Origin of the sequence: Sedimenticola selenatireducens (assembly GCF_007625115.1) — a bacterium.
In the GTDB taxonomy this organism is placed as follows: Bacteria; Pseudomonadota; Gammaproteobacteria; order Chromatiales; family Chromatiaceae; genus Sedimenticola; species Sedimenticola selenatireducens_A.
The window spans coordinates 173,015-230,685 of sequence record NZ_VMNH01000013.1 but is presented as its reverse complement, the minus strand read 5'-3'; the positions used below and the strand labels follow the sequence as shown (position 1 = coordinate 230,685).

The following is a 57,671-nucleotide window of genomic DNA, read 5'->3' as shown; positions in this document are numbered from 1 at the left end:
ATACATCCTGTAGTATCTATACCGTAGTTAGAATTCAAGAAACGAATAACCGCCGCTAGCTACTCAGTGTTCAACTCGAACTTACTTTTATTACATCGCAATTTAGCCTATACATCATTCAATCTAAAAACCTATTCTATTGGCTATTATTGAACCTTTGATTGCAAAATCGCGTCAAACCATTTCGCTAATAATCGAGCAGCTGATTGTCGTGAGTACTTCGCTACAGCTTCATCTGAAGCAATTGCCGCTGAGCCTGACTTTAGTTTAGTCATAAACGCCAACAATGTTTGCTTTATTAATTCGGAATCATCAAGTGGGGCGATATCAGTCAATCCAGCATCTGCCAATGTTTTGGCAGTATCCCCTGCTGCATCTGTAAGTGCTAATACTGGCTTACGAGCTCTGAAGTACTCATAAACTTTCGCCGGGACTTGATGATTACAGTTTGCTGCTTGAAAAATAATCAACCCATCTGCTAACAACATCTCTTTTAATGCATCACGATAAGGTATTCCAGTTTCCAGATTTACTATATCCTGAATATTCAGATCCTCAAGGATGGGGCGAAATTGCTCATCATGGCCTGTTGCTCTCAAGATAACCTTTAATCCCTTTCCATTAATTTTATGCTGTTTCTTTAACTCAGATATTGCCTGAAAAAAAGGCTTTGGATCTCTTTCGTCTGGATATATAACGCCACTGTGTACCAATGTTATAGGGCCATCCTCTCTAACCAGGGATTGAGTTGCACCGAGTGAATCAACATTTTCGATTTCTGAAAAAATCTCCTCATTATAACCATTCGGCATCAATAGCCATTTATCACTTGGTAAATCAGGATACCGTTCCCTATACATTTCAACTGCGCCAGGTGTTGTGAAAATCGCTTTCGAGCAGGCGTGAACAGTTCTCTTTTCGATCCACAAAAACACTTTACGTCTGGCCCCTTCTCTCGGATAAGTCGGCTCCGTCATGGAATCTCGAAAATCAGCCACCCAGGGCAAACCTGTCAGCTTGTGAAGTGTTAATCCAATGAGGTGAGCGGTCGCTATTGGATAAGTACTCCATATCAACTTTGGTTTATATTTACGGATAATCCGTAAACCGGACCAAACACCACCAAGCCACCAACTGGACCAGCGATCAGGTAGTGCCAGAGCATCCAGATAACGTCCCCCAATTGAGAGGTGCTTACTCGTATCAAGCGCAAAAGCGCTAACCACAGGAATATCAGAAGGAATATCCTGCAGCTGATCCGTACTGACATTGGCATATGCACGTGGATTTGCTGACAGGACTATAGGTGCCCATCCATGTTCACGAATGTACTTTGAAAAAGCGAGGGTTCGCTGTAAACCACTGCTTACTTGAACAGGAGGATAATGGTAGGCCACCATAAGTACACGCTTCACCATGATTTCAGCCAATTCACTGTTTCGGTAGCCACTGAATTGCGCCAGACTCTTCTGGAGAAGGTATGATCTGCATCCCCCATTTTTATGGTCCGGCTATTTCCCTGATCCAATATAGTCTGGAAACGGGGCGATGCATCAACTGTTTGCTGGAACTCCGCCGCTGTTAAATCATTGCCACTGAGCACAAACAATAACTTACCCTTAAATTGTCCCAAGGCATCCTCCATTTTATGGCCTAAGGATAAGCCAGGGGTGTTTATTATCATGTCGATATCCTTCGTGGAGGTATTCGAGGGACTATCTGTTCTTCCAGATGCCTTCCTGATCATTTGCCGAAGTGAGTGTAAAGATTGCAACAGATTAAACCGTCCACTAATTATTTTTTTCCAGAAACCCTTGCTTAACAGGCGCTTCACATAATAGTGCTTAATATACGCTTTCGCCTCGCCTACCTCACTCCGCACCCAAGGGTTGAGCAGAACAAGCCCACTGATTCTATTATCCAATGGAGCATAAAAAGCGGCTGCAGTGGCCGCATCACACAACCCCCAAATCACGACTTCTGTAACAGAAGGACACTCCATTTGAAAACAATCTATTGCTGAACAGATATCATCACTAATGTTATCAAAACCAGTCAGGAGACCAGTCCCATCACCTATACCCCGATAATCAAACCGAAACGCAGGCACGCCCTTCTCCGCTAAATCTCTCGCCAGAAGGACGAACTGTCTATGACTACCCACGCGATACTGCGGCCCACCAACCACAATCAAGACACCACGCTTAGCTGCTCTTTTCCCTGGATGAACAATGGCAGGCAATAACTCATTATTACAAGTAAAAGAGGCCGTATGCTCACTGATAAAATCCTGTGGTTCAGGATCAGTCAATAAAAATACCGATTCACCCTCTGAAATACTTTTATTTGCTATAAGCGCATCTGTGGTTCTTTTAATCAGACTTGGGGCCATCGTTATTTCCTGCGTTGTCCAAAAGGGATCACCCGCAACTAATTCAGCATCAATATCTATGCCCTCTTGCCGCCACTGATCAACAATCTTCTTACTCGCAATCGACAACGGCTTTTCAGTATTACTCGATATTTCAAACCAAAAGACCGGCAAGCCAGCATTAGGCGTTATATTCTGCATCGAGAGTTCATCAATTCTGGATACGAGCTTCGAAGATAACTCATAACCGGCAACCTCTAACGCACCCTCTATTTCCAACCGACTTCTCAGGTCACTTACCTTTTCCTGAGTTCCATCCATCATACTGGCAGCCATCCGTAGTCTCAGAAATTGAGTCATTGACTGCTGCCCATTGATGACTGGCTGCCAAAACAATAGACCCGAGACCACTCCAGCAAGTTGTTTACTGACTTCCAGAGCAAGCAGTGAACCAAGCCGTATACCCCAGAAATAAATCTTTTTACCCCCCTGTCCTCTAATCCATGCAACCAATCCGAGCATATCAGTACACCATGTGTCCCAATCTGCATCCGAAAAGTCACCACCACTATCACCTGTCCCGTACAGATCGGGAATAACCACCGCAATACCAGTAGATGACCACGATCTAGCCTGGGCGCTCATCATTTTACGACTTTTATTCATCTCCTCGGCAAAAGGAGGAAAACAGATCACCCAACTGTCTGTGGTATTTTTGGGGTGAAAGAGAGAGAGGTGAATCGCCCCTGCTTTTCCTTGAATAAATCGGGATTGCATGGGTACTGATCAATCAGCGCTTTTTTGAACTATAAATTCATGCAGGCTACCCACGGTTTCAAACAACTCGGCAGAGACCTCATCATCCTCAACTATAAATCCATAGTTGTCTTCAATCGCTGTGATTACGGATACAACGGCCATTGAATCAAATTCGGGGACACTACCCAGTAACGGGGTATCGGCATCAAAACGAGTCGCCCGTTCACCTAGCTGTAACACTTCGGCAATAATCTCAATCGTATCCGACAAATTGGACATCAAAATCTCCTAGTAAATATAATTTCCGCAAACACCTTAGCATCTAAGAAACAGATGTTGATGATAACTATCTAGCATTGCGAATAATGCTGCGGGAATTATATTACAATTTATTGGCACAGAAAGTGTTATTATTCATGAACTTCAACGCCTAATAGATCAATTAATTATTTACCTGGATATAATCAGTATAAATTGCATGGAAGTCTCAACCATCCCAGATCACACCCAGCCCCCAATTGACGACTGTCCCAAAATTCCACCGGGGCCAGTACTCACTGCGAATGCATTTTTTGGAAGTGATGACAAAACAGCCAATCTACTCGACGTCGGGCAGTCCCTTTATTTGACAAGTGGGCGGATGGCTATTGCTCTGGCCTTAGAATTGGGGAAAATAACGCGGGGTGATGAAGTGCTTGTGCCTGCCTATCATTGTAGTTCTATGGTTGCCCCGATACTCCATGCGGGTGCTTTACCCACTTATTACAAAATTCTACCTGATATGTCCATAGACCTGGATGATGTGGCTAAAAAGCTTACCCGCAACACTAAAGCACTACTCGCAACACATTATTTTGGATTTATGCAAGACCTGCCTAAGTTACGGGCTTTTTGTGATGAACATGGCCTTCTGTTGATTGAGGACTGCGCTCATGCTTTTTTTGGCGAAGTCAATAATTTACCTGTAGGTAGCTATGGAGACTATGCCATTGGTAGCCTGATGAAATTTTTCCCGGTCTTTGATGGAGGATGCCTGGTCTCAAATCGCCACGATCTATCAGGCGTTACCTTACATTCTGGTGGGAAGGGCTTCGAATTCCAGTCATTATTAAATAATCTTGAAAAATCTTTCCAATACGGAAGGCTCCCGGTACTTAAATGGCTACTGATACTCCCTTTGACTATGATGAGTGCCGTGTGGAGATCGGTCAAAAACAACCGTATAAAACGAGGGCAGTCCACAAAAAGTGCACCCGTTGCATCAGGGGGGGGGTTTGATTTTGACCATGAATGGATACACACTCGCAGCTCCCGTAGTACAAACCTATTGATTGAAACTCTGCCAAACTCTCCGCTTATCGAAAAGCGCAGGAACAATTATAACTATCTTGCAGATGCTCTACGCGAATGCAGCGCCTATCATCCCCTGAAAGAAACCCTTGGTACATCAACGGTACCCTATGTATTTCCCCTTTATGTGGAAAATCCAGACCCAGGATTTTACAAACTCCGATCGGCTGGTGTTCCATTAATGAGATGGGAATTTGTTTCTGATGGCGTTGATGAAAGCACTTGTCAAATCAGCTTTCTCTATAGCAGACACCTCATACAGATCCCGTGCCATCAAGCACTTGATAGGGAAGAAATTGATTGGATGATTGATACTATAAAACAAGTATTTGCTTGACAACGGCATAGTAGGACTATTGTTTTCAATCGTAGTATTTGTATTGGAAATCGATCCACAATACCAATAGAATCAATATATTAATAACACTCCTAGGAAAAGGAAAATAATATGGGATGGCGAGTACTACCCGCCAGCGCTTTCTGCGACTATCAGGAAGAGTGGGATCGTATAAATCAGGAAGGGACTAATAGCCCCGTTTTAAACTCTTCGTTCATATCATGCGCACTTGATGCATTTGGGGCCGATAACAGGAAATTGGCGCTCTTTGAAGCAGAGGGTCAGATCGCCACAATGGCGGTTCTTGAAAAGCGTAAATTTGGCGTTTGGGACACCTACCAGCCCTCCCAATCTCCACTAGGTTTTTGGATAAATCAAAGCAGTATTCCTCTCAATGAGCTATTAGGAGCATTGTGTAAAGCATTACCGGGGATAGCACTAAAAATCGGAATCACGCAGCAAGACCCTGATATTTACCCAAGACCAGATACCCTTGATAAGATTAGCACCCTTGACTATATAGATACCGCCAAAATTGAATTAACAGGCACATTTGAGGAATATTGGGCCGCAAGAGGAAAAAATCTTAGGCACAACTTGAAGCGTCAACGAAATAGATTAGATAAAGAACAGGTAACACTATCCCTTAATACCATCACAAATCATGAATTTATTCCTGATGCCATTCGCGTCTATGGTGCGATTGAAAGTGCTGGATGGAAATCGGAAACCGGAACAGCTATCCATACTGATAATGCACAAGGTAAGTTTTATATAAATTTACTCCAGGCTTTCAGTAAAAACGGTAAAAGCAGAATCTATCAGTACGCCTATAATGATGAGATTGTTGCTACTGATTTGTGTATTGAACAAGGGGGAACGTTCGTCATACTCAAAACAACGTATGATGAAAATATCAAGACATCTTCACCTGCCTTCCTAATGCGGCAGGATATCTTTTGTCAGCTGTTTGATGATAAGCAGGTTAAATCAATCGAATTTTATGGGAAGGTGATGGATTGGCATACGAAGTGGAGTGATCAAGCGCGGACTATTTATCATATTAATTACATGAACTTTGGTATTAATATGAACCGCAATTGGAGTACTCAATGATAAAAGTTGCAGTAATTATTCCTTACTATCAAAAACAGTTAGGGATACTAAAAAAGGCTATTGACTCGGTCATTTCCCAGAAAAACATAGCGAATATTTCTATTCATATAATCATAATTGACGATGGATCTCCAATATCAGCAATTGAAGAAATTAAATCGTTGCCGAGAGTAAATGGGATTAAAGTATCATGCTTTGACAAGGTAAATGGTGGTCCTGCAAGCGCAAGGAATTTTGGCTTAGATAAAGTTGAAGATACTACAGATTTCATAGCATTTCTTGACTCAGATGACACGTGGGAACCTGAGCATATTTATAACGCAGTAATGGCGCTTAATGAATCATACGATTTCTATTTTGCTGATTTTTTTCAGCTTGATCAAAATATCAGTGCATTTAAAAGAGCAAAAAAAATAAACCCAGAAGAGCATAGTCAAATATGTAATACTCCGTTTCTACATAAGTACAACGGAAATATGATAAACCAAATTATTACTGGCAATATCATAGGCACACCGACAGTTGTAATCAGAAAAACGGTCATTGACAAAATCCGATTCCGGGAAGAATTTACCAGTGCCGGAGAAGATTATCTTTTTTGGATTGAGGTTTGTAAGAAAACTCAAAAAATAGCATTTTCTTCAAAACCCGAGTGTCGATGTGGTCGTGGCGTTAATGTATATTCTGGTGCAAAGTGGGGTTCAACAGAGCTATTAATTCGATTGTATAATGAACTAAAATATCGAAAAACAACAATGACTGAACTGGTACTTGATAATGACCTACAAATTTTCCTGAATAGTAAAATAAAATTGTTACGAAAAGAAATTTCCAGGCTTATTATTCATAGAATATTGCACGGTAAAAATATACCACTCCAGTTAATTGGTAAAATATCTAAAATGGATCCCCGAGCTATTTTCCTATTACCGTTAAATTATTTTTAAATGGCATGTCATATATGAAAAACATTTTTCTTAGTATACTTGCTGCAACATTACCCACCATTCTTTATGCTGACACGAATCCCCAATTTATTGGTGAAGATTTCTCCGGCAGACCTTGTGTTGGATCAATTGGTTCATATGGACCCTTTGATTACACGAAGCGAGTAAATTATCCAAAAGAACTCTATTTAGTAGAGTCAGCTCATTTCACTACAAATGTTGAAACCTTAGTTAAGGGTAGTACCTCCTCCCTTCCCTATGGCGACTTAGCCTACACACTTAGAGCTTGGCCAAATCACCACAGAGCACTTAATTCTATTTCGCGGTATCACTTAAAATTTAAAAGGATAGGAAAAAGCATTCCAATTTCAGCCGAATGCTGGTTTCAAAGGGCAATTAACTACAGCCCAAATGACGCAACCACTTATATGTTATATGGCATGTATCTACACAATTCAAAGAAGCTAAAGCAAGCTGATGCCAATTACCAGACCGCGCTGAGGCTCGACCCTGATAACATTCAGTCACATTATAATTATGGCCTTTTACTAGTCGCACAAAAAAAGTTCTCAGAGGCTAAAAAGCATGCCGAAATCGCATATGCACAATCCTATCCTCTGCAGGGATTACGTAATAAATTAAAAGCAGCCGGCCAGTGGCCCAATAAATAGAATAGCTAAATGCCTACAACATTCCTTACACCCGGTCTATGTGGCTGGCATCATATTGATGCTCGCAATAGTGGAAATAGTGACACTTTATTGGCAATGCAGAGTGCACTAAACACCACTCTCACATTTAGTGAAGTAGTTAACCAACATAGCGCATGTGCTACCACAGGCGATATTTGCCAATTAGGAGACAAAGGCAACGTTGTAGTGATAGGAAAGCCTGTATTTGATGATGAAGCGTTAAATCTGAAGCTACAGAATGAAGGTCCCGCCAAAGCAATTTCAGCAGCCTATCTTAAAAATGACATTGAATTTCTGAAGAGTCTTTCAGGTGATTTTTTAGTTATCATAAATGACGTAGATAAAACTCGTTGTATCGGTGCAGTCGATCACCTTGGTCGTCACCCGCTATATTATGCGAAAATCAACGGTGGGGTTGTATTTTCATCGGCAGCGAGTTCATTGCACATACACCCCGATATTTCGTCATCACTCTGTAACCAGGGGATCTACAACTACGTTTATTTTCATATGGTACCTAGTCCCTCTTCTATCTACACAGGAATACATAAACTCCCTGCTGGTAGTTTCTTTGACACTGACGGGAAAGACATTAAGGTATCAAATTACTGGTCTCCTAAATTTGAGAGCAATAGCATTTCTGGTTTTGATAGTTTAACCAGGGATCTTAAGGGCTTACTAAAAAAATCAGTTGAAAAATATTCTGATCCACAACTACGGATTGGAGCCTTTCTAAGCGGGGGACTTGATAGCTCTACAGTCGTCGGAATGATGTCAGAAATTGCTGATAAACAGACCGATGCATTCTCTATTGGCTTCTCCGCCAAAGGCTATGATGAAATGGCTTTTGCCAGAATTACCGCAAACCATTTTGGCGTTAAGCTTCATGAATATTATGTCACACCTGAAGATGTTGTTGAGGCACTGCCAAAAGTAGCCACAAGCTATGACGAGCCTTTTGGTAATTCATCTGCGCTACCTGCGTATTTTTGCGCGAAATTCGCAAAAGAACATGGTATTGAACGCCTACTAGCAGGTGATGGTGGAGATGAACTGTTTGCAGGTAATGAGCGTTATGCTAAACAGGGAGTTTTTGAGGCCTATCACCATATTCCCGGATGGATTAGAGCAGGCGCTATCGAACCTCTTGCATCAGCACTTCCCAGTAAGCTGACACTTCTTGGAAAGATTAAAAGCTATATTACTCAGGCAAATATTCCACTACCAGACCGCCTTCAGACATATAATTTTCTTCATCGACATCAACCGGAAGAGATATTTTCAACCGATTTTCTCTCTGAGGTTGATCCAGCACTACCATTAGAGTATCAGAGAAATATCTATAATACGCCTAACGATGCAACAGCACTGAATCGAATGTTATATCTGGATTGGCAGTACACTCTGGCCGACAATGACTTGCGTAAAGTAAGTCATATGTGTGCTATGGCGGGAGTTGAAGTATCGTACCCAATGCTTGACGATGAACTTGTTCATTTCTCAACTAAAATACCGGACAAATGGAAATTAGATGGCCAGAAGCTTCGTCACTTTTATAAAGAATCACTAAAGGGATGGCTTCCAGATGAAACCATTAATAAGAAAAAGCAGGGGTTTGGTCTGCCATTTGGGGTATGGATGCGAACCCACAAACCACTCCAAGATATGGCTTACGATACATTATCGCAATTAAAAAAACGACACTATTTCAATCAGTCATTTCTAGATCAGGTTATAGATCTTCATCGCCATGGTCATGCATCGTACTATGGTGAGCTTGTTTGGATATTAACAGTTTTGGAGTTTTGGCTGGCCGCCCATGCAAATAATGATTAATCCAATTCGACACAATACCATTTACTTCACCAAGTAGTATTTAATAACAGTGCAAATTGTATACTAAAGCTCTTGTCTGTTATGTAGCAAAGTAATTTCTCATTAACCGCATGAGGAATCGTAATGGTGCATTATCCCAAGGCGTAAATCGCTTTAACTGATAGAGATCCGTCGTATTACTCGAAACACCCCATTGTGTTGATACCGCACATTCAAATCCCAATTTTCGAACAATGTCCACATCCTCCATTCTATAGTCCACCCCTGGCTTCCCATTTGGATACGCAAATGTTCGAACCGGATTTCCCGTTATTTCCTCAAGCTGAATTTTTCCATTATGTATTTCTTTAGTCGCACTATCAGGATTCAAGGTCAAAAGAATTGGGTGTGAAACAGTATGCCCACCGATCTCCATACCTGCATCACTCAGGGCTTTTACCTGCGATCTTGTCATCATAAGATCAGTAGGTAGTTGCTTAGGTGTCAATGAGGCAATCTGCAAAGTTTTTTGAAGTCTTTTCTCTTGAGGTAAATGCTTTAATTTCGAAATTAATGATTGAACACAATTCTGCCGATCTTCCATGGATTCTAGTCGAAACACCCCAAATCCATGATCAGTTAAATCCAGCTTTCCAGCTGTAATAGAGCGAATAGTCTCAATAATTGTATCATTCCACATACGCCCATCGTCCAAATAACCGGATGCAATAAAGAACGTTGCTGTTAGGCCATGCCTTTGTAAAATGGGTAATGCAACAGTTTCATTATCTGCATAGCCGTCATCAAAGGTAATACAGAGACTACGCGGGGGTAATTTATTTTCTCGGAGTAATTGAACTGCATCCGTTAATGGCAAAACAGTGAATATTTTTGAGACGAGTTCCATCTGCCAATTGAACTTATTCGAATCAACCTCACCGGGGCACATAGGGTCTTCTACTTCATGAACACGATGATAGATAAGAATCGATAGCTTATTACGCCCTAAATAGGATGCTGCTTGCCTAAAGAAAAATATAACAATGGATTTCCACATGGCAAATTAAACACCCAGCCTAGTTTGAGATAAAACTTCCTTTTCTTTTCCTCCCGACACCAGGGTCTTTTTAACAATTTCCTTTACAAGGACAATTATTGCAATGATGTGCCACGGAAGATCGAAGTAAGACAGACTTAAGAAAGCCCCCGCTGAACCGTATGAAATCATGCTCACTTGCAACATTCGAGCGAGGTTAACAGCCCAACTTAGTTGATGATGGTCCCTTGCATTTCTAATAATCCAGCTATTGCTTCGCCAAGCCGCAACTAAGATACCAAGCCAAAGCAGTAAACCTATCCAGCCATGATCAGCAAGCACACCGAAATAAATACTGTGTGCCGCATGAACAGCATCGGGATCTGGGGCGTATTGCGCAAAAGTTAAACTACTCCACGAATCAAATCCTGCCCCAGTAATTCTATCATTTGCAACATTTATGCTGTATTTCCAGGCATTAATCCTACCCATTGCAGAGGCGTCTTGTTCATATTCCTCAATTGTGCTCATTCGGTCATGCCATTGCTGAGGCATAAACATAAAACCAAATACGCCAATAATAATAATTGCCATGAACGCCAATACTTTCTGTTTTGACTTCATCACCATAAATAGGCCCATTGCCACAATACCAATAAGGGCACCACGTGATTGTGAACCAAATATAGATAAAGCCACTATTGGCATAGAAAACAGTAATCCTCGCTTAATCCAAATATTTTTTGCTTGCAAGTACAGATAATAAATAAGTGGGAGAATCATCAGCAGCGCAAGTGCCAGACTATTATTCTCTTGGATAAAACTTCCCGCAGGGCCCCATACACGCGCTTCGCCACCAGCAAGAAGGGTAAATATCCCTCCTTTAACGCCATAAAATCCAATGGACAGTACAATCACCCAGACTAATAGATCAATTTTTCGCCTTGATGTCATAAGCATGACAGTAAAAATCGTAACCAGTTGTATCTTGAGTACTTTAATTAACTGATCTGTAGCATACTCTGGGAAGATTGAAAAAAGCGTTGTTATACACATCCAGAATAGAAAAATACCCCAAAGAACTGTAAGACCGGTTCTCGGAATTCTTAAACGTTCTCTTGAAAAAACAATTGAGAAACAAAGAACAATTGCCACGATGTAGGCAAACGGAAAGCCCTTTGCAAAACCCCACGCCAGCTTATGGGGATTCATGTAGCTAATCCACGACCAAACAAGCACTCCAATATACGGTTGCTTTAAAATTAACGGCAATGAACCAAAAACAATAAGTACTAAAAGTAGGTCACGCATATCGATCTATTACCGTTATCCTGTTCGTTTTAGTATTATATAAAGGGCTATTAATGTCGGGATAATTTATGCTCATTGAGTTTGCACTTAAGTAATTCAACAATAGCATCAACTCGATTCGACCAATCCTGCTTGGCTGCGTATTCATAACCTGCATTAATCTTACTGTACTTCCCTTCAAGTATATTTCTAACTGAGCTCACCCACTCTTCATTGGTGTATGCCACATCAACCAGCTCTTCAAGCCCCTCCACAGAAGAGAGTTCGCAGCTTACAACAGGCACTCGAGTGGCCAAATATTCGTTGAGTTTAAGAGGGTAAGAATATTTGGCCCATAGCTTCGGTGAAGTGTCGTAACACATGAGCAGACAATCCATTGCCTTGGCATAGGCCGGTAACTCTGTATGAGGTTTTGACCCTAAAAAATATACATTCTTTTGTTGTTTTAGTTTATCAAACACACTTTTCTTCTGACCCAGAAATCCTACATTACCAATTAAAATAATACTTGCGTGTTCATATTCATTCGAAAGTAAATAGAGAAGATCTAAATCAACTTTTATGTTGATACTTCCAATATAACAAATTCTTGGTTTGGCTAAACTAGATATTTCGGTGGCCTGGGTATTAATGTTCCCTGTCGAAAACGCATCGAAGTCTACCCCGTTATTAATAGTATGGATATCTTCTCTGTTATACTCCACCTTTAGATTTTGTGTTAGACTCAGCGATGGAGTGATGACTATATCAGCTTGATTAATTAACAACGCCTCCTCCACCACACTTTGTTCACTCATTACTCCCTGCTTTGAGAAATCATCATAGGGGTGGTAGACAAGTATATCGTGGTCTATTGTGTCAATATACTCGGCAAACATCGGGTGAAAAATATAGAGCACTCGTGTTTTATTTGATTGCATAACCAAGTTTTTAGAGTGCAACTTCAATACAAATTTATTGAGGACAGGTATCTTCCCTATACGTATAAGCAGTGAAGATGGGAAATCGACCGTTACATTATTATCATCCTTAAAATAGCTCTTTATATTACCAAACAATTGTGACGCACCACTTAACTCCCAGGAAAAAGGGATGCCTTGGCTATATATAACTTTTGAGTATCGTCCAATTCGACTAAACAGTTGTTGCCGATTCATCCATTGACCGGACCAGCTATTCGGAGCCATAACGACAAACTCACAGCCATCCAAAACATATGATCGATTACTTTCATTATCCGTCATGGACATTATTTTTTACTCTGATCATCAGCACGGAAACTAATATTAAAGATTATTAGTGATATTTAACCATGCATACTATAAAGAAAGTGCCCTATAAATTTCATCATATGCTTTACTGCACAGTCTACTGTCAAAATTATTAAGTACTTTGAAACGTAATTCATTTCCAAATCGTATACGTTTCTCATCATCAGTAAGTAACTCAATGGTTTTGGTTGCCAAAGCTACAGGATCTTCAGTAGGAACAAGATAACCATTGACCGCATCATCTATCACTTCCGAAACGCCCCCAACATCTGATCCAACAATCGGCAGACGGGCCATTCCTGCCTCAAGGCAAACCGCCGGTAGTCCCTCTGATCTGGAAGGTAGCAAAAGCAATAGTGCTTTAGACATCAGAATTCTTACCGTGCTATTCTCCTGCCCTCCAAGAAGAATAATTCGCTCTTTTGCATTTGAGGTGTTAATTAATGACTGGTATTCAGAGTAAGCGTCACCATCCCCGACTATCAACAAATAGATCTCTGGATCATGTGCATACACTTCATTCCAGGAATTAATGGCAATATCAATGCCCTTAACTGGATGAAGGCGACCTACTATTAAACAATAACGATCTGGTAACTCTAGAGGAAAATCGACAATAACGTTATTTTGATCGACGCTTTGGACTTCTTCTGTATCGATACCATTATGAATGGCAGTAATATCAGATATCTCTGGAAATACATCGCCTGCCGATTTTTTCAGTGCCACTGAAACTGCCACGACCGCATCGGCGCCTCTTATGACAAACCTCACTAACTTACGATGTTGCCACGGTATTTTATTAAAATATACTGTTTCACTTCCGTGTAAAGTGACGATGTACTTTATTCCTTTTATAAAGCATAGAATTCTAAAGATATAATTGTAAGAATGGTAAGTTGTATGAATGACCTGTATTTCTCTACTTTCCAGTAATTTATATAGTTGATAAATTACACTAGGAAAAAACCTCAACCAAACAAGTAATGTACGTATCGGAGTCTGCCGGCTGATAGGCATTGGAATCATTAATTTGTATACATTAATATCATTTACTTTATGACAGTGCATGGTTTTTTCAGCACAATCATCTGGGGCAAAAACGGATATATCATGCTTATCCTTCATCTTATCAATCAACCATGAGGCATAACTGAGATGACCATTCGCCATTCTTGGATAACCAGGCAGAACATAGAGGATGCGTAGCCGCTCCAAATTATCTTGATGCTGTTTGCTATCCCCTACCATTTTTTTCATTTAGTGATAGTCTCCTTCTTCACACTAAAAAAAAGTTCCAATATACGTTTTTCTGCACTATTCGGTTTACCCACCAACACCCAAAACAGGAAATGTAACGCTATATAAGTGACAGCACCTAGCAGAATCTTGAGCGTGAGTTGAGTAACCAAGTCACGGAAGGAATCTGTAAATATCAGGATATGGTCAATTGCCGAAACCATATAGATCATCACTATAAGCGATATAACGGTACGCCACAGGCTACTGATAGCAAAGAATAGAGGAAGATTGAGCATCTTGGCTAGCACACTCAAGCTTATAATTAATGAGAATATTGTTGTTGCTAATATGGCCCAGGCCGCTCCTTCTGCTCCGTCGAGATGAGTCCACCATACAAGCAGGATAACGCGTGTAATAGTACTGACCCCAGCAATCATGGTTACTGTTTTTACTCTAGCCAAGGCATACATTACAGAGCCAGCACTGGCGCCCATAACACGAAATGCACCACTGATAGCCAATATTTCCAATAGCGGAATGGCGAGGAGCCATTTATCACCAAGGATAACTTTAACCATTGGATCGGCAACAAGCGCGATTCCAATACCGAGCGGTGCAGCAAGCATCACAACGAGTGAAAATGTCGCGAGATAAGTCCTCCTTAGTTCATCCAGATCAGATGCTATTTTTGAGAAGCCTGGAAAAAGTGCCCGTTGTATAGGATATATGAGTTCTGTTGTGGGTAAACTCGCGACCTCATTTGCCACACCGTACAGACCAACCCATTTAGCACCTACAGCACTCCCTATAATCAAGTTATCTGAACGATTAGACACATAATTTAGAATATTAATAATCACCAGCCATTTGGAGAAATGGAAAATGGACTTCCATTCCGATAAGTCAAAACTAGGCCGGTATGTCACCATGCGGTAACTCAACAAAAGCCCAATCACATGGCCAGTCAATATACCCGCTACAAGTGCCCAGTAATTTCTCCAGTAGTAAGCAAATATTAGCGTAATAAAAAAAGATGCCAGCTTTTGAATAACCTGAAATATGAGTTCCTTGTGGAGTAAGAGCTCTTTCCTGAATTCCACAATACCAATATTTGCAAAGCCCTGAACAAGCGCCCCGAGTGCCAACCAGTTGAGCACAGCAACCAGCCTGACATCATCAAATAATGATGCCAAATATTCAGAGCCCAGAAATACCAATAGAAACAGAACAGCTCCTCGCAACACCTGTAAAGTCCACGCGGTGTCATATACGCTTTTTGAGGCATCCTGCCGAGTGATTAGCACTGTATCGAGACCAAACTCTCCCATAACCTCAATAATGCCGACACAGGTTGTTGCAACAACAACTAGGCCAAAATCTTCCGGGACCAGTAATCGAGCCAGTATAAGGGTACTTATAAATCCAAGGCTGCGCACAATCAGCCGGGAAATTACGCTCCATCCTGCTCCTTTTGCCATCCGTCGATTTATACTTTCTGCAGGTGCATTCATTGAGATGTGTTCATTGCTGTAGTTGATGGAGTGTTTTGCATTCGAGTTTTATTAGTTATAGCTTAACGAGTGTTACACTAAGGGGTATGAATATCCATGACTGATTAAGTGAGCTTTAGATTACTTTTGACATATCGAAATTTTCCTGATTTTTCTGCGACTATCTTGTCAACTTTTTTAATACTTACTTCAACTTTCTCTCCGAGCCGCGCTTGAAAGCCCTCTACAATCTTTTGAGTATCTGTTTCTTTATACTCATCTGACACGACAAGTTTAATTGTAATTTGATCAAGGCTCTCTTGAACAATCTGAAATTCTTGTATTGTTGGTATGTCACGCAGGATATAAATCAACGCCAGCCCATGCATTACTGTGCCATTCTGGGCCACAATAAAATCAGTCGTTCTACCTTGAATCTCTTTGAGTAATGGCAGCCCCCTACCACACTCACAGATTGCATCATCCAACACAGCGACGTCACCAGTTCGATAGCGGATAAAGGGAAACTCGCCCGTTGCGAGATGCGTAATGACCACTTCGCCTGGCACACCGTGTGGGACTACATCCCCATTGCTATCGATAAGCTCTACAATGATATCTTCCGCTGTGATGTGCATACTACCTGAGGGACATTGATGGGCTATAAAGCCCGCATCTCTGCCGCCATACCCATTGGCGGTGGGGCATCCAAATATTGATTCAATGTCATTTTTCTGTTCGTCGTATAGTCGCTCAGAGGTGACAAAGGCGACTTTTATGCCGAGATCATCCATAGCAATGCCTTGCTTCCTGGCATGTCGTGCAATCAATGAGAGTGACGATGGATAGCCAAACAGCATCGTTGGCCTCGTCTGGCGAATTCTTTCAACAAATCTACTCAGATTATCATCAGACATCTCAAAGGCAGGGATCAGCTCCGTTCTGAGTAGTTTGTCCCTTAACTCACGCACTCTGTCCTGAGCACCTAGCTCAACGGGGGATCCCCATACCACAATCTCTGGATCACCGATATCGACACCCCACCAACGTGTCGCACGCCACTTGGCGGCAACATCATGGGTGACACGCTCTTTTCCTATATAAAAGATCAGCGGCTCACCTGTCGAACCACCGGTATTGAATCGCTGGAGTTGGGGATGGGTATCAGATTTCAGTTCATCGGTATGTTGCTTGATCAAAGGCTTTGTCAGGAACGGCAGGCGCTGTAAATCTTCAAGCGTTGAAATATCAGTTGGCTTTAGCTGACGCTCATCCATGACGTTGCGATAATAGGGTACATGCTGATAAACATGAGTCATCAATTTTTTTAGACGAGCCAATTGAAAGTTATTAATCTGCTCCCTATCCCACCATTGGCTCTGCTCCATCTCTTTTCTGATCGCAACGGTATCGTGTCCTTTCAATTGCTCATGAAGGGGGAATAGAAATTTGCTGACCAGTTTTGTATATAGAGACATAATTATATGTGTGGCTGTTAGTTCATTATTGAATGGTTGCACAAAGATTATTCGGCTTATTTCCTAAAGCCTCTGAATATATAGCCATCCACAGAGGTTGAACTGATTTCCAGCGGTAGCGAAAGACATCCTCAACCCCATTCTCAGATAGTCGTTGATAAAGCGTATCCTGCTGCAAAAGCATAAGCGCCGCATCCGCAATACCTTGCCAGTCCCCGACCGGCCGAAGTAAAGCGGTCTGATCATTCTCCACCATATAGGGAATACCGCCCGCATCGGTAGACACAATGGGTACACCTGCTGACATGGCCTCCAAAAGCGCATTGGGCATATTATCGACACGACTTGTATTCAACATAACATCGGCTGACTTATAGAGCGACGCCATTTTTTCAGGATCCAACCTACCGGTAAAGGCAACCTGCGGCTCAAGACAGAGATCCTTCACCCGCTGTTCAAGAGCGGACCGTTCTGGACCTTCACCTGCAATGGTTAGTCGTGCTTGAGGATAAGATGCAACAATCGATGAAAAAGCCCGGATGGCGGTCTCCACATCATAAATTGCCTCAAGATTTCGACAAACAATAAAATGGGGTGAAGATTTATTCAGTGTTCGTTTTTCGTCACTGCTAAACCGATCCAGGTCAATAATGTTTGGAACCACCTCTGATGCGACATCGAAGCTTGCAAATACCTGCGCCAGAAACCCAGAGGGGACAACCACTTTGGCGACACGTCGCAAACTTGGCCTTACCCAGGAATTGGACTTTGTAAGAAACGCATTGGCTTCACCTCCTCGATAATTCACTACTACAGGGACTTTTTTGAGGTGCGCCATCCAGATTACAGGCGCAGCAAAGAGGTGCCAGGACCAACCTGAATTGGCCATGAGGTGCACAAGCTGAACCTTCTGGAGTGTCATCCAGATATTCAGCAAATACGGAATAAGTCGAAACAGTGCACGAACTCCCTTTATCCTACCCATCCATTTCGGCCGATAAGGAGCATTGGTACGAACCAATACCACTTCCACACCCTCACCTTCAAGTAACTTTGCAAGTTGCAGTGTTTGATTGGCCATTCCACCAAAGGGCGGTGGCAAAGGGCCAACAAGTGCGATGCTTTGTGGTTTAACCAAATCCATATCTTTTGCTATCCACTGATATTGTTGATATGGAATGGAGGCATATTATTCTCCGGCCAATAAAGCGCTGTAAACGTTTTTATAGTTCGCCACGCTCACAACCCAGTTCCGCTCTTTCTCTACATACTCAAGTCCGTTCCGACGTAATTCGCTCGAATCGTCAGTTTTTTTAATCATATCAAGCGCTGCGTTAGCTAAAGAGGTTTTATCGCCTGCCCTGAACAAGCGTCCATTCTCTCCATCACGAATCAGTTCTTTATGACCACCCACATCCGAAGCGAGTACCAGTTTTTCCTGCGCCATTGCCTCGAGTGGTTTTAATGGGGTAACCAGATCAGTCAGACGCATATGCAGTCTGGGATAAACAAAAATATCGACCAGATTGTAATACCGGGTTACATCTGCATGGGGTACGCGTCCAGTAAAAATAATTTTGTCCTGGAGTCCAAGTTCATTACTCAGTTGCTTTAACTTTGCATCATCCGGGCCACCGCCAACCAATAATAATCGTGTATCCGGTGCTTTTTTGAGAATGTCAGGCAATGCACTTACCAACAGCAGCAAGCCTTCATAGGCATAGAATGAGCCGATAAAACCCAGCACCTTTTTATCCGTAAGTTTTAATTCATCCGAAAGCTGACGATCATCCGCATCTTGACGCTGTGAAAAGTGCACCAGATCAACTGCGTTAGGTATCACGGTGATTTTATCTGGGCGAATGCCCCTCGCCTGAATATCACCTTTAAGGCCACTACAAATCGTAGTTACAGCATCAGCGTTTTTAAAGGCATAGGTCTCTAGTGCCCGGGTAATGCGATAGCGTAATCCCCACTCTTTACTGGTGCCGTGATCTACTGCAGCATCTTCCCAGAAAGCACGACACTCATACACCACCGGAAGATTATGCTTTCTGCCTGCACGAATGGCCGCTATTCCATTAAGACTGGGTGAATGAGCATGCAGGACATCCGGTTTTTCGATGGAAATCACCTGATCCAATCTTTTGGTTAAAGAGTTGATCACATCCATCTGGTTCATCAGGGGTAAGCGTGTTAAAGCGGATTCAGAAGGTCGTGTTCGATAAAAAAGTAAACCATCTACCTCCTCCGTATCTTGATACTCTGCAGTGTGCTTACTGCTCGTGATATGGGCCGTTTCCCATCCCAGCTTGCGTTGTTGCTCTAAGATGGCCCGTGTGCGAAAAGTATAGCCACTGTGCAGCGGTATAGAGTGATCAAGTATGTGGAGTATTTTCATCTCTTAAGTCTCAGGCTGACATTTTCTTAAGAAATGAATGGAACATGAGGAGTGTCCAGATACTGGCACTATAATCCCTAACACCCGATTGATGATGGTTGACTAAGGTTTCAAGATAACGTTGATTAAACAGTCCAGAATCGAGCATCTCTCGGCTCAACAGATTGTTGCGTACTTTTTCTTTAAGGGGGCCTCTGAACCAGCTGGCCAAAGGCACAGCAAAGCCCATTTTTTTTCTATAGAGAATTTCATGGGGCAACATGGGTTCAAGGGCCTTTTTGAATAGATACTTACCTTCGGTACCGCGCAGTTTCATATCAGGTGATAAACCTGACATCCAGTCAACCAAGTGGTGATCCAATATCGGGACGCGCACTTCTAAAGCATGCGCCATACTGGCTCTATCAACCTTGGTTAAGATATCTCCAACGAGATAAGTCTTGAGGTCGAGATACTGAACCAATGAAAGCGGGTGGTCTGTAGGCGATTGTTTAGCATGTCGCTTGAACACTTCAATGGCATGGTAGCCTTGAAGGTCTTTTTTCAGTGAATCGCTGAACAGTTGGCTACGCATCTGATTCGAGAGTATCGAAACACTGTGCATGTAGCCCTGTAGTGTGTCTCTTGCCATCGACTCAAAAGTGGATTTTGCCCGGAAGACACGGGGTGCCCAATCCGCTTTGGGATAGGCCTTTCCTAACAATCCAAAAAGTGGTTGCCGAAGAGATGCGGGTAGTAAGTTACGCATCCGCTCTTCATAGGTATGCCAGCGGTAGCGGCGATACCCTGCCATATTTTCATCACCACCATCGCCGGACAATACAACGGTGACCTCCTTCTTGGCCAACTCACAGACACGGAATGTGGGCAATGCTGAGCTGTCAGCATAGGGCTCATCATAAAGATCAGCCAAGTGGTCGATCAGATCAAAATCGTCCGGGTCAACCTGTTCAACACGATGGGCAGTTTTAAATTTTTTTGCAACAAGGGCTGCGTACTGGGACTCATTGAATTTGGGATCACCAAAGGATATGGAACAGGTATTGACAGGCTGATCAGAAAGCCCTGCCATTAGTCCAACAATCGCACTCGAGTCCACCCCTCCAGACAGAAATGCACCAAGAGGTACTTCCGCCATCATGCGGATTTTTACGGCCTCTTCGAGGCGTGCTATCAGTTCATCACCAGCACTCGACTCAGAGAGAAGTCCATGTGATTTGAACGCGACATCCCAGTACTGTTTTGGTTCGGGTAACCCCGCCCCTCTTTTCAAGGTTAAACTAAAACCGGGTGAGAGCTTATATACCTGTTTAAAAATAGTCCGTGGCTCAGGTATGTAACCAAAGGTGAAGTACTCTTCAACAGCGGCTGGATCAATCGTGGTTGGCAGTGTGTCATGAACCCGTAACGACTTCAGTTCAGAACCAAAGATAAATCGGCCATCGGGTAATAGTGCGTAGAAGAGTGGCTTAATACCAAGACGATCACGGGCCAGAAAGAGTGTTCCTCTGTTTCTGTCCCATACGGCGAAGGCAAACATACCGCGAAATCTTTCAACACAGGATTCGCCCCACTCTTCCCAGGCATGCACGATAACTTCTGTATCTGAGTGCGTCCGAAACTGGTGACCAAGGGCCTTCAGCTCATCAGATAATTGAGGGAAGTTATAGATCTCACCGTTATAAGTTACTACTACGGTGTGATCTTCATTAAAGAGTGGTTGCTGACCGCTGGCGAGATCAATGATCGACAAACGGCGATGTCCAAATCCCAGTCCCGGCTCAGTGTGAAGACCTCCCTCATCCGGGCCGCGATGAAACTGGGTCTCATTCATTCTTGAGAGTAGATCTCTATCGATCTCCCTCACACCGGTCGTGTCAAAAATTCCAACAATTCCGCACATATTTTATTGTTCTTTACGATTAGCTAATGGGGTACTCGCGAAAAGATCCAACTCTTTTCCCAGTGCAGGAATCAACAAGTCAAAGAATTTTTGATCAGGCAACTGTAATTGTGTCATATCAGGATTATGTGGAATAACCATCACCACACGCGCACTATCCTGTCGGCCAAATGTGAGTCGATAGTATGCCTCAAGTAATTTACCCTGATAGCGGCTTGATGTGTGATAGTCGCCTATGCGATACCAGCTGAGCACCTGATACGAATGGTCTTTTCCCTTTATAAGATACTGATCAACAGGAAGAGTGCTGCCCGAATGCTCAATGTTGATTTTTTTGTGTTCAGATATGCGCCAGGCAGGGTCCTCGTCTATACCCATTAGCGCGTTCTTGCTGTTGATCAGTTCTTTGCCTTCTTCCTGTTTACCATAAACACCAACAGATAGATCAACTGCATTGTCGCCTAAACGGTAACTGATCAATGTGGAGTGCGTTGTACCCAGAAAACGGGGTTGCCAGTCGCTGACTGGATCATTGTCTCCACGCCACTCGCCCAGGGCGCTTGGTAATGTGACAGTAGCTGTGGAGTAATCAACAGAGCGATGGGTCATGGCATAGCCGAGGAGTGGCCACACGCTTACGGCAGATAATATGGCAACTGATGCCAGCAGATTCGAACGACTACTAAACGGCTTTTGATTAGAAATGTGTCCCTCTCCTTCCGTCCCATCTACGAAACTTTTAGAATCGTCACGCCATCTTGCACCAATGGCAAATAGAATCAGCATGACCAAACCGAAAAAGAGCCAGCCGTAAATCAGATGATCAACACCTGTGGCAATTTTCATATCACTCATATGACCAAGCATGACGATCATGTAGGCCCTAAGGGTATTGGCAATAATTGGCACAATAGCCGATACAATAATGAAAATTACCCGCTTAGAGACAGCGCTGTAAGTAAGGTAAGCATAGAGCGCTCCCAAGGTGACGGAAGCAATTAAATAGCGAACACCACTGCAGGCTTCCACCACCGACCAGTTACCGGAAGGTAATGAAAAATACAATCCCTCCCTGAATACGGGAACACCCGTCATTTTGATCAGAAATACCGTCGCGGTCGCGGTTACTTCCATTAAATGAGGTACCAGATCCTCACCCATCGGTACTGCAAAAAAAAGATACGCTAATGGAAATGAGATAAGCCAAGTAATCCTGTTTCCAAGTACCACCCAAATACTAAAGATAATTAAGCTAACGAGTGCTAATTGCTGGATTACCAGGGCACTTACCAGATAGCCCAATAACCAGAGAAATCCTGCACCTGACAGGAGTACTAATACACGGTATTCAGGGACCGGATGGAGCGTGCTGAGTACTTTGCGTTTTTCCCAGATCAACCAGAGTGTAATGGGGAGAATAATAAATCCATGCGCAAAGGTTTCTGAACGATACCAGATAGAAACCATTGACCAGACGGTTTCATAAAATATTGCCAGCAAACCCACGAGCATTAGAATCAGTACGGGAATGGCGCTAGACCATATCCCAGATGGCGCTGTATTTGTCTGAGTCAGCTCACTTGTTGATTTATCTGTCATAATTCCCTTTATCTGCCTCAAGCCAATGGCCCACTATAGGTAGGTTCGCCTCCCAGTTGAAGTCAGATTGTACTCTGCTTCTGGCAATAGATCCCATTCTCGGATAATCCCCAGAAACCACTTTAGGAATTATGTTAATCATTTCCTGCGCGTTTTCTGCGATTATCACTTCTGTCCCAATTACTGCATTTATCCCTTCATAACCTTGAGGAGTAACAACAACGGTCTTTTCCATTGCCATCGCCTCAAGCACCTTATTCTGAATACCCCGCGCAACTCGCATCGGCGCAACGGCTACTTTTGCAAATTGTAAGTAAGGACGAATATCCTCTACCCGACCGGTTACCTCGATACGCGGTAAATCGGCTAACTTCCTCACGTTTTCAGACGGATTACTTCCGACAATATAGAAGTACAAATCAGGGTTGTGCCGCGCTATTTCAGGCAACACTTCCTGTGCAAACCAGATGACCGCATCGATATTTGGCCAATAATCCATCGCCCCGGTAAAAACTACAATATCTCTATCCTCTGGATACGGGTTTACAAAATCAGATGAGGGAGAGAAATAGTCTGTATCAACACCATTATTATAATAGGTAATTTCCTCATCACTTGTCGCTATCAATGAACGAAACAGATCGGCTTCAGCCGATGATACAAACAGACTCGCATCAAAACTTGTAGATATGAATTTTTCATAAGAAAGCAGTTTTTTGGCTTCACGTCGATAAATCCAATTCATCGGCCAGGTTTTCTTTTCTGCGTATTGGCGCCACTTATCTGAATCAATATCAACAAAGTCAATTACGCGTTTTGTAATAGTTGAATTATTCTCTTCAACGTATTGTGCCATTGCTGACGAATAAACAATCACACGTTCAATATGTTTCTGAGTAACTATTTGGTTAACCCACTCCGCCATTTTTCGATTGAAGTAATAAGGCAGGGTGAGTGCCTCACCATTTACCAGGGCAGTCAGGCTGCGTATTTTTGCTCGTGACGGGTTTAAGGCCAAGAAGAGACTTTCACTGCACATCTCATTAACAACGGAGACATATTTCCAATCATTAGGATCGTCAATAAAAGCCCCTAAATACACTTCGTAATGCTCGCATAGATATCGTAAAAGATGGTACGAGCGAATCTTGTCACCTTTATTGGGTGGATAGGGAATCCGATGACAGAGATAGAGTAGTGGTGGCTTCATAACAGAGCAGTCAGCCCAAACTTCTGGCAAGAACAGGACCCACTGCATTAGCAACCGAGAGTGGAAGCTTTTTCCAGGCCTTTATAAAAAGATCATACTTAGGATTATTAGGATTAATCTCAGGTATTGCAGCAGATTTCACAAGATAGTATTCGTAATGCAGTGGTTCGGGTGTAAAACCCCAGTTTTTCTTAAAACTGTATGATCCAGCCCCAACCTTGCTTCGACCATAATCGAAAATGCGAATACCCCGCTCCCCACACTGACGCATGAGTTCCCAATACATGAAGTCATTCCCCTTTAGATTGCGGGCTAGAGGAATACTTCCCCCATAATAGGGCAATACCTCATCCTTATAATAGAAGCTCATAACCCCGGCTATATCCTGCCCTTCGTGAGTAATCATTAAGACATCACAGGCACTCCCAAATACTTCCTGTAGTATTCGAAAATACTTTGCAGGCATGACCGGGGTTCCCAGATTCCGAACACTTTCGGAGTAAACACGGAAAAATCGATCGGTATCAGAACAAAACTCACTGCATAGACCCGCGTTAATCCCCTTCCGGACCATCGCGCGCTGTTTCCTCGGTATCGCCTTTAGATTCTCCTCAGCATCACCTGAGATCTCTTTACGGAACGTCACATAAAGATCTTTGACTGGCCACCCAGAATCCGATGGCGCCCTGTTTTTTAGTTCCAGTGCATCAACACCTAGACCCTCCGCAATTTCTGTTGCTTTATCCCGCAATGCTGAGGCCGCTTCACTATTGACAGCGAGGATTCCACCGTAGACACAGAAAGGCACTGAAATAAGCGTATTACCGAACAGTAGACTTTTGATGTGCCCTAGGGGAAGTACGCCGGTTATCTCTCCCTCTTGTTCCGTATAGAGATAGTAGGTGCGGTAATTGAATGCACGCTCGAGCACCACTTTCCACCCGGAAAGGTGGAAAAAAGTCCCTTCGTCTGCCTGGTTGACAAAAGAATCCCAGCGAGAGAAATCACCCGATGTCAGTTCTGTGACGGTGATGGGCTTTGATTTAAAAGCTAGCTCACTGGAATTGATTTGGTTGCCCGTTTCACTCACTTTAAATTCCTTCTCTACAAATACCAGGCGAACAAGGTCGACCTAATTCAGTTAAACACTCTTAGTATCGGCACGCTCATCTAACAATTTAGAAATTAAAAAAGGTAATTCCTTAATAATTCCCATTGTACAGGGGAGTGCATATCGATTACCTAGAATATTGATTGATATAACCTATTTTTAAAAAAAGGTTATTACTTAATTGAGAGCCTGTTTTTCCAGTGTCGATCAGATTATGCAGATAAAAACAACTCATCCATCCTGCCCCATCTGAAGTCGCTACAAAGACGTGCGAGACGCTTTTCAGTATGATTCAAGTTGAGATAGTGCCTAAATGTGGTTTTAAGGCTGATATTGCACTGCCTGGGTTGATCCGGATCGATCTCCCAGGGATGAAAATAGAATATCCCTGGTTGCTGATCCGTACGATTTACCCGATTGAGTAAAGCTCTGGAAAAAAAATAGGGGAAAAAACGAAAATAACCCCCGCCACCGGCTGGGAATTTTTTATTGAGTAAAAAAGATGTAGTAATTGGTATTTCAAGAAAATCAGAATCGGCAATGGGCCGATAGGCAAAACGCGGAGCATCAGGTATACCATAGTGGTCATGGCTGATGGGATAGATACTTGAACTGTAGCGATAGCCTGCCTTTTCCAGCACTTCATGTGCCCACAAGCTCTCTTTTCCAATAGAGTAACTGGGTGCTCTATAGCCGATAACTTCCTGTCCGCTCAGATCTTCCAGCAGCTTTTTTGTATCGATTATCTCTTCAGCAAACTCAGATTGAGTTTGGCTACTCACCCGCCGATGCCAGTAACTGTGGCAAGCTATTTCGTGACCATCTTGTGCAATTGTTTTTATTAATGCCGGATATCGCTCGGCGACCCAGCCTAAGGTAAAGAATGTGGCTTTAATGTTATGCTGACGGTAGAGATCCAGAATCCGATCGATATTACGCTCGATCCTGCACTCCAATCCTTCCCATTGGTTTTTTTTGATGTGGTTTTCAAAAGCAGAAACGTGAAAGTAATCTTCCACATCAACCGTCATTGCATTAATGATCTGCTGCTGATCAGGTGACTTGCCACCATTTAACATCAGATCGCCCCGCTAGTGTTCTCTGCTGCCCAGCTTGCAATAACTTCAACGATCCTTTCCGCCGCCTTTCCATCCCAATATTCTGGAACCCTTCCCGACTTCCCACCGGTTTGAAGGATATTATCGACACATGCATGAATCGCTTGCGGGTCAATTCCCACCACAGTATTGGTGCCCTCATCAGCCGTAATGGGACGTTCGGTATTTTCACGAAGCGTCACACAGGGAACACCCAATGCCGTTGTCTCCTCCTGAATACCACCAGAATCGGTCAACACCAGCTTTGCCTGCTTCATTAACCCGAGTAACTCAAGATAGCCCTGTGGAGGCAATTGAATAATCCTGTTTGATTCAATTAATGATTCAAATCCGTTTTCCTTGATGCGCTGTGCTGTCCGGGGATGTATCGGAAAGATAAGCGGCATTTGTGTACTGATCTTGCCGAGCGTCTGTAACAAGCTTTTAAGATTTCCAGGATTATCCACATTCGAGGGACGATGCATTGTTACCAAGGCATAGCCTTTCTGGAAACTGGCTTGCTGAGTAGTACACGCCAAGTCCGCTATCATCTCTGCGGGATTAACAGCCCGATCAAGATTATAGAGGAGTGTATCAATCATCACATTGCCGACAAAATGGACACGCGATGTATCAATACCTTCTCGGGCAAGATTGCCTTCAGCACTGCGCTCTGTGGTAAACAGAAGATCAGAAATCTGATCGGTTAATACACGATTTACCTCTTCAGGCATGCCACGATCGTAACTCCGCAGACCGGCCTCTACATGAATGACAGGAATACCCTTTTTCACTGCAACCAATGCACAAGCGATGGTGGAGTTAACATCACCAAGTACCAGAACAGCCGTGGGTTTCAAATCATCAAGCACCGGTTCAAAACGCAACATAATCTCGGCTGTTTGCACGGTATGACTTCCAGAGCCTACGCCGAGATCAATATCAGGCTCAGGTATGTGCAACTGATCAAAAAAGGCTGTTTTCATCGCCGCGTCGTAATGTTGCCCGGTATGTAACAAGGTGGCCTCAATACGATGGCTTGCGTTTTGAATAGCACGCATGATTGGCGCAATTTTCATAAAGTTGGGGCGAGCGCCCACAACACAAAGGACTTTAATAGGTTGCTTTGACATACTTACCGCGAAATTTACAGTGTGTGATTGAGCGTCAAAGAGAGTCGATTCTCTTCATAACTCTGCCCAGATTGATTAGAACTACGATCTGTAAAGCTGTAGTTTAGTCTGAGATTGGTTTTGGGTCCGAGTTCTTGATTGATACCGGCGCTTAATCGCCAGGTATCTGATTGTGTGGATGCCGTACCCTTCTCTTCTGATTCGCTCCAGTTCAGTCCCAAATCACCCGAGATTTTACCTGAAAGTTGACGATTAATTGATGCGCCAAGACCATACTGCGAAACTTCACGACTTGAATCTTGGTAGGTTTGCTCAGAAATATTGCCATTTAAGGATAGGGTGGTTCGTCTTCCCTTTAACGAATAGCCGACCGTTAACTGATCATTTACAAATGTGCTATTACCAATAGTTGATATATTCTGCGCTAGCAGAAACGGATCTCCCGTAACAGGATTGATGATGGGTTGTCCAAATTGATCCACTACCTGAAATACAACTTGATCGCTAAGTAGCGTAGTGGAGTCCGTCAAATCCTGTGAATAAGACGCTGTGAGTGTTGACCGTCTACCTGTATGGGTAAAACTGAATCGTTTCGTACTACCAAAGAAGCGATCCCCAAAACCAAAATCAAATACCGTTCTTGGATTAGGCGTCCATACAGCCCCTATGTCCCAACGTGATCCATCCCGGTTGGTGGATACTGAGTTGAAATCATTGGACTCTGTTCCAATAGAACCCGTCACACGCCAGCGCCTATTTAATTGGTATCCCAGATCAAAATCAGCAGAGCTGAGTTCACTGACCTGCCCCTGTTCATTATCGGTTACCTTATTACTGGCATTCACACCCCAAGAAAAGAGTTTAAAATCAGGTCCACTCGTTATGGAAAGGTTAACCGTTTCGCTGCTGGTATCACCCACGCTTCCTTCGCTATGATTGAGATCATTATAGGTATAACGAAGCTCAGTATCGGCCAGACCTTTAAACCTGCTCTTCAGGTAAGGGCTAATTTTATAGCTATAGGTGGTGGTTTTGTTACCACGATTATTCAGATTACCACTGCCAGATACCGCAAGCGGTTCAATCGCATTTTGTGTAGCCGTTGCATTAAGATCAATAAAGGCTACCCTTTCAAAAAGCTCCGCCTTAGCATCCGCCTGAAGCCTGGGATTAACTGAATCATTGCCGCCACCCTGGCCATTGAACTCTGCTGCCGCTGTTAAATCAACGGTTGCACGAGCCCCTTTGCCATGAAGCGAAATGCTGGGTGTGAGCGTTGGCGTAAGATCACTCTCTTTACCAGTAGTGACCAAATTCACATTATCTGTATAGACTGCACTGGCGTTTATGCTTGCAGTACTGTTCCATTCAGCAGCTAAAGCTGAGAAAGAAAACAGTGTTAAACCAGACAAACTAATTACTCTGGTTATAGGATACGATCTCCCCGATATGATCATCCCATTCAGCCTCTATTCGTTACCTGTGCGTTCACGACCATAGCCATAGCCATAGCCGTAGCCATAGCCGTATGCACCCTTACCCTGTTTTTTAGATTTATTCAGGACGAGTCCAATAATTTTATCTTCGCCTAGACGACTCAGCGCTTCCGTTACTTTATTCTGTGGTGTCTGATTCTCTGCGACAACGAAAACTATCTGCCCCATAAGACTGGCAAGCACACCGGCCTCGGTAGTATATAGTAGGGGGGGAGAATCAAATACAATCACCCGATCGGGATACCGTTGAGCCAACTCCTCCATCAATTGCTGCATGCTTTCACTTGCTAGCAACTCCGTAGAACGTTCGTGGGGATGTCCAGCAGGCAAAATTCTTAAATTAGGAATATTGGTATGTAACAAGACATCACTGATCTGTGTTCCTTTATTCATTAGTAGATCAATTAGACCAGGCACATCATCGGCTATACCTAGCATTGCCGCAGCAGAGGCTTTAGCCACATCAGCATCGACAAGAAGCACCGTCTTATCCTGTTCCATCGCAATACTGATCGCGAGATTAATCGCCGTAAAGGTTTTACCTTCACCAGGTTCAGCACTGGTGACCATGATCAAGTTTGGATTATTAGCACCTGCTGAGACCTGACCGGCAATATTCATCAGCAATGGCCGTTTAATAATTCGGTTCTCTTCTGCAATGCCGCTTCTTGGTTTATCGGGTGTTACCATTCCTTGCGCATCGAGACGCGCCAAAGGTAACTCCATATAATGCCTGGGTTTGCTTGAAGCCCCACTCTTGTTAGCTGTGGAGGCAGCAACCGCTTCGACTTTATCAATATTGGCATTGAAGTCGGAAGCGTGGCTTTTCTCCATTACAGAAGGGCTTTTCAAGCCATCACTAATGGACTTGCTTCCTTCAGCATTAAGCTTTTCTACAGCCTTCTCAATAATGCTCATAAAATCTTTGCTCTAAGACTCTGCAATTTATCTACCAGGTCAATCCCCAAGTCCTGCATCAAACTGACACCGATAAAAGCCGTTGCTAACAATAAGATCATTGAAAAGAACATGGCCCCTGCCATCCGCTCTTTTCGAGTCTGCATTGCGGACGTTATTAGTGTAACCGAGCCAAGCACCGGCAAACCTGTTATACGATTGAGAGCACCACGAGAATAAAAAACGGGCCGAATGATTGAAATCAAAAGAGCCAATCCAATACCAGCGCCTAAGCCCGCAACAAAAACAACCGCATTCAGCAGCAGTTTATTCGGCTCTGTAGGTTTCAAGGGAACAAAAGGTGGATCAATCACACGAAACTTGACTTCAGAGGCATCCTGCTCTGCTTTTTCGGATAGATGTGCAGACTCTCTCCGGGATAGTAGCTGTTGATGCTGTTCTGAAACAGCTTGGTAATCTCGATTGAGTTGTTGCAACTCAGCCTCAATCAAAGGTATTTGATCTACTTTACCTTCGATCTCTTCTACCCGCTTCTTATATTCGGCCGCCCTGACACGAAGCTCCGCTGCCCGGGCCTCTGACTCAGCAAGCATGCTGCGCATCTGTTGATAAACAGGACTGGATTGTAGACCTTGTTGCGGAGAGGCCATCTGAGCTTCTGAACGCGTTGCCAACTCCTCTTCACGCTCTTTTTCGAGATCAGCAATGATAGCTTTCAGTTCAATAACATCAGGATGTTTATCGGTGTATTTCAGCAGGAGATCATCCATGCGAGTTTGTAAGTTCTGTATCCTTTGATCCAACTTTGATTCGACCCCAAACTCTTCAGTCCCGCTCGGTATAAATACGGGCTCTTCACCCGCTAGTTGCCGCTTGAGTTCGTTTCGTCTATTTTCTGCCTCGCGCAACTCAAGCTCAGCTCCACTCAGCAGCCCCCGCGCCATCTCCAGACGCTGATAGTAGCCACCCTGCTCACCCGGCATTGTGCCAACATAGCGACGTTTGAAATCAGCTAAGCGGCCTTCCGCCTCAGCAAGTCTCACTTCATACTCGGCAATTTGTTTGTCCAAGAATTCTTGGGCGCCTGCGCTGTCCTTTCGCTTATCACCCAGCGTACTCTCGATAAAGATAGAGATAAGGGACTGCACTACCCGTTGAGCGATCAATCGATCAGAGTGGGTATAGGAAATGGAATAGAGTGAAGCGTTTCTACTATCGCCAGACAGGCCGACATTATCACGTAACTCGGTGATTATTCCTTCTTTATCTGAATCATTTCTGACTTTCAGATCAAGATCGACCATCCGCATCAACTTTTCCATGTTGGGGCGGCTTAAGAGGGTCTTACTCATGAGTGCAACGCGTTGCCCAACGTCTGGCTGGATCGCAAGACCTCTCAATAGCGGACGCAAAACACTATTCGAATCTACATGCAGACGCGCTGTTGCCATAAATTTATCGGGCAACTGGGCAACAAACACCCATCCGGCAATAGCCACCACCCAAGCAGCAATAAGCGCTACCCAGCGGTAGCGCCATATGCCAGACAAATACTCATATAACTGTTCAAGTAGCTCTTGCATTATTCCCTGCTACACCCATAAAACGGGTGGACCATCGTTCATCCAATGATTGGGGTTTCAATATTCAACAACAAACGACTACTAAAACCATGCTTCAGGAATAATCATGATATCCCCAGGCATCAAAGCCAGGTTGGCAGAAATATCACCTTCCTTAATCAGGTCTTCAAGTCTGACATTATAGACTTGCTGCTCGCCATTCTGATTACGAATCAGAACAGACTTGTTTCCGTCAGCAAACTCTGTCAGACCACCGACGGCAACCATAAGATCAAGCAGCGTCATGTGTTTTCTGAACGGTACCGATAGTGGCTCTGCCGCTTCACCCACAACCCGAACTTGTTGTGATGGAATACCAACAAAACTATCCACAATTACGGTTACAACAGCATTTTTAACGTACTCAGAATAGGCCTTCTCAACGTCACGCGCTAACTGGGTAGGCGTCTTTCCGCTGGCCTCGATATCTTCCACCAAACGGGTGGTGATCTTGCCATCTGGGCGCACCGGTACGGTTACTGTCAGTTCAGTGTTACCCCAGACAAAGATATTCAGGCTATCGCCAGGACCGATGAGATAATCAAAATCTTGTTCAGCCTGAACCTGGTCACCTGTAACCTGCGGATATTTTGATGCGCACCCTGTAAGTAACACTATCAAGGACAGCAAAATGCATTGAAGTAGTATCCGACGCGCTGTAAGTAGTTTGTAGATAGGCACGAGCATGTTCTCCCTACGCTATGTGTTTCTCTGTGATAAATCGAGTATTAAAACACCCTTACTTGGATAAGGGACAAAGAACCTATTTTCTTGTAACCAATTTGTACACTGTGACTGATACCACGGTCTCTAACACTTAATTTTTCACTCATAACCTGAAGTTAAGAAGCCAACTTACTGGGTATATTGATAAATTAGACCCCAATACTACCTTACAGAACCGTGTTGAGCCAATACTTAAGAGTAAAATCCTATCATGAGAAGCCTCATTCAGAATACACAAACGAAAAAATAGAGGATTTGGCCGCTTTCATACCCTGATAAAGGCATTATCTTATTGTTTATACATGGATTTAATTACTACTTTATTGATTTTTTTCCTACCCACTTGGTATGAACTTCCCGGGAAGAATTGCCGTTTGATCTACAATTGTTCATATGACACCGGTTTTTGGATTGCTATTTTGTATCGATTTAATTCTGGATCGTTTCAGATGTATGCAAGGTAGGTACAGTGATGAACCTGGATGAAGCGATAAAGTCACCCTGTGTGCGTATGTGTACCCTCGATGATGACGACATCTGCATCGGCTGTGGCCGCTCGCTTGAAGAGATTAAACAGTGGAACGCTTATACCCCGTTCGAACGGACGGAAAAGCTGGTTATCTGTCGACAAAGAAGATATCAGCGACGAATCAAATACCGACCAATGTTGAGTTGAGCACCCAAGAGTAACAAGGGCGGTTTATTCGGTCGAATCCAGCACACCATCAATATAGCGATCCCGAGCCTGTTTTGCCCGGGTGAAGATCTCCAATAACGCCTCACCATCGCCCCGCTCAATGGTCTGAGCTAGTTCCTGCATCTCGTTCAGGTAATGCGACATCATTTTCCCCAACGCCCGACGGTTGGCAACGCAGACATCACGCCACATCACCGGGTTGCTCGATGCAATACGCGTAAAATCACGAAAGCCACCGGCCGCATAGCGGAAAATCTCATCATTCTCTTTCATCTGCGCCAGCGTATCGACCAGCCCAAAGGCGAGCATATGGGGCAAATGGGATGTTGCTGCGAGTACCTCATCGTGGTGTTCGACGCTCATCAGTGTTATCTCGCCCCCACACGCCTGCCACATTGCCTGCACCCGAGCCAGCGCATCATCCGCAGTCTCAGCCGTTGGGGTCAGGATAATCCGGCGGTTCTGATAGAGCTCCGCGAATGAGGCCTCTACCCCACTATTTTCAGTCCCTGCGATAGGATGACCCGCCACCAGATTGGATAGGACCTCACCAAACACTTCGCGACAATCATCAATGACACTGAATTTTGCACTACCCCCATCGGTGATCACAGCATCAGCCGAGAGATGCCCTTTCATGGCTGCAAATGTCTCCCGCATAGCCCCGAGTGGCACGGCAAGGAAGATCATGTCTGCCCCACGGATCGCCTCACCCACATCGTGGCTATAACGATCAACCACTCCCAGCTCAACGGCCTTATCAAGATTCTCCTTGCCACGTCCACAGCCCACAATTTCGCCTACCGCGCCCGCATTACGCAGGGCCCGCGCCAGCGATCCACCGATCAATCCAACGCCGATGATTGCCAGCCGTCGAATCATCATCCTGCTAATGCCTGTTTCAGTGCAGCCAGCACACGACTGTTCTGATTTTCAAGTCCAACAGTGATACGCAGATGGTTGGGTAGCCCGTAATTGGCTACCGGTCGGGTGATGCAGCCCGCACGCAGCAGGGCCTGATCAATCTCTGCAGCCGAACGACCCAGATCCACTGTCACGAAGTTGCCTACTGAAGGAATATACTCCAGACCCATGGCTTCAAATGCACTGGTCAGCTGCGCCATACCCTGCCGATTTGTTTCTACGGAACGCTGGATAAAGGTCTGGTCATCCAGTGCAGCCAATGCTGCCGCCAAGGCCATGCTATTGACATTAAACGGCTGTCTGACCCGGTTCAGCAGATCAGTAATATCAGGATGAGCCAAGCCATAGCCAACCCGTAGGGAGGCCAGTCCATAACTCTTGGAGAAGGTACGGGTAACAATCAGGTTAGGATATTTATCCAGCCAAAGACTGGCATCGGGATAGTCCGCTTCATCCACATATTCGATATAAGCCTCATCCACAACCACAATGACATTGCCCGGTACTGCCGCAATAAAACCTTCCAGCTCCTCACTATTGAGCCAGGTACCGGTTGGGTTGTTGGGATTGGCGATCCAGACCACACGGGTCTTCTCACCTACCCGGTTGAGCATCTCTTCCAGGTCATGACCATAATCTTTCGCAGGCACGATATTCAGTGTGGCCCCAACCGCCTGACTGCTGATCGGATACACCGCAAAGGCATACTGGGAAAAGAGTGATTCATAACCCGGTGCCAGGAACACTCGAGCAATCATATCCAGGACATCATTAGAACCATTGCCCAGGGTAATGCAATTGGGTGCAACGTTGTGTTTGGCAGCCAACGCCGTCCGCAAGGCCACGCCCCCCCCATCAGGATAGAGCGCCACATCTGCAAGTTCAGCCTGGATGGCGGCCTTGGCTAACTCACTGCAGCCAAGTGGGTTTTCATTGGACGCCAGCTTTACCGAATCGGTAATCCCAAGCTCACGTTCCAATTCAGAGATCGGCTTACCTGGAACGTAGGGCTTCAGATTGGTCACCCCAGGTACAGCTATGTCAAGAAACTGGTTCGGTTTATCAGTCATGATGGATTACCTTGGCTATTAAAGTACGGCGTTTGGATATGAGCCCAATACCTTGAGCAGCCTGGATTCATTCTCCAGAGCGGCGATGGCTTTCTGAACAGTCGGGTTATCCCGATGCCCATTGATATCAATAAAGAACAGATAATCCCAGTTGCCCTGTCTGGAAGGGCGTGATTCGATTCGGGACATACTGATGCCATGCTCTGCCAACGGTGTCAGTAACGCGCTGAGTCCACCCGCCACATTACGTGTGGCACACATCAAGGTGGTTTTATCTTCGCCACTGGGTGAGGCCTTCTGGCGTCCAACCACCAGAAAACGGGTGGTGTTGTCCGGCTCATCCTCTATATTCCGTGCTAATCCCTTCAGCTGATAAAGCTCTGCCGCCATTTCACCCGCAATCGCCGCACTGCCACTCTCTTTTCCTGCCAGTCGCGCCGCTTCGGCATTACTGCCGACGGTGATCTGTTCAGCGTGAGGCAGATTGCGATCCAGCCAGAGCCGGCACTGGGCCAAGGATTGCTGATGAGAGTAGACCCGCTTGATTGATGCCAGATCAGACTCTTGACTCAACAGGTGGTGATGGATACGCATCATCACCTCACCACATATGGAGAGCGAGGAAGAGATGAACATGTCCAGGGTATGGTTGATTACGCCCTCGGTTGAGTTCTCGACGGGTACCACGCCATAGTGGGCATTGCCCGATTCCACTTCACGAAAGATATCTGGAATGGCGTGCATCGGTACGGTTTCAACAGAGTGACCAAAGTGCTTCAGTGCTGCCGCCTGGGTAAAGGTTCCAGCTGGGCCAAGAAAGGCGACGCGCATCGGCAACTCAAGGGCAAGACAGGCCGACATGATTTCACGAAACAGGCGCGCCATCTCCTCGCTGCCCATCGGGCCGGTATTGCGTGCCTTGATGGTCCTAAGAATGGCGGCTTCACGTTCCGGACGATAAAAAAAGGCATCCTTATCTTCCGAAAGCTTAATCTGGGCCACCTCTTGAGCGGCGGCGGCTCGCTGATTGATCAACTCCTGGATCTGATTATCCAGTCCATCAATACGCGCTCTGATTTGATCAAGTTTATCCGAGTCACTCATAATTCTCAGGCCAAGTACGGAACATTTGTAGCGTTCCAATTTAAAAGGGGGCATTCTACCTCATGGCGATTCAACCGACGAGCGCCCTTTCTTAGCTTAATAGACGCTATATTAAGTGCCTCCAACTAAAATCGGCTGAACACCGAGCCTAATCAGGTGTTCAGCCGATAGTCCACTGGATTATTCAGAGCAACCCATGCAGCGCACAGAGAGTACACCCTTTATATTCTCAATGCGTTGTAATGTCGCCTCATCCGGTGCCGCATCGACATCAATCAAGGTAACCGCCACATCGTTTCTGGATTTATTCAACATATCGATGATATTCAGACCACCCTCCGCCAGATCCGTGGAGATTTGACCCAACATATTAGGCACATTGGAATTCACTACAGCAATGCGATGCCCGCCGTTTCGTGGCAGATTAATCTCTGGGAAATTGACAGAGTTGGTGATATTGCCATCTTCCAGATAACTGCGTACCTGGTCAGCAACCATCACTGCACAGTTCTCTTCTGCTTCTGCTGTGGATGCACCCAAGTGCGGCAGAGTGATGCAACGGGGATGATCTTTCAGCAGGTTACTGGGGAAATCACAGATGTAGGCATACAGTTTACCGCTGTCGAGGGCAGCTACTGCAGCCTCATCATCAATAATGCCGGAACGGGCAAAATTCAGCAGTACACTGTTCTTTTTCATGCACTTGAGACGCTCTGCGTTGATCATGTGCTTGGTTGATTCAATCAGTGGTACATGGAAGGTAATGAAGTCACAGCGTGAAACCAGGTCATCCACACTCAAGGCCTGCTTGATATCCGATGAGAGCTGCCAGGCACTTCTGACAGTAATGGTTGGATCGTAACCGATGACATTCATACCCAGAGCATGGGCCGCATTGGCCACCCTGACACCGATCGCACCCAGGCCAATCACACCCAGGGTACGTCCGGGCAATTCAAAACCGACGAAATTCTTTTTGCCCGCCTCAACCGCTTTATTGATCTCGGCATCTTCGCCACTTAATCCTTTAGAAAAGGCCCAGGCCTGGCCAATATTGCGTGCTGCCATCAGCATGCCTGCCAAAACCAATTCTTTTACTGCATTGGAATTGGCACCAGGGGCATTGAACACCACCACACCCTGTTCGGTCATACGATCGACAGGGATATTATTGACCCCCGCGCCAGCACGCCCAATCGCCTTCACCGTCTTGGGGATCTCCATTTCGTGCATTTTGTAGGAGCGCAGCAGAATGGCATCCGGGTGAGTAATCTCCGAAGCAATTTCAAAACTGTCTCGGGGTAGCCGATCCAATCCAGCCACGGAAATGTTATTCAAGGTCAATATTTTGTGCATAGATGTTCTCCCTCTTTTTTATATTTTAATAAGGGAACGCAGCACATCTGGAGATTAAACAAAGAGTACCGGGGAGAATAACCTCCCCGGTATCGGGTTGCTGAGGGCGGTACGATTTATCGCTAAAAAAGCGCAACAAAATAGATTATAAATAATTCGTAATTCATTGTTTTTAATAAATTACGCGTATTATTTTATTACATCAAAACCACCCTATCTCTATCTATCCCACGTCCCTGAATAATCAGCCGTTACGCTTTTCGAAATCAGCCATGAAATCGATCAGGGCCTGCACGCCAGCCTCCGGCATGGCGTTATAGATGCTGGCACGCATACCACCGACAGAGCGATGTCCCTTCAGCGTCACAAGACCGGCCTCTTTCGCATCAGCCAGGAACTTCGCGTCCAGTTCTGCGTCCGCCAAGGTAAAGGGCACATTCATCCAGGAGCGGCAATTCACCTCAACCGGATTATTGTAGAAATCTGAGGCGTCAATTGCGGCATACAACGCAGCAGATTTGCGTTGATTGATCTCAGCCATCCCGGCAAGTCCACCTTTACTCTTCAACCACTGGAACACCAGGCCGGCCAGATACCAACCGTAGGTCGGTGGTGTGTTATACATGGACTCGCCTTCCGACTGTATCTGGTAATCAAACATGGCCGGTGTGCCGGCAATGGTCTCACCAATCAGATCTTCACGGACAATCACCACCGTCAAACCAGCAGGGCCGATGTTTTTCTGGGCACCCGCATAGATCACACCATACTTGGATACATCGACTGGACGGGAAAGGATAGTAGAGGAGAAATCTCCTACCAAGGGTACGTCACCACTTTCTGGCAGATAGGGGAACTCGATACCCTGAATAGTTTCATTTGGGGTGTAGTGCAGATAGGCCGCATCAGCATTGAGCTGTAGCGAATCGGCAGCAGGAACGGTAAATTGTCCCGCAGGTGTTTCACCTACCACATTGACATTACAGTATTTTTTCGCCTCAGAGATGGCTTTTTTAGACCAGGAGCCGGTATTGATATAATCGGCACTGCTCTTGCCCCGTAGCAGGTTCATCGGGACCATTGAGAACTGACTGGAGGCACCGCCCTGGAGAAACAGCACTTTGTAATTGGCAGGCACTGCCATCAGCTCACGCAGATCAGCTTCAGCCTGCGCTGCGATAGACATAAACTCTTTGCCACGATGGCTCATCTCCATGACGGACATACCGCAACCGTGCCAATCGACCATCTCTTCCTGGGCCTGCTTCAGTACCTCTTCCGGCAGGGCCGCTGGCCCAGCGCTGAAATTGTAGACTCGTGACATCATTAACTCTCCAGCTCTCTATTTTATAAAACGAGGAGTGTTACTCCTCGGTAGATTCAGTATCCCTATCGGCGGCGTCATCAGCGAGATCGACCTCAGAATCATCATCGTCACCCTCAAGCGACTCAATGCGCTCGATTTTGACCAGCTTCTCCTTCTTGGAGAGACGAATCATGGTGACGCCCTGGGTATCACGCCCCATAACTGATACATCGGAAATAGGGGTACGTACCAACGTGCCACCATCGGTAATCAGCATCACCTCATCGCCTTCATCCACCAGCACCGCACCTACCTGCTCACCATTGCGGGCAGACGCCTTGATGGAGATCACACCCATACCACCACGACCCCGTAACGGGAACTGTTCAACCGGGGTGCGCTTACCATAGCCATTTTCGGTCACAGTGAGTACCGTCTTACCCGACTCAGCAATCATCAATGAGATCACCTGCTGGCCTTCAGCCAGTTTCACACCACGTACACCACAGGCGGTACGTCCCATCGGGCGCACCTGAGATTCGTTAAAGCGAATCGCCTTGCTGGCCGAGGTAAACAGCATGATATCCTGCTGGCCATCCGTTACTGCAACACCGATCAACTGATCATCTTCCCGCAGATCCACAGCAATAATGCCACTGGCGCGTTGTCGCGAGAAATTAATCAACGGTGTCTTCTTCACGGTACCTGAACTGGTCGCCATGAAGATGTATTTATCTTCGGAATACTCACGAATAGGCAAAACGGCGTTGATCCGCTCATCTTTTTCCAGTGGTAGAAGATTGACAATCGGCTTGCCGCGGGCATTTCGACCGGCCTGCGGCAGTTCATAGACCTTCATCCAGTAGACCCGCCCCCGACTTGAGAAGCAGAGAATCGTATCGTGGGTATTGGCCACAAACAGCTGATCAACAAAATCTTCGTCTTTGGTACTGGTGGCTGTCTTGCCTTTTCCGCCACGCCGTTGAGCTTGATAGATATCCAGCGTCTGGGCTTTGGCGTATCCGGCATGCGAAAGCGTAACAACCACGTCCTCTTCCGTTATCAGATCTTCCAACGTGAGATCCAGTCGGGTGGTGATAATCTCAGTACGACGCTCATCACCATATTGATCGCGTATGGCAATCAGCTCATCACGAATCACCTGCATCAATCGATCAGGGCTAGATAAAATATCAAGTAAATCTTTAATTTTATCTATTATCTCACTGTATTCGTTTAATATTTTATCCTGCTCAAGACCTGTCAATCGATGCAAACGCAGATCAAGAATTGCCTGGGCCTGAGTCTCGGTCAGGCGGTAACCCTGCTCACCGAGTCCAAACTCTGCGGCCAGTTCCTGGGGACGTGAAGCGTTGGAACCGGCCCGCTCCAACATCGCTTCGACAGCACCCGACTTCCAATGACGTTCGAGCAAACCGCGCTTGGCATCGGCCGGGCTGGCCGCTTCGCGGATCATCTTGATCACTTCATCGATATTGGCCAGCGCAACGGCAAGACCTTCCAACACATGGGCGCGATCTCTCGCCTTGCGTAGTTCAAACAGGGTCCGGCGGGTGACCACCTCACGACGATGGCGGATGAAGTACTCCAGCATCTGCTTCAGATTGAGCAGGCGTGGTTGACCATCCACCAGGGAGACCATATTGATGCCGAATACATTCTGCATCTGGGTGTGCTGATAGAGGTTGTTCAATATCACCTCGGCCACTTCACCGCGACGCAATTCAATCACCATACGCATGCCATCCTTATCGGACTCATCACGTAGTTCGGTAATACCCTCTATGCGCTTCTCTTTGACCAGTTCGGCAATCTTTTCCAGCAGGCGGGCCTTGTTGACCTGGTACGGTAGCTCATGAACCACGATGGTCTGCTTACCGGTCTTTTCGTTGGTCTCAATTTCGGTGCGCGCCCGCACATAGATGCGGCCACGACCCGTGTGGTAGGCCTCATGGATGCCTCGAGCACCATTAATAATGGCTGCCGTGGGAAAATCGGGTCCTGGAATATATTCCATCAGCCCATCAATGGTGATACTCGGATCATCAATCAGCGCAATACAGCCGTTGACGGTCTCTGTCAGATTATGCGGCGGAATATTCGTCGCCATGCCCACCGCAATACCGGTGGAACCATTGACTAGCAGATTAGGGGTCCTGGCTGGCAATACCGCCGGCTCATGCTCCGATTCATCATAGTTGGCGGTGAAATCAACGGTCTCTTTATCGAGATCGTCCAACATGCTGTGGGCGATTCGAGCCATGCGTACTTCGGTGTAACGCATCGCAGCCGGCGCATCGCCGTCCACAGAACCGAAGTTACCCTGACCATCGACCAGCATATAGCGCATGGAGAAAGGCTGGGCCATACGTACGATGGTGTCATAAACAGCGGTATCACCGTGCGGGTGATACTTACCAATGACATCACCCACCACACGGGCAGATTTCTTATAGGGTTTATTCCAGTCATTTCCCAGCACGCTCATGGCGTAAAGCACACGCCGATGGACGGGTTTCAGTCCGTCACGTACATCAGGGAGGGCGCGTCCGACGATAACGCTCATGGCATAATCGAGATAGGACGCCTGCATCTCATCTTCGAGATTGACCGGGAGGACTTCTTTGGCAAAATCGGTCATAAGCGGTTCATTAACCCTGTCTTTTAAGACAACTTTCTTTCTAATTTGGGACAACCCAGGCCAAGATATTCATAGACCTGACTCGCGGCTTTTCTAAGCCGCTTATAATAACACATTCCGGGAAGGTACTACCTGAAAAAAAAGCCGCTGAAAACGGCATTTTGCGGCTCTCAGCTTAAACGCCCATCAATTCAGCCATCTTTTTACTATTTGGCGATAATACAACCCCACGTTCGGTGACGATCGCATCAACCAAAGCCGCTGGCGTCACATCAAATACAGGATTCCAGGCATCAACACCCGGCGCCGCGATCTGGCGGCCATGCCATTTGAGCACTTCGGCAGAATCTCTGAATTCAATAGGAATGTCAGCGCCAGAGGCTGCCGACATGTCAATCGTGGAGGTCGGTGCCGCTACCATGACCTTCACACCATGGAATTTTGCCGCCACCGCTAAATTGTAAGTGCCGATCTTGTTCGCCACATCACCATTGGCTGCAATGCGATCAGAGCCCACGATAATCCAACCAATTCCCCCTCGCGCCATTCGACTGGCTGCTGCACCATCCGTCAAAAGCGTGACAGGAATACTGTCTTGAGCCAATTCCCAGGCCGTCAATCGGGATCCCTGCATCCAGGGGCGCGTCTCATCGGCATAGACCCTTTCGATTTTATTGGCGGCATGGGCACTGCGAATCACACCCAATGCGGTGCCATAGCCTCCCGTGGCCAACGCACCGGCGTTGCAATGGGTAATGACAGAGGTATTGCCTTCAATCAGGGCAGCACCCAATGCCCCCATTGCTTTGTTAGCTGCGATATCTTGCTGATGAATCAGCATCGCTTCCTGCAAAAGTCGTGGTTCTGGATTTTCCTCACCCATTGATGCAATCAGTTGCTTCATTCGCGACAAGGCCCAGAAAAGATTCACCGCCGTCGGGCGTGATGCAGCCAGAATATCCAGCTCATCCTGAATCAGTTCACGCCAGTTTTCAGTTGATGCCTTGAAAGCGGAGCGTGCTGCCAGCACCACACCAAATGCGGCCGTTATGCCAATGGCAGGCGCACCGCGTACTACCATATCGCGGATTGCATCAGCGGTAGCGGTTGCCGTCTGTAACTCGATATAACCCTCTTGTGTAGGCAAAATTCGCTGGTCCAGCAGATAGAGTCGATCATGTTCCCAGACAATGGCTTTATCAGGATTCGCGCGAATCGTGAGCGGTTGTGCTTCCATCTTGTTTAAACCCATGGCAAATTCGGTTTATTCTAACCGATTAAGCCCGACAGGCGCACACCAAACGGACAGACACTTGATAATTGATACACTCATATTTGCTCGATGGATTATTCCGGTCATTCCTGAGCAGCAGGTCCTCATTGATCACGCCCTGGCCGTCCAGGGAGGTAAAATCCTGGAGATACTGCCCGCCGACCAGGCCCGTGCAAAGTATCAACCCAAGAGCGTACATGAGCTCCCACGGCATGCGCTGATACCCGGGCTGATCAATGCCCACACCCATGCCAGCATGAGTTTGATGCGCGGCTTGGCAGATGACCTGCCACTGATGACTTGGCTTAACGAGCACATCTGGCCTACGGAAGGACGCTGGATCAACGAAGAATTCATTGCCGATGGCACTCGCCTGGCCATCGCAGAGATGATCCGAGGTGGCACCACCTGCTTTAACGACATGTACTTCTTCCCAGAGGTCACCGGCAAGGTCTGTGCCGCAGCCGGCATGCGAGCCGTTGTCGGCCTGATCACTATTGACTTTCCCTCAGCCTGGGCCAATAACGCCGATGAGTACATCAGCCGAGGACTGGAGGTACATGATCAGTTTCGCAGTCACAGCCTGATCAGCACCGCCTTTGCACCCCATGCCCCCTATACCGTGTCCGACGCCCCATTTAAACGCATTCGGGTACTGGCTGATGAATTGGAGATCCCTATACACATGCATGTGCATGAAACCAAAGATGAGATTAGCCAGGGGATAAGTCACTACGGTAACCGGCCGATTGAACGGCTCCAACAGCTGGGACTCCTCTCCCCCGCCCTAACCGCCGTACACATGACCCAGCTTGAACCGGAAGAGATCGAACTTTTCGCCAGCAGTGGAGCCAGTGTGGTTCATTGTCCTGAATCCAATCTGAAATTGGCCTCAGGCTTCTGCCCAGTGGCAACGCTCCATCAGGCAGGCATTAATATCGCCCTTGGAACCGACGGCGCGGCCAGTAATAATGATCTCGATATGTTCAGTGAGATGCACACTGCCGCACTGCTTGCCAAAGGTATCGCCAATGACGCGAGTGCCATACCGGCACACACAGCCCTACGCATGGCGACAATCAATGGTGCCATTGCATTAGGCATTGCCGATAAGACAGGCTCACTGGAAGCGGGTAAGGCCGCCGATCTCACGGCGGTCAATCTGGGAGGTCTGGAGACACAACCGATCTATCATCCGATATCCCAGCTCGTCTATGCCACCGGCAGAGAGAAAGTAACGGATGTGTGGATCGCCGGAAAGCAGGTTCTCCACGGTGGCCGCCTTACCACGCTCGACAGCCAGGAGATCATCCAGCAGGCCCAGATCTGGCAGGAGCGTATCGCTGAATTTGAATAATTATCTATCTGTATATCTGTATTAAAGGGGAATATAGGTGACTACTGCTGCTTCTCACCTGTTACCCTAATGTTATTCATGCACATCAGGTATTAAAGGAGTCAATGATGCGCCACCTCACACTGATTTTACTACTTACCCATAGCACACTGGCGCTGGCCCAGGAACCCATTACCCCTAAAGACGCCCCTATCGTCGTCTACCAGCTGCAGGACGACTATGATTCGATCAAATCCAATCTGGATATCGCCATCACTGGCCGCGGCATGCTGATCACAAACACCCTGCACATCAGCGACATGTTCAACCGCACTGCAGCCGACACCGGCCTTGCCAATGCCATTTATGAAAAAGCCGAGTCATTTGAGTTCTGCAACATCAAGCTATCCCATCAGATGTCCAGCGCTCACCCCGCGAACCTCTCCATTTGTCCGCTGACAGTTGGCATCTACACACTGCAATCCCATCCCGGATCAGTGTTCCTGACTTACCGAAGCCCACACATGCTGGGTAAAGCAGACGAAGCAGAAAAAGCGCTGATCACACTCTATGAAGGGATCATACGAGAAGCCATGGAGTGATCTGTGAGACTGCCGGATTAATCCGGTTGGAGCGAAAACACTGGGGACGAATCAAATTAGATTATCGGACAAGGTGAATAGCGAGCCTATTTAACGAGTCTGATGGCTGAGCTGATCGCCATCCAGGGATTTCCAGCCAAGCAGCATTAAATCCGACAGACTCCTAGGGTATACTCTGTCTTGCTGTCGGCATTGCCGACTTCGAGCCACCCAATAGATAATTAATGAGAGAGTGAAGAGCTCAATAACATGACTGACAGCAGCATCAATGTCGATCACGCCGAGATCAGCAAATTCGAAGAACTGGCCGCCCGCTGGTGGGATCCACACAGCGAATTCAAACCCCTGCACGAAATCAATCCCCTGCGTCTCGGTTATATCAACCAGATAGCCGGTCTACAGGGCAAGCGGGTACTTGATGTCGGCTGTGGCGGCGGTATTCTTTCAGAAAGCATGGCACGTGAAGGTGCCGATGTTACCGGCATCGACATGGGCGAAGCACCCCTTGAAGTAGCCAGATTACATCTACTCGAATCTGACCTGGACGTTCATTACCAAAGAATTCCGGTAGAACAGTTGGCCGACGAACAGCCCGCGTCGTTTGATGTCGTCACCTGCATGGAGATGCTGGAACACGTGCCCGATCCCTCCTCTGTAGTAGCGGCCTGCGCACGACTGGCAAAACCGGGTGGGCACATCTTTTTCTCCACCCTTAATCGCAATCCAAAATCCTATCTGTTTGCCATTGTGGGGGCCGAATACCTGTTGCGCCTGTTACCCAGAGGGACTCATGATTTCTCCAAATTCATCAAACCCTCTGAACTGGACAGCTGGATTCGTCATGCTGATCTTCAGTGCAATGAGATGATCGGCTTAACCTACAACCCATTAACAGGCCATTACCGGCTTGTACCTGGCGATGTCGATGTCAATTACATGGTGAGTTGCAGCAAGGATTCAGATGAATCATAAGGCCTCCTTCGGCGGTCGCCCTATTCATCTGGTACTGTTTGATCTGGATGGCACCCTGGCCGATACCGCGCCCGATCTGGCTTATGCACTGAACCAGACGCTGGAAAAACATGGCCGGGACCCATTGCCGTTCGCAAAGATTCGCCCCCATGTATCGCATGGTGGTATCGCCCTGATCCGTGCAGGGTTTGGCATTGAACCTGAACACCCTGAGTTTCAGCAGTACCGTGAGGATCTCCTGGATATTTATCAAAAAAATATCGCCCGTGAAACAGTGCTGTTTCCCGACATGCCTCAGGTACTCGAACAGTTGGAGCAGCATGGAATAGGCTGGGGAATTGTCACGAACAAACCCGCTTGGCTCACTGATCCGCTGATGCAAGGAATGGGCCTGACCCATCGTGCTGCATGCATCATCAGCGGAGATACGACGCCTAACAGCAAACCCCATCCCGGGCCTATACTTTATGCGTGCAAGAGCGCTGGCATTACACCGAAGGCCTGCCTTTATATCGGCGATGCAGAACGGGACATTGTTGCAGGACGTGATGCGGGCACAGCCACACTCACGGCGCTGTTCGGCTATTTAGATGAAAAGGATCAGCCCGACAGTTGGGGCGCAGATGATTGTATTGCTGAACCGCTGGATATCCTCAGAAAAATTGGGCTATTAGTTAACGACTGATCTGTACACGGGACACTCGAATGGTAAATGAGGCCCGGTTAGAATACCCAGACACTACACTTTAGGATGAGACCATGCGCGATTACCACCCCCCAAAAGATCTTTTGACTGGACGCACCCTTCTTATTACGGGTGCAGGCGATGGCCTGGGGAAAACTGCGGCTATCGCCTGTGCGACACACGGCGCAACGGTAATCCTGTTAGGTCGAACCATTGCCAAGCTGGAGGCCGTATACGATGCCATTGAGGCCGCTGGCGGTGTGCAGCCGGCCATCTATCCAATGAACCTGGAAGGGGCCACCCCCCACGACTATTCCGAATTGGCAGAGACCCTGGGGAAAGAGTTCGGATCACTCGAAGGATTACTGCACAATGCGGCGCAGTTACGTCTGTTGAGTCGTATTGATGACTATGATGCCGAAACCTGGTATCAAGTCATGCAGGTCAACCTGAATGCCCCTTTCCTGCTGACCCAGGCTTGCCTACCCCTTTTACGCAAGGCCAACGACGCATCCATTGTGTTCACCTCTGATCAGGTGGGGCGTGAAGGCAAGGCCTACTGGGGTGCCTATGGTGTATCAAAGTTTGGCCTGGAAGGATTGATGCAGATCCTTGCCGAAGAGACCCGAGACAGCAGCAACATCCGGGTTAACAGCTTTGATCCCGGGCCTACCCGATCAAAACTACGACTAACAGCTTATCCTGGCGAGGATGCCGAAACCCTCAAAACCCCCGACGCACTGATTCCTGATTACCTCTGGCTCATGGGCCCGGACAGCATGGGAACAACGGGACAGGCACTGAGCTACAGCTGATGCCCGAAAGCGGCAACACATAATGCCGCCATACCGGCAACAGGCGGCAAAAAACAGCCGCAAAAATATGTCATATAATTGACATTTAAATATTTATTATTTACATCTTGTTGTTTTTACTGGTTATTTTATAGTTGGCACAGATATCGCTATTAACACTGCGTATATTATGGCGTATGGCTAGTTGGGAATACTGATTATGACAAACCAGTTTCAACACATCTCTGGAAACCTAAAAAGGGTGAGTCCGCATCCGGCCCATCCAGACAATAACCAAGAGACTCACTATAGGTTTGCCTCAAAAATACTTGCACTGAGTGGGATTCTCCAGAGCACTTTAGAAATTAATGAGTTATTGGCGCTGTTTGCAAAAGAGATTCGCCAATTCATTAAATACGATGGTCTCACCTATCGGTTTCCATCACTCAAGATTGATATCAAGCTGGGCGATCAACCGGTTAACAACTGTGCTTACGAATTAGTCGTTGCGGGAGACCATCTGGGTGATCTGAATTTCTTCCGCAAGTATCCCTTTGAAGATTCAGAATTAGAGTTGATAGAGAACCTCCTTGCTGGCCTACTCTATCCGCTTAGAAACACCCTGCTCTATCAACGCGCTGTCGAATCAGCCACTATTGATCCCTTGACCGGTGTCAGAAACCGGGCCTCGATGGATGCGTCTATGAAACGGGAGATTGGCTTGGCACAACGCCACAACTCCCCGCTATCTGTGATCCTGATGGATATAGACCATTTCAAAGCAATCAATGATCAACATGGTCATCTGTATGGCGATCAGGCACTAAAAGCCGCAGCCCAATGCGCTGAACAGAGCATAAGGGAAAGCGACATGATCTTCCGCTATGGTGGAGAAGAGTTCCTTGTACTACTGACTGGCACAGATTTAGAGGGTGCACAGCTACTGGCTGAAAGAATACGCGTTAATGTGCAGAATCTTGAACCTATATCTGACAAGGACATACAGATGACGGTGAGTTTAGGTGTCACCAAGCTTACCGCTCAAGATAGCACAGACACCCTGTTCCAACGTATCGACGCCGCACTCTATCGGGCAAAAAATGAGGGCAGAAACCGGGTAATTATTGATGACCTGACTGAATAGGCATTAAAAACCCTTGACCTGTCACCAGGGCCGCCGATAATCGGACGGCCCTTTTTTATCGCTGTCACTATGTCCCGATTAATACTATTCAATAAGCCATTTGGCGTGCTCACCCAGTTCACTGACGCTGCAGGGCGAGAGACTTTGGCCAGTTATATTGATCAAAAAGGTGTTTATCCAGCCGGACGACTCGACCGCGACAGCGAAGGTCTCCTGCTATTAACAGACGATGGAAAACTGCAACATAGACTTGCTAATCCAACGGAAAAGACCTGGAAACAGTATTGGGTTGAGGTAGAGGGAATACCCGATGAAACCGCATTGCAACAGCTCCGCGATGGAATCGAACTAAAAGATGGCGCAACACTCCCTGCAAAAGCCAGACTGCTTGAACAGCCCGCGTTATGGGATCGCAACCCACCGGTCAGATTCCGCGCAAACATCCCAACCCAATGGTTAGAGATCGAAATCCGCGAAGGTCGAAATCGGCAAGTACGCCGCATGACTGCCGCTATCGGCTTCCCGACATTGCGACTAGTCCGAATGCGTATTGGACAATGGGATATTGGTTCACTGGCTCCAGGACAATGGCTCGAGATGGCTGTACCCTCTCCCGCCTTGAAATCCCGACCTAAAGACAGAAAGAAGCGCCGAGCCAAAACGCCAGCAGGCAAGTAAAAATCAGGTTAAAATGCGGACATGATCTGGACACCCCATACCACCGTAGCCTCCGTGATAGAAAAGGAGGGCCGATTCCTCATGATCGAAGAGCTAAACAGCAATGGAGAAGCTGTCATCAATCAACCGGCCGGCCATCTGGAAGAGGCCGAATCCCTGATCGATGCGGTTATCCGTGAAACACGAGAGGAGACGGCCTGGGGCTTTACCCCAGAGTCGCTCATTGGAATCTACCGATGGCAGGTCCCCCCAGCCGAAGCCACCTACTTGCGCTTCTGTTTTCACGGCAGTTGTCACGACCACCAACCACACCTTCCACTGGATGAAGGCATACTCGGTACGGTCTGGTTGACACGCGATGAGCTGACTGAGCATGCGGATCGGCTACGTAGCCCCATGGTGTTGCGCTGTGTGGATGATTTCCTGGCGGGACATCGCTATCCCCTGGCATTAATCAGTGATCTTGACTAAGCAATTTCTGGCAATTGATCTCTTACTCGTGCTACTGATCCTGCCCTATTCTACACACGCCGTGGTCTTTATCAGTGAAGAGATCAATACAACGCCGACCCCAGAAAACTTCTCCGTCTGCTTTGATCTCAGCTGTAAATCGATTGCCCAGTTATCATTAAATCAGAATCAGTGGCAATCCATCCGTCAGCTATTTCTACCTAGGGCAAATACAGCCGCAAAAGAACGTGAACATATTGGCCGCGCCATCGCACGCATGGAACAACTTGTCGGTGAAATGACCAACACCAACAAGGATAAAGGCGAAAATGAATCAACTGATGATCCACGTGATCATCAAATGGACTGCATCGATGAATCCACCAATACAACCAATTATATTTACATGATGCAGGAGGCGGGGCTGCTACAATGGCACCACATCAAAGAGCCCGTTACTCGCGGCTTCTTTTTCTTTGGCTGGCCACATACCACCGCAGTGATTGAAGAAAAAGCCAATGCAACGAATTGGGCAATCGACTCGTGGTTTCATGACAATGGCATAAAGCCGGAAATCATTCCACTGCCTCAGTGGAAATCTGGCTGGCATCCCGAAACCAAATGATATCGTCCAGATATAGAGTATTGGTGTTACTCACTTTCTCTTTTTCTGCGAAAGCATGGGATGCACCACCACCGTTTCAGACCTGCACAGACTACCACTGTGATATCCTACAACCGGTAGCACTAGAATCCTCACACTGGCGAGAGATCAGGGCGCTGTTCCCCCCTCAGCGGACTGCCAAAGATGAACGTGGACAGATCAGCAAGGCCATCGCACAATTAGAGCAGATAGTTGGCAAGATCAACGGCACTTGGCGTGACCTTGCTGAAAATGATGGCGAGGGCTCTGAACCAGGCCAGTTGGATTGCATCGCGGAATCACTTAATACCACCACTTACCTGCAACTCATGGAACAGGACAACCTGTTAAAATGGCACCGCGTGGAAGCGCGTCAGAGACGCAATCCCTGGCTATTTGATGTTCATTGGACAGCGACCATTCTAGATCGAGAAGCCCAACAAATATATGCGGTAGATTCCTGGTTTTTTGAGAACGGTCACCCACCGATAATACAACCCATTGAGGCGTGGCTATCAGGTCAAGCCTTCATAAAGAATTAGATGATGAGTAAAAGTAAGCGAATAATTGTGGGCATGTCTGGTGGCGTAGACTCCTCCGTTGCAGCCTTGCTATTGATTGAGCAAGGCTATCAGGTTGAGGGCCTGTTCATGAAAAACTGGGAAGAGGATGATACCCAAGAGTATTGCTCAGCCACTGTTGATCTTGCCGACGCCCAGTCCGTTGCTGACCAGTTAGGCATTCGGCTGCATACAGTTAATTTTTCTGGCGAATACTGGGACAATGTCTTTGAGTATTTCCTCGATGAATACCGTGCTGGACGCACACCGAATCCCGATGTCCTCTGTAACAGGGAAATCAAGTTCAAGGCATTTCTGGACTATGCACTGCATCTGGGTGCAGAGGGCATTGCGACCGGCCACTATGCTGCAATCAAACAGCAGGGCAATCAGTTGCAAATGATCCGCGCCAAAGATGAAAACAAAGACCAGACCTACTTTCTTTACATGCTAGGACAGGCGCAGCTTAGACACAGTCTTTTCCCACTCGGCGAATTAGATAAATCAGACGTTCGTATCCTGGCTGAAAAAGCCGGCTTACCCAATCACAAAAAGAAAGACAGCACCGGGATCTGCTTCATTGGGGAGCGAAAATTCACCGAGTTTCTCAGCCAATATCTCCCCGCTAATCCAGGCATGATGGTTACGCCTGAAGGTGACCCCATTGGTGAACACCAAGGCCTTATGTATTACACATTGGGTCAACGCAAAGGATTAGGCATCGGTGGTCGAGCGGACAGTGAAGCCAACCCCTGGTTTGTGGTTGATAAGGAGCTAAAAAACAACCGGCTTATCGTGGCACAAGGGCACAATCATCCCCTGCTTCTGAAACAGGGACTAGTAGCCAATCAATTACACTGGATTGCAGATACAGCTCCCGCGATGCCACTCAACTGTCTGGCACGAATCCGACACAGACAACCCTTGCAAAAATGTCACATCACACAGCTTGAAAATGACCAGGTACAGGTCCAATTTGAGCAGAAGCAGCGGGCCGTCACACCGGGGCAATCTGTGGTCTTGTATCAGGACAGGGTTTGTCTTGGCGGCGGAATCATTGAGCGGACTTATTAAAAAATGAAGAGTAACAAAGATCGATGCATCGCTTTGGCTGGCGTATTTCAAGCAGCGAGTATGGCGGCACAGATTGCTGAGAGCGGCACTGCCGAGAGTGAAAATATGGAGGCAAGCATCCGTAGCCTGTTCAAAATTAATGCCGACAGCGTGGAAGATGTCTACGGAGGGCTACGCGGGGTAGAACTCGGATTACGCCTCATTCAGCGTCAACTCGGTGAAAAACAGACAGACAATGTCATGGTAACCCAATACGTCATTGCACTCCTCCACCTGGAAGGGAAACTGAGAAAAAACCCGGCCATGCTGGAACAAATCAAGGAAGGGATTCAGCTTGCTGATCGGCGAATGGATCACTTCCCCCTGCTGCACGCAAATATTATTGCTCAACTGGCCGATATCTATTCCAACAGCATTAGCACGCTCAAGCCACGCATCATGGTTCAAGGCGACCCACTCCATCTGCAAAATCCGGACAATGTAAACCGCATTCGCGCCCTTCTCCTCTCAGGCATCCGCTCAGCAATATTATGGCGTCAGTGTGGTGGTGGGAGATTCCAAGTGATTTTCAACCGAAAAAAACTGGCTGAAGAGGCGCGCCGTCTGTTGCACGTACTCTAAGCGCTCTTTACCTGTGCGGGTGATCACAAAATTTGTTTACATTACCGGTCTGCAGCCTAAAACCGGGAACCATTCACAGATACCAGACTCACATGGAGTGGCACAATAGCCCCCTAATATAGCCACGGAATTTACCCATGCAAAAACGACTCTTTCAACTGCTACTGCTGATACTTTGGTTTTCGTTACTGAGTATCTCGGCTCTTGCAGATAACGAACCCGCTGATGAACTCAGCGCCCATGCTGAAACATCATCCACCAGCGCACAAGAGAGCTGGGATAAAACCAAGGAGATAAGTTCTAACGCACTCGAATCAAGTCAGGAGTTTGGATCAACCGCTGTTGAAAAGACAAAAGCGTTATACCAATCCGCCAAGGTAAAAGGAGCGCACGCTGGTCAGGTCATTGCCGAGACTTCTCGTTCTGCTTGGCAGAAAACCAAAGCGTTTGGAGCAGACGTTGCCGAAAAGGCCTCTGAATTTACTGAATCTATAAAAAACTGATTATAAATACCTCATATAACACTCGCCTACCAACGCACACCTAGCAGAGCTTCCATAGAAAAGAGCCTCCGCGAGTATCTCCCTGCCTGTATATGCCGGATATATGATCAATTATTGTCATAGGTCAAATATCTGACGCTCAATAATCCCTACACTCCACACTCTGAAGCAGCAAACATTGACCAATATCAATTAACTTTCCTCGCCAGTGGTCGCTGAACTGTTATGCAATTGTGTATATCGGCATCTAAATCAATGAGGGCAAAACAATGACAGAGGGGTTTAACAAGGAGTGTTACGGAAATCACCCCTCCCGCTTGTTATGCTGGATCTAAAATCCAAACTGCTGATTACCATCGGGACTGTGTTCCTGATCTCTTTTGGCGTGCTCACCTATATCGACTACCAGAATACCCGCAAAGAGATCGTAGCGGCCCTGACCAATGAAGCCCGCTCAATCAGGGGCATGATGGCGGCTACACGCCGGGTCTATCGCCACCAGTTCATGATCAGTGGCCTGCCCCTGAATGAAACAACAGTCGGATTTCTCCCCGCTCATGCCTTGACCCGTATTTCCCAGGAATTCACCCAGTGGGTCACATCCGGACTCACCTTTAACAATGTATCCGATCATCCACGCAATCCGGCCCTCATGGCAGATGCGGTGGAGATGGAGGCCATTCAATACTTCAGGCAAAATGATGGCAAGAAGGAGCGTATGGTTCCATTCGCTGCCGAGGGTAAATCGTTCTATCATTTTTCGACCCCCATCTGGATTACTAAAGATTGCCTCCAATGCCACGGAAAACGGGAAGATGCGCCACCCAGCATTCGCGATAAATATGACCTGGCCTATAATTACCAGCTGGGAGAGTTACGCGGCATCTTAAGTATCAAGCTCCCGGCTGAAGAGCTGGAAAAACGCGCCATCAACCAGGTTTGGAACTCCAGCTTGAGCTACTTGTTCGGCTTTATCTTCACCTTTCTGGCGGTATTTCTACTATTAAAACAGACTGTTCTTACCCGAATGGCAAAGCTGACCCGGGCCGCAACAGACCTTGCTGCAGGGGACTATTCCGTACGACTCCACGCCAAAGGAAGCGATGAAATTCAGCAGGTATCATCAGCATTTAACGCCATGGCTGAAGCGATAGCGCTGCGTACAGAGGATTTAGAAGAGAGCGAACAGCGTACTCGGGCAATTGTTGAAGCCGCTGGCGATGGCATTCTGCTTATCGACAATGACGGCATCATTCAAGACTTTAATCCAGCGGCAGGTCGTATCTTTGGTTTTTCACCTCAGGTAATCATAGGAAAACCACTCTCAATCTTACTGCCAAATGAGATCAGTCTGAATCAACCTGAAGGGCTTAAACAGCTACTCGAATTAACCGATGACAAAGGCTTTAATCAGGAGAGAATTGAGGTCACAGGTCAACATTTTAATGGCGCTCTTTTCCCACTTGACCTCATTATGACCCCAGTCCAGATCCGCGAGGAGCAGTTCTATCTGGCTATGATTCAAGACATCTCCATTCGAAAACAGACTGAGCAGGCGATTCAGGAGAAACAGGCATTTCTACAATCAGTAATTGATGGTGTGATCGATCCTATTATGGTGATTCGCAGTGATTACCGCGTCATCATGATGAATCAGGCCGCAAGTAAATACATACCTACAGGTAAAACAGTTGAGGATGAATACCTCTGTTACCAGCTCTCTCATAACAGAACCACACCTTGCGATGGCGAAGAGCACCCCTGCCCCTTAAAGGAGGTAATGACGACAGGAAAACCGGCCACTATGGTTCATGAGCATCAATGCTCAAAATATGGAACACGTTTATTTGAACTGGATGCGTCACCCTATTGGGAGAGTAACGGCTTCCTCTCCGGAATCATTGAGATCTCAAAAGATATTACTGAACGCCTCAAGACCGAACGGCAACTCAGAGACAACGAAGCAAGGCTGCGCCATCAGGCGGAACATGATGCACTGACAGGATTGCCCAATCGCATTTTATTTCATGATCGCCTAGATCATGCTATGCATAAGGCCCATAGAACAGGCACGCAAGTTGCTGTGTTATTTCTGGATCTGGATCGCTTTAAGAATATTAACGATGGCCTGGGCCATGATGTTGGTGACGGCATGCTCAAAGAGGTCGCCATACGTCTTCAAGAAGCCATTCGTGGAGATGACACGGTTGCCCGTCTGGGTGGTGATGAGTTTGTTATCATCATTGAAGAGATATCCGACCCAAACAATGTGGCAGCAATAGCCACAAAATGTTTGAAAAAGCTCTCACAAAAAATGGTCATTAAGAATATTGAAGTTTTCCCAACGGTCAGTATCGGCATAAGCCTGTTTCCAGATGATGGCATCAGTGTTGATGGTCTGATGAAATGCGCCGATGCAGCGATGTATCGTGCCAAAGACGCCGGGCGCAATACCTTCCAGTTTTACACCAGTGATATGAATGACCAGACCATCCGGCTGTTACTGCTTGAAGGCAGTCTGCGCCATGCGCTGGACGAGGAGCAGCTGCAACTCTACTATCAACCAAAGCTCGAACTTGCGAGCCGCAAGCTGATTGGTATGGAAGCACTCATACGCTGGCATCATCCAGAAAAAGGGGTCATCTCTCCTGCTGATTTCATACCGCTTGCCGAAGACACCGGCATGATTGTCGCCATTGGAGACTGGGTGATCAAAACGGCCTGCCAACAACTCGCTCTGTGGAAGAACACGGCATTTGAAAAGCTGCATATTGCAGTGAATATTTCCGCCAGACATTTCAACCCTTCTCTACTGAAAACCATCGACGAGGAGTTGAATGCCAATCAACTATCACCGGAACTGCTTGAACTTGAGATCACGGAGAGTGTCTTGATGGACAATGCTGACGCCGCTATATCCATTCTGAATCAGATACGAGAGATGGGCATATCACTGGCCATTGATGATTTTGGAACTGGCTATTCATCACTCAGTTATCTTAAACGATTCCCTATCTCATCCCTAAAAATTGATCGCTCGTTTGTCAAAGATGTTATAGAAGATAATAACGACGCTGCGATTGTTTCATCCATTGTTGCTTTGGCCAAAAACATGGATTTATTGGTCACCGCGGAAGGCGTAGAAACAGAAGAGCAACTGGCCTTCATTGAAGGATTGGGATGTGATTATGGGCAAGGCTATTTACTCGGACGCCCGGCGCCCGTGTCAGAGTTTGAGGCACGCTATCTGAACACAAAGCCGATATTGGCTGATGAAGCACTACCGGATAACTGACACACTCACTCTCGTAACACTATTTCGTATAACCACCCATAAAAAAGCCCCTGAGCATTAACCACTCAGGGGCTTTATTACGCGTTGTCAGTTTAGCATCAAGCGGTAAATTCCACCCTATTGGCTACTGACTGATAGGCCTCTATCTGATTGAAGTTCATGTAGCGGAAGATATCATCCGCCATGGCATCAATCTGATCTGCGTAGACCATGTACTCTTCAACCGTTGGAAGTTTACCAAGAATCGCCGCAACAGCCGCTAGTTCAGCGGATGACAGATAGACATTGGCCCCTGTTCCAAGACGGTTAGGGAAGTTACGGGTTGATGTGGAAACTACCGTTGCATTATCACGCACCCGAGCCTGGTTACCCATGCAGAGCGAACATCCAGGCATCTCCATACGCGCACCTGCCTTACCAAAGGTAGCGTAGTAGCCCTCTTCATTCAGGATGTAGGCATCCATCTTGGTGGGCGGAGCCATCCACAAACGAGTCGGCAGATCATGCTTGCCTTCCAACAGTTTACCCGCTGCACGGAAATGGCCGATGTTAGTCATACAGGAACCGATGAACACCTCATCGATCTTTTCTCCGGCCAACTCTGAAAGCAGTTTGACGTCATCCGGATCGTTCGGACAGGCCAGAATCGGTTCATTAACGTCGGCCAGATCAATCTCAATGACAGCCGCATATTCCGCGTCCGCATCCCCTTCCAACAACTCGGGATTCTCGAGCCATTTTTCCATGCCTTCAATACGACGCTGCAGGGTACGTGGATCTTTATAACCACTGGCAATCATCCACTTCAACAGCGTGATATTGGAATTGAGATACTCAATGATCGGCGCCTTATCCAACTTAATGCTACAACCGGCAGCAGATCTTTCCGCAGAGGCATCAGACAACTCAAAGGCCTGCTCGACTTTCAAATCAGGCAATCCCTCAATCTCCAGGATTCGGCCCGAGAAGATATTTGTCTTACCCGCTTTGGCAACCGTTAGCAGACCCTGCTTAATGGCGTAATAAGGAATGGCATTGACCAGATCACGCAAGGTGATACCCGGTTGCAATTTACCCTTGAATCGGACCAGCACTGACTCAGGCATATCCAGTGGCATCACACCCGTAGCCGCTGCAAACGCCACCAGGCCAGAACCGGCAGGGAAAGAGATACCAATGGGGAAACGGGTATGGGAATCGCCACCGGTACCCAGGGTATCTGGCAACAACATACGATTGAGCCAGGAGTGAATGATACCGTCACCAGGCCGCAGGGCCACACCCGCACGGGATGAGATGAAATCAGGCAGTGTGTGATGGGTCGTTATATCCACCGGTTTTGGATAAGCCGCCGTATGACAGAATGACTGCATTACCAGGTCTGCCGAGAAACCCAGGCAAGCCAGATCTTTCAGTTCATCACGGGTCATTGGCCCGGTAGTATCCTGAGAACCAACGGTGGTCATCTTGGGCTCACAATAGGCACCCGGA

The 57,671-nt window shown here is 46.5% G+C and carries 49 protein-coding genes (1 of these 49 cut by a window edge); 20 read left to right on the top strand and 29 right to left on the bottom strand.

Translation table 11 applies throughout. From position 1 onward, the window contains the following. Positions 1-146: 146 nt before the first annotated feature. Genes FHP88_RS12025 through FHP88_RS12015 form a run of 3 tightly spaced genes read right to left on the bottom strand, consistent with a single transcriptional unit; the run spans position 147 to position 3,409 of the window. Positions 147-1,430 (bottom strand): glycosyltransferase, encoded by a 1,284-nt coding sequence (locus tag FHP88_RS12025; protein ID WP_260843275.1) that lies wholly within the window; start codon positions 1,428-1,430, stop codon positions 147-149. After that, the gene (locus tag FHP88_RS12020; protein ID WP_144359309.1) at positions 1,412-3,148 is read right to left on the bottom strand and encodes a hydrolase 1, exosortase A system-associated; all 1,737 of its coding nucleotides are present in this window, start codon (positions 3,146-3,148) and stop codon (positions 1,412-1,414) included. The genes FHP88_RS12025 and FHP88_RS12020 overlap by 19 nt, the downstream gene beginning before the upstream one ends. A 9-nt stretch (positions 3,149-3,157) precedes the next feature. Continuing rightward, on the bottom strand, positions 3,158-3,409 hold the full coding sequence (locus FHP88_RS12015; RefSeq protein WP_144359308.1) for an acyl carrier protein: 252 nt from the start codon (positions 3,407-3,409) through the stop codon (positions 3,158-3,160). Positions 3,410-3,608: 199 nt separating this feature from the next. On the opposite strand from FHP88_RS12015, the gene FHP88_RS12010 reads away from it, so the two are divergent. The 5 genes from FHP88_RS12010 to FHP88_RS11990 all read left to right on the top strand — a co-directional run bounded on the left by FHP88_RS12010 (position 3,609) and on the right by FHP88_RS11990 (position 9,408). Continuing rightward, a complete protein-coding gene (locus tag FHP88_RS12010; protein WP_144359307.1) occupies positions 3,609-4,817 on the top strand; it encodes an aminotransferase class I/II-fold pyridoxal phosphate-dependent enzyme in 1,209 nt (402 codons plus the stop codon). A 111-nt stretch (positions 4,818-4,928) separates the two neighbouring features. After that, positions 4,929-5,933 carry a GNAT family N-acetyltransferase gene (locus FHP88_RS12005; RefSeq protein WP_144359306.1) on the top strand — a complete coding sequence of 335 codons (1,005 nt, stop codon included), beginning with the start codon at positions 4,929-4,931 and terminating at the stop codon, positions 5,931-5,933. Next, complete coding sequence (locus FHP88_RS12000) at positions 5,930-6,880, top strand: glycosyltransferase family 2 protein (protein WP_144359305.1); 951 nt, start codon at positions 5,930-5,932, stop codon at positions 6,878-6,880. Before FHP88_RS12005 ends, FHP88_RS12000 begins: the two co-directional genes overlap by 4 nt. A gap of 14 nt (positions 6,881-6,894) precedes the next feature. After that, positions 6,895-7,551: a tetratricopeptide repeat protein gene (locus FHP88_RS11995; RefSeq protein WP_186297699.1), complete on the top strand. Its 657-nt coding sequence runs from the start codon at positions 6,895-6,897 to the stop codon at positions 7,549-7,551. A 9-nt stretch (positions 7,552-7,560) separates the two neighbouring features. Then, a complete protein-coding gene (locus FHP88_RS11990; protein ID WP_186297698.1) occupies positions 7,561-9,408 on the top strand; it encodes an asparagine synthetase B family protein in 1,848 nt (615 codons plus the stop codon). Positions 9,409-9,487: 79 nt separating this feature from the next. Here FHP88_RS11990 and FHP88_RS11985 read toward each other — a convergent pair whose 3' ends face one another. The 18 genes from FHP88_RS11985 to FHP88_RS11900 all read right to left on the bottom strand — a co-directional run bounded on the left by FHP88_RS11985 (position 9,488) and on the right by FHP88_RS11900 (position 32,386). After that, positions 9,488-10,444: a polysaccharide deacetylase family protein gene (locus FHP88_RS11985; RefSeq protein WP_144359303.1), complete on the bottom strand. Its 957-nt coding sequence runs from the start codon at positions 10,442-10,444 to the stop codon at positions 9,488-9,490. Positions 10,445-10,450: 6 nt separating this feature from the next. After that, a complete protein-coding gene (locus FHP88_RS11980; protein WP_144359302.1) occupies positions 10,451-11,734 on the bottom strand; it encodes a putative O-glycosylation ligase, exosortase A system-associated in 1,284 nt (427 codons plus the stop codon). Between the two features lie 50 nt (positions 11,735-11,784). Then, positions 11,785-12,984: a glycosyltransferase family 1 protein gene (locus tag FHP88_RS11975; RefSeq protein ID WP_144359301.1), complete on the bottom strand. Its 1,200-nt coding sequence runs from the start codon at positions 12,982-12,984 to the stop codon at positions 11,785-11,787. Positions 12,985-13,053: 69 nt separating this feature from the next. Beyond that, a complete protein-coding gene (locus tag FHP88_RS11970) occupies positions 13,054-14,265 on the bottom strand; it encodes a glycosyltransferase family 4 protein (RefSeq protein ID WP_144359300.1) in 1,212 nt (403 codons plus the stop codon). Next, the gene (locus FHP88_RS11965; RefSeq protein WP_144359299.1) at positions 14,262-15,758 is read right to left on the bottom strand and encodes a lipopolysaccharide biosynthesis protein; all 1,497 of its coding nucleotides are present in this window, start codon (positions 15,756-15,758) and stop codon (positions 14,262-14,264) included. The genes FHP88_RS11970 and FHP88_RS11965 overlap by 4 nt, the downstream gene beginning before the upstream one ends. 104 nt (positions 15,759-15,862) lie before the next feature. Further along, entirely contained in the window at positions 15,863-17,215 is a 1,353-nt protein-coding gene (locus FHP88_RS11960) for a phenylacetate--CoA ligase family protein (RefSeq protein WP_335341568.1), read from the bottom strand. Positions 17,216-17,240: 25 nt separating this feature from the next. After that, the gene (locus FHP88_RS11955) at positions 17,241-18,359 is read right to left on the bottom strand and encodes a glycosyltransferase family 4 protein (RefSeq protein WP_144359298.1); all 1,119 of its coding nucleotides are present in this window, start codon (positions 18,357-18,359) and stop codon (positions 17,241-17,243) included. A 45-nt stretch (positions 18,360-18,404) separates the two neighbouring features. Beyond that, a complete protein-coding gene (locus FHP88_RS11950; RefSeq protein WP_144359297.1) occupies positions 18,405-19,616 on the bottom strand; it encodes a TIGR04063 family PEP-CTERM/XrtA system glycosyltransferase in 1,212 nt (403 codons plus the stop codon). Positions 19,617-19,626: 10 nt separating this feature from the next. Then, the gene (locus FHP88_RS11945) at positions 19,627-21,519 is read right to left on the bottom strand and encodes an XrtA/PEP-CTERM system amidotransferase (protein ID WP_144359296.1); all 1,893 of its coding nucleotides are present in this window, start codon (positions 21,517-21,519) and stop codon (positions 19,627-19,629) included. 3 nt (positions 21,520-21,522) lie between these two features. After that, a complete protein-coding gene (xrtA, locus tag FHP88_RS11940; RefSeq protein WP_144359295.1) occupies positions 21,523-23,118 on the bottom strand; it encodes an exosortase A in 1,596 nt (531 codons plus the stop codon). After that, complete coding sequence (locus FHP88_RS11935) at positions 23,108-24,376, bottom strand: TIGR03087 family PEP-CTERM/XrtA system glycosyltransferase (protein WP_260843274.1); 1,269 nt, start codon at positions 24,374-24,376, stop codon at positions 23,108-23,110. The genes xrtA and FHP88_RS11935 overlap by 11 nt, the downstream gene beginning before the upstream one ends. Beyond that, on the bottom strand, positions 24,339-25,418 hold the full coding sequence (locus tag FHP88_RS11930; protein WP_260843273.1) for a FemAB family XrtA/PEP-CTERM system-associated protein: 1,080 nt from the start codon (positions 25,416-25,418) through the stop codon (positions 24,339-24,341). Before FHP88_RS11930 ends, FHP88_RS11935 begins: the two co-directional genes overlap by 38 nt. Positions 25,419-25,651: 233 nt before the next feature. After that, positions 25,652-26,518 (bottom strand): XrtA system polysaccharide deacetylase, encoded by an 867-nt coding sequence (locus FHP88_RS11925; RefSeq protein ID WP_260843272.1) that lies wholly within the window; start codon positions 26,516-26,518, stop codon positions 25,652-25,654. After that, complete coding sequence (gene wecB / locus FHP88_RS11920) at positions 26,518-27,669, bottom strand: non-hydrolyzing UDP-N-acetylglucosamine 2-epimerase (protein WP_144359294.1); 1,152 nt, start codon at positions 27,667-27,669, stop codon at positions 26,518-26,520. Before wecB ends, FHP88_RS11925 begins: the two co-directional genes overlap by 1 nt. Positions 27,670-27,683: 14 nt before the next feature. Next, the gene (locus FHP88_RS11915; protein ID WP_186297697.1) at positions 27,684-29,081 is read right to left on the bottom strand and encodes a TIGR03016 family PEP-CTERM system-associated outer membrane protein; all 1,398 of its coding nucleotides are present in this window, start codon (positions 29,079-29,081) and stop codon (positions 27,684-27,686) included. Positions 29,082-29,138: 57 nt separating this feature from the next. Next, on the bottom strand, positions 29,139-30,083 hold the full coding sequence (locus tag FHP88_RS11910) for an XrtA-associated tyrosine autokinase (RefSeq protein ID WP_144359292.1): 945 nt from the start codon (positions 30,081-30,083) through the stop codon (positions 29,139-29,141). Continuing rightward, a complete protein-coding gene (locus tag FHP88_RS11905) occupies positions 30,080-31,666 on the bottom strand; it encodes an XrtA system polysaccharide chain length determinant (protein ID WP_144359291.1) in 1,587 nt (528 codons plus the stop codon). The genes FHP88_RS11910 and FHP88_RS11905 overlap by 4 nt, the downstream gene beginning before the upstream one ends. Before the next feature lie 81 nt (positions 31,667-31,747). Next, complete coding sequence (locus FHP88_RS11900; protein ID WP_260843271.1) at positions 31,748-32,386, bottom strand: XrtA/PEP-CTERM system exopolysaccharide export protein; 639 nt, start codon at positions 32,384-32,386, stop codon at positions 31,748-31,750. Between the two features lie 517 nt (positions 32,387-32,903). Between FHP88_RS11900 and FHP88_RS11895 the strand changes: the two genes are divergently transcribed. After that, positions 32,904-33,107 (top strand): DUF1289 domain-containing protein, encoded by a 204-nt coding sequence (locus FHP88_RS11895; RefSeq protein ID WP_144359335.1) that lies wholly within the window; start codon positions 32,904-32,906, stop codon positions 33,105-33,107. A gap of 24 nt (positions 33,108-33,131) precedes the next feature. On the opposite strand, the gene FHP88_RS11890 is transcribed toward FHP88_RS11895, so the two are convergent. The 7 genes from FHP88_RS11890 to mtnA all read right to left on the bottom strand — a co-directional run bounded on the left by FHP88_RS11890 (position 33,132) and on the right by mtnA (position 42,802). Then, entirely contained in the window at positions 33,132-34,010 is an 879-nt protein-coding gene (locus FHP88_RS11890) for a prephenate dehydrogenase (protein WP_144359334.1), read from the bottom strand. Then, on the bottom strand, positions 34,010-35,122 hold the full coding sequence (gene hisC / locus FHP88_RS11885) for a histidinol-phosphate transaminase (protein WP_144359289.1): 1,113 nt from the start codon (positions 35,120-35,122) through the stop codon (positions 34,010-34,012). The genes FHP88_RS11890 and hisC overlap by 1 nt, the downstream gene beginning before the upstream one ends. Positions 35,123-35,140: 18 nt before the next feature. Beyond that, positions 35,141-36,226 (bottom strand): prephenate dehydratase, encoded by a 1,086-nt coding sequence (pheA, locus tag FHP88_RS11880; RefSeq protein ID WP_144359288.1) that lies wholly within the window; start codon positions 36,224-36,226, stop codon positions 35,141-35,143. 180 nt (positions 36,227-36,406) lie between these two features. Continuing rightward, the gene (locus FHP88_RS11875; RefSeq protein WP_144359287.1) at positions 36,407-37,582 is read right to left on the bottom strand and encodes a phosphoglycerate dehydrogenase; all 1,176 of its coding nucleotides are present in this window, start codon (positions 37,580-37,582) and stop codon (positions 36,407-36,409) included. 244 nt (positions 37,583-37,826) lie between these two features. Further along, entirely contained in the window at positions 37,827-38,906 is a 1,080-nt protein-coding gene (gene serC, locus FHP88_RS11870; RefSeq protein WP_144359333.1) for a 3-phosphoserine/phosphohydroxythreonine transaminase, read from the bottom strand. Positions 38,907-38,946: 40 nt separating this feature from the next. Next, a complete protein-coding gene (gene gyrA / locus FHP88_RS11865) occupies positions 38,947-41,550 on the bottom strand; it encodes a DNA gyrase subunit A (RefSeq protein ID WP_144359286.1) in 2,604 nt (867 codons plus the stop codon). Positions 41,551-41,725: 175 nt separating this feature from the next. Beyond that, on the bottom strand, positions 41,726-42,802 hold the full coding sequence (mtnA, locus tag FHP88_RS11860) for an S-methyl-5-thioribose-1-phosphate isomerase (RefSeq protein WP_260843270.1): 1,077 nt from the start codon (positions 42,800-42,802) through the stop codon (positions 41,726-41,728). Positions 42,803-42,863: 61 nt separating this feature from the next. On the opposite strand from mtnA, the gene FHP88_RS11855 reads away from it, so the two are divergent. The 14 genes from FHP88_RS11855 to FHP88_RS11790 all read left to right on the top strand — a co-directional run bounded on the left by FHP88_RS11855 (position 42,864) and on the right by FHP88_RS11790 (position 56,180). Continuing rightward, a complete protein-coding gene (locus FHP88_RS11855) occupies positions 42,864-44,180 on the top strand; it encodes a TRZ/ATZ family hydrolase (protein ID WP_260843269.1) in 1,317 nt (438 codons plus the stop codon). 107 nt (positions 44,181-44,287) lie between these two features. Beyond that, positions 44,288-44,761: a DUF302 domain-containing protein gene (locus tag FHP88_RS11850; protein ID WP_144359284.1), complete on the top strand. Its 474-nt coding sequence runs from the start codon at positions 44,288-44,290 to the stop codon at positions 44,759-44,761. A 249-nt stretch (positions 44,762-45,010) separates the two neighbouring features. Next, a complete protein-coding gene (gene ubiG, locus FHP88_RS11845; RefSeq protein WP_144359283.1) occupies positions 45,011-45,733 on the top strand; it encodes a bifunctional 2-polyprenyl-6-hydroxyphenol methylase/3-demethylubiquinol 3-O-methyltransferase UbiG in 723 nt (240 codons plus the stop codon). After that, positions 45,723-46,418 carry an HAD family hydrolase gene (locus tag FHP88_RS11840; protein ID WP_144359282.1) on the top strand — a complete coding sequence of 232 codons (696 nt, stop codon included), beginning with the start codon at positions 45,723-45,725 and terminating at the stop codon, positions 46,416-46,418. The genes ubiG and FHP88_RS11840 overlap by 11 nt, the downstream gene beginning before the upstream one ends. Before the next feature lie 74 nt (positions 46,419-46,492). After that, positions 46,493-47,233 carry a YciK family oxidoreductase gene (locus tag FHP88_RS11835; RefSeq protein ID WP_144359281.1) on the top strand — a complete coding sequence of 247 codons (741 nt, stop codon included), beginning with the start codon at positions 46,493-46,495 and terminating at the stop codon, positions 47,231-47,233. Positions 47,234-47,432: 199 nt separating this feature from the next. Continuing rightward, positions 47,433-48,356, top strand: coding sequence for a GGDEF domain-containing protein (locus FHP88_RS11830; RefSeq protein ID WP_144359280.1), 924 nt, complete (start codon positions 47,433-47,435; stop codon positions 48,354-48,356). A 69-nt stretch (positions 48,357-48,425) separates the two neighbouring features. After that, positions 48,426-49,034 carry a pseudouridine synthase gene (locus tag FHP88_RS11825; RefSeq protein ID WP_144359279.1) on the top strand — a complete coding sequence of 203 codons (609 nt, stop codon included), beginning with the start codon at positions 48,426-48,428 and terminating at the stop codon, positions 49,032-49,034. A gap of 21 nt (positions 49,035-49,055) precedes the next feature. Further along, on the top strand, positions 49,056-49,505 hold the full coding sequence (locus tag FHP88_RS11820; RefSeq protein WP_144359278.1) for an NUDIX hydrolase: 450 nt from the start codon (positions 49,056-49,058) through the stop codon (positions 49,503-49,505). Further along, positions 49,498-50,109 (top strand): hypothetical protein, encoded by a 612-nt coding sequence (locus tag FHP88_RS11815; protein ID WP_144359277.1) that lies wholly within the window; start codon positions 49,498-49,500, stop codon positions 50,107-50,109. The genes FHP88_RS11820 and FHP88_RS11815 overlap by 8 nt, the downstream gene beginning before the upstream one ends. Continuing rightward, positions 50,106-50,669, top strand: a complete 564-nt coding sequence (locus FHP88_RS11810; RefSeq protein WP_144359276.1) for a hypothetical protein — start codon at positions 50,106-50,108, stop codon at positions 50,667-50,669. Before FHP88_RS11815 ends, FHP88_RS11810 begins: the two co-directional genes overlap by 4 nt. Before the next feature lie 3 nt (positions 50,670-50,672). Further along, the gene (gene mnmA, locus FHP88_RS11805; protein WP_144359275.1) at positions 50,673-51,761 is read left to right on the top strand and encodes a tRNA 2-thiouridine(34) synthase MnmA; all 1,089 of its coding nucleotides are present in this window, start codon (positions 50,673-50,675) and stop codon (positions 51,759-51,761) included. A gap of 3 nt (positions 51,762-51,764) precedes the next feature. Beyond that, positions 51,765-52,382 carry a high frequency lysogenization protein HflD gene (hflD, locus tag FHP88_RS11800; protein WP_144359274.1) on the top strand — a complete coding sequence of 206 codons (618 nt, stop codon included), beginning with the start codon at positions 51,765-51,767 and terminating at the stop codon, positions 52,380-52,382. 137 nt (positions 52,383-52,519) lie between these two features. Continuing rightward, positions 52,520-52,885, top strand: a complete 366-nt coding sequence (locus tag FHP88_RS11795; protein WP_144359273.1) for a hypothetical protein — start codon at positions 52,520-52,522, stop codon at positions 52,883-52,885. Positions 52,886-53,177: 292 nt separating this feature from the next. Further along, on the top strand, positions 53,178-56,180 hold the full coding sequence (locus tag FHP88_RS11790; protein WP_144359272.1) for an EAL domain-containing protein: 3,003 nt from the start codon (positions 53,178-53,180) through the stop codon (positions 56,178-56,180). Positions 56,181-56,278: 98 nt separating this feature from the next. Here the strand turns inward: FHP88_RS11790 and acnB are convergent, their stop codons facing one another. Then, positions 56,279-57,671, bottom strand: partial view of a bifunctional aconitate hydratase 2/2-methylisocitrate dehydratase gene (gene acnB, locus FHP88_RS11785; RefSeq protein WP_144359271.1) — the 3' portion only. It continues 1,196 nt past the right edge of the window; the window shows 1,393 of its 2,589 coding nt (coding positions 1,197-2,589); the start codon falls outside the window, past its right edge; it ends in the stop codon at positions 56,279-56,281.

Excerpts from the sequence above, each read along its gene's own strand:
- FHP88_RS12020 (WP_144359309.1), bottom strand. The coding sequence starts at position 3,148 with ATGCAATCCCGATTTATTCAAGGAAAAGCAGGGGCGATTCACCTCTCT.
- FHP88_RS12015 (WP_144359308.1), bottom strand. The coding sequence starts at position 3,409 with ATGTCCAATTTGTCGGATACGATTGAGATTATTGCCGAAGTGTTACAG.
- FHP88_RS12010 (WP_144359307.1), top strand. The coding sequence starts at position 3,609 with ATGGAAGTCTCAACCATCCCAGATCACACCCAGCCCCCAATTGACGAC.
- FHP88_RS12005 (WP_144359306.1), top strand. The coding sequence starts at position 4,929 with ATGGGATGGCGAGTACTACCCGCCAGCGCTTTCTGCGACTATCAGGAA.
- FHP88_RS12000 (WP_144359305.1), top strand. The coding sequence starts at position 5,930 with ATGATAAAAGTTGCAGTAATTATTCCTTACTATCAAAAACAGTTAGGG.
- FHP88_RS11995 (WP_186297699.1), top strand. The coding sequence starts at position 6,895 with ATGAAAAACATTTTTCTTAGTATACTTGCTGCAACATTACCCACCATT.
- FHP88_RS11990 (WP_186297698.1), top strand. The coding sequence starts at position 7,561 with ATGCCTACAACATTCCTTACACCCGGTCTATGTGGCTGGCATCATATT.
- FHP88_RS11985 (WP_144359303.1), bottom strand. The coding sequence starts at position 10,444 with ATGTGGAAATCCATTGTTATATTTTTCTTTAGGCAAGCAGCATCCTAT.
- FHP88_RS11980 (WP_144359302.1), bottom strand. The coding sequence starts at position 11,734 with ATGCGTGACCTACTTTTAGTACTTATTGTTTTTGGTTCATTGCCGTTA.
- FHP88_RS11975 (WP_144359301.1), bottom strand. The coding sequence starts at position 12,984 with ATGTCCATGACGGATAATGAAAGTAATCGATCATATGTTTTGGATGGC.
- FHP88_RS11970 (WP_144359300.1), bottom strand. The coding sequence starts at position 14,265 with ATGAAAAAAATGGTAGGGGATAGCAAACAGCATCAAGATAATTTGGAG.
- FHP88_RS11965 (WP_144359299.1), bottom strand. The coding sequence starts at position 15,758 with ATGAATGCACCTGCAGAAAGTATAAATCGACGGATGGCAAAAGGAGCA.
- FHP88_RS11960 (WP_335341568.1), bottom strand. The coding sequence starts at position 17,215 with ATGTCTCTATATACAAAACTGGTCAGCAAATTTCTATTCCCCCTTCAT.
- FHP88_RS11955 (WP_144359298.1), bottom strand. The coding sequence starts at position 18,359 with ATGGATTTGGTTAAACCACAAAGCATCGCACTTGTTGGCCCTTTGCCA.
- FHP88_RS11950 (WP_144359297.1), bottom strand. The coding sequence starts at position 19,616 with ATGAAAATACTCCACATACTTGATCACTCTATACCGCTGCACAGTGGC.
- FHP88_RS11945 (WP_144359296.1), bottom strand. The coding sequence starts at position 21,519 with ATGTGCGGAATTGTTGGAATTTTTGACACGACCGGTGTGAGGGAGATC.
- xrtA (WP_144359295.1), bottom strand. The coding sequence starts at position 23,118 with ATGACAGATAAATCAACAAGTGAGCTGACTCAGACAAATACAGCGCCA.
- FHP88_RS11935 (WP_260843274.1), bottom strand. The coding sequence starts at position 24,376 with ATGCAGTGGGTCCTGTTCTTGCCAGAAGTTTGGGCTGACTGCTCTGTT.
- FHP88_RS11925 (WP_260843272.1), bottom strand. The coding sequence starts at position 26,518 with ATGTTAAATGGTGGCAAGTCACCTGATCAGCAGCAGATCATTAATGCA.
- wecB (WP_144359294.1), bottom strand. The coding sequence starts at position 27,669 with ATGTCAAAGCAACCTATTAAAGTCCTTTGTGTTGTGGGCGCTCGCCCC.
- FHP88_RS11910 (WP_144359292.1), bottom strand. The coding sequence starts at position 30,083 with ATGAGCATTATTGAGAAGGCTGTAGAAAAGCTTAATGCTGAAGGAAGC.
- FHP88_RS11905 (WP_144359291.1), bottom strand. The coding sequence starts at position 31,666 with ATGCAAGAGCTACTTGAACAGTTATATGAGTATTTGTCTGGCATATGG.
- FHP88_RS11895 (WP_144359335.1), top strand. The coding sequence starts at position 32,904 with ATGAACCTGGATGAAGCGATAAAGTCACCCTGTGTGCGTATGTGTACC.
- FHP88_RS11890 (WP_144359334.1), bottom strand. The coding sequence starts at position 34,010 with ATGATTCGACGGCTGGCAATCATCGGCGTTGGATTGATCGGTGGATCG.
- hisC (WP_144359289.1), bottom strand. The coding sequence starts at position 35,122 with ATGACTGATAAACCGAACCAGTTTCTTGACATAGCTGTACCTGGGGTG.
- pheA (WP_144359288.1), bottom strand. The coding sequence starts at position 36,226 with ATGAGTGACTCGGATAAACTTGATCAAATCAGAGCGCGTATTGATGGA.
- FHP88_RS11875 (WP_144359287.1), bottom strand. The coding sequence starts at position 37,582 with ATGCACAAAATATTGACCTTGAATAACATTTCCGTGGCTGGATTGGAT.
- serC (WP_144359333.1), bottom strand. The coding sequence starts at position 38,906 with ATGTCACGAGTCTACAATTTCAGCGCTGGGCCAGCGGCCCTGCCGGAA.
- gyrA (WP_144359286.1), bottom strand. The coding sequence starts at position 41,550 with ATGACCGATTTTGCCAAAGAAGTCCTCCCGGTCAATCTCGAAGATGAG.
- mtnA (WP_260843270.1), bottom strand. The coding sequence starts at position 42,802 with ATGGGTTTAAACAAGATGGAAGCACAACCGCTCACGATTCGCGCGAAT.
- FHP88_RS11850 (WP_144359284.1), top strand. The coding sequence starts at position 44,288 with ATGCGCCACCTCACACTGATTTTACTACTTACCCATAGCACACTGGCG.
- ubiG (WP_144359283.1), top strand. The coding sequence starts at position 45,011 with ATGACTGACAGCAGCATCAATGTCGATCACGCCGAGATCAGCAAATTC.
- FHP88_RS11840 (WP_144359282.1), top strand. The coding sequence starts at position 45,723 with ATGAATCATAAGGCCTCCTTCGGCGGTCGCCCTATTCATCTGGTACTG.
- FHP88_RS11835 (WP_144359281.1), top strand. The coding sequence starts at position 46,493 with ATGCGCGATTACCACCCCCCAAAAGATCTTTTGACTGGACGCACCCTT.
- FHP88_RS11830 (WP_144359280.1), top strand. The coding sequence starts at position 47,433 with ATGACAAACCAGTTTCAACACATCTCTGGAAACCTAAAAAGGGTGAGT.
- FHP88_RS11825 (WP_144359279.1), top strand. The coding sequence starts at position 48,426 with ATGTCCCGATTAATACTATTCAATAAGCCATTTGGCGTGCTCACCCAG.
- FHP88_RS11820 (WP_144359278.1), top strand. The coding sequence starts at position 49,056 with ATGATCTGGACACCCCATACCACCGTAGCCTCCGTGATAGAAAAGGAG.
- FHP88_RS11810 (WP_144359276.1), top strand. The coding sequence starts at position 50,106 with ATGATATCGTCCAGATATAGAGTATTGGTGTTACTCACTTTCTCTTTT.
- mnmA (WP_144359275.1), top strand. The coding sequence starts at position 50,673 with ATGAGTAAAAGTAAGCGAATAATTGTGGGCATGTCTGGTGGCGTAGAC.
- hflD (WP_144359274.1), top strand. The coding sequence starts at position 51,765 with ATGAAGAGTAACAAAGATCGATGCATCGCTTTGGCTGGCGTATTTCAA.
- FHP88_RS11795 (WP_144359273.1), top strand. The coding sequence starts at position 52,520 with ATGCAAAAACGACTCTTTCAACTGCTACTGCTGATACTTTGGTTTTCG.